The sequence below is a fragment of the Pseudoalteromonas sp. AS84 genome (assembly GCF_038900255.1).
Classification (GTDB): domain Bacteria; phylum Pseudomonadota; class Gammaproteobacteria; order Enterobacterales; family Alteromonadaceae; genus Pseudoalteromonas.
Genome location: NZ_JBBMQY010000009.1, coordinates 1 through 57671, shown reverse-complemented (window position 1 = coordinate 57671; position 57671 = coordinate 1). Strand labels below are relative to the sequence as shown.

Here is a 57671-nt window from a genome sequence, read left to right as displayed (position 1 = left end):
GACGAGCGCCTGGCTTATCAATTTTATTGATAACGACGATTGGCTTTAAGCCTTGCGCGAATGCTTTTTGCGTAACGAAACGCGTTTGCGGCATTGGACCTTCTTGAGCATCAACAAGTAATAATACTGAGTCAGCCATCGAAAGTACGCGTTCAACTTCACCACCGAAATCGGCGTGTCCCGGGGTATCTACGATATTGATATGGTAGTCATTCCAAGAAATGGCTGTGTTTTTAGCCAAAATGGTAATACCACGTTCTTTCTCAATGTCGTTTGAGTCCATCACGCGCTCTTCGTTACCGCCGCGTGTTTCTAATGTACCTGATTGCTCAAGTAGTTTGTCAACCAGTGTTGTTTTACCATGGTCAACGTGCGCGATAATCGCTATATTTCTTAACTGTTCGATGCTCATATATTTACTCAGAGAAATTAAATTCTCATTGATCCTGCAAGATCTACGCACTCATCCACGCTTTCGCGAGATGTCCCAGCATAGGATTTAAAAGGGCGCATATTATCCCTCATTAATGACATGGATGAAAGTTTATCCAATACATATTTTAAAACTTTCTCAATACTTTTACTAAGTATCTGTTTTTTATATGACAATTATATGAATTAAATTTCAATTATTTTTCAAAAAACCCTCTTTTTGACTATTTTTCCGATCTTTTTGTTACTCTTTTGCATTTAGGTTATGCTAATTCCAGCTGATTAAATTAACAACAAATTACGCCCTGTAAATTTTGCACCGAAATGGAATATTTGCGCACCAAAAGAGTGCGTTTATATATTCCATTTTGATGCAATGATATTTTTTTAATTTATAAACAGCCAGTTACAATAATGGCACAAAAACAGCTTAGTAAATATCAAAGCAATTATGCAGCAATAACAAAACCCAATAGTTGGAGGACACATGTCACAATCGGTTTTAGATTTTATTAAAGAAAATGACGTTAAGTTCATTGATTTACGCTTTACTGACACTAAGGGTAAAGAACAGCATGTTTCTATTCCTCATCACCAAGTTGATGAAGACTTTTTTGAAGACGGTAAAATGTTCGACGGCTCTTCAATTGCAGGCTGGAAAGGCATAAACGAATCAGACATGGTATTAATGCCAGTTCCTGAGTCAATCAAACTAGACCCTTTCACTGAAGAAGCTACATTAATTTTACGTTGTGACGTAGTAGAGCCTTCTACATTACAAGGTTATGAGCGCGACCCGCGTTCTGTTGCTAAGCGCGCTGAAGATTACATGCGTTCTACAGGCATTGCAGACACTGTTTTATTTGGCCCTGAGCCAGAGTTCTTCGTATTTGACGATGTTAAATACAAATCAGATATGTCTGGTTCTATGTACAAAATTGATTCTAAGCAAGCTGCTTGGAACTCAGATAAAGAATATGCAGATGGCAACACTGGTCACCGTCCAGGTGTTAAAGGCGGTTACTTCCCAGTTGCTCCTGTTGATGACTTCCAAGATTGGCGTTCAGCTACGTGTCTAGTTCTAGAAGAAATGGGCCAAGTAGTAGAAGCACATCACCACGAAGTAGCAACAGCAGGTCAAAACGAAATCGCTACTCGCTTTAATACAATGGTATTAAAAGCGGATGAAATCCAAGAAATGAAATATGTTATCCATAACATGGCTCACTTATATGGTAAAACAGCAACGTTTATGCCTAAGCCAGTTGTTGGTGATAACGGTTCTGGTATGCATTGTCACCAGTCTTTAGCTAAAGACGGTGTTAACCTTTTTGCTGGCGATAAGTACGGCGGTCTTTCTGAAGATGCACTTTACTACATTGGCGGTATCATTAAGCATGCTAAAGCAATTAACGCTTTTGCAAACGCATCTACTAACTCGTACAAACGTTTAGTACCAGGTTTTGAAGCACCAGTTATGCTTGCATACTCTGCACGTAACCGCTCTGCATCAATCCGTATCCCAGTGGTTCCATCTGAAAAAGGTCGTCGTATTGAAGTACGCTTCCCGGATCCAACAGCTAACCCATACCTTGCTTTCTCAGCAATGCTTATGGCTGGCCTTGATGGTATCAAAAACAAGATCCACCCTGGCGATGCTATGGATAAAGATTTATACGACTTACCAGCTGAGGAAGCAGCAGAAATTCCAACTGTTGCAGCATCACTTGACGAAGCACTATCTGCACTTAGCGCAGACCGTGAATTCTTAACTCAAGGTGGCGTATTCACTGACGACTTAATCGATGCTTACATCGAACTTAAGTCTAAAGAAGTTGAAAAGCTTAACATGACAACTCACCCAGTTGAGTTTGAAATGTACTACAGCTGCTAATTAAGCTGTAAAAAATATGTGTGTTCTCAAGCCCGCTTTGCGGGCTTTTTTAATGGTAAAATTAGTTAATCTCCACTAAAGTTAAGTTACCGATAAAAATGCAGGGCTGCAGAGTGAATAACAAGATTTTATTACTATTAATTACTTTAGGATTAAGTAATTATAGTTATGCCGGTGAAACAAAAATATACGCTTGGAAAGATAAAAATGGCGTATTAGTGTTCTCAGACACCCCTCATAAAGGTGCTCAAGAGGTCAAGCTTACCAGCCAAGATCTTAATATGCCTGCAACAAATACTGACATTTTTGACGAGCAACCCCAGCCTCAACAAGCGGCCTTTAGTATTGCCATTTCCTCACCTGATCATAACCAGACTATTCGTGAAAATACCGGCACTGTTTATGTTACTAGCCGAATAAAACCACGCTTTGAAACTGGTTTTACTATACAACTTTTTATTGATGGTAAAGCACACGGCCCTGCCAGTGACAGCTCAACCTTTGCAATAAGGGATGTAGAACGTGGTCAGCACACACTACAATTAAAGCTTTTTAATAGTAAAAACCAAGTTATTGCTACAAGCGAGCCCTGTATGTTTTTTATGCACCGAAAAGGGCTAAGCCTAAGTAACTAAATTGGGGTATTACTAATCGTGCAGCAGTGTATTTTACCGTATAACTTGCTTGCAAACATCAACGCACTAAAATGGTGCAGCTATGATTAATAATAAAAACTTTAGCCCTGAGCTACTCGATGCCATTTGGCAAAATCAAACAACCGCTATCATATTACTTGATAAAAACTTTATTGTAATATATGCCAATAACAGTACCAGTGAACTGCTTGGCCTTGGTAATAAACGCCTATTAGATCAACCTTTTGATAGCCTTTTTAACTACCATTCAATCGATTTAGAGCGTATAAAACAATACTCACTAGTTGAAGGTGTAGATTGCCAGCAGCATAGAGCTGACGTGGTTTTTAGCGATTCTCGCCATGCGAAAGTAGCCGTAAGTACACGACAAATTAAATTTAATGGCTCGCTTTATATTTTATTTGAGTGGCGCCAAACCGATGACGAAATTAAGCACGACCAAGCGTCTAATCAAATGCATCAATACCAAGCTGCCCGAAACCTAATTAGAGGCTTAGCGCACGAAATTAAAAATCCTTTAGGTGGGATTCGCGGAGCGGCGCAGTTATTGCAGTATGAGGTTGATCAACAAGAAAGAGATCAATGTGCTGAGCTCATCATTGAGCAAGCCGACCGATTACGTGAATTAGTAGATAGGCTTTTGGGGCCCAATCAACTTCCACAAAAATCGTATGGCAACATACATCAATCACTTGAATCAGTTGCAAGGCTAAGTACGTTAGATAATTGTTCTAACATTAGCTTGGTTAAAGATTACGACCCAAGTATTCCTGATGTATACATTGATCAAGGCAAAGTTCAGCAAGTAGTATTAAACATTGTACGAAATGCCCAACAGGCGCTTGTAGATGGCGGTGAAATAACAATAAAAACCCGCATTAATCATCAGCATCGTCGCCCAGGTAAAGCACCTAAAAAAGCCTTGTTGATCCAAATATCTGATAACGGACCAGGAATTGATCCCAGTGTACGCGAAACACTGTTCTACCCTATGATCACCAATAAAGAAGGTGGCTCTGGATTAGGACTCTCAATAGCGCAAACGCTGATAGATCAACATGATGGCTATATAGAATGCGATAGCTGGCCTGGACATACTGAATTTAATATCTATCTGCCCTTTGCAGATTAATGTTTGGAGTTTGCATGAAAACAGTTTGGCTTGTAGATGATGATGCCTCAATTCGCTTTGTACTTGAAAAGGCACTAACCCGTTCAGGGTTTAACACGGAGAGCTTTGCTAATGCGCAAGATGTACTAAGCGCACTAAAGTTTAGCCAACCTACTGTTTTAGTTTCTGACGTTAGAATGCCAGGCATGGATGGTATGGCGTTGCTTGAACTTATTGCAGAGCAAAACCCTGGGTTGCCGGTTATTATAATGACCGCCCATTCTGATTTAGACTCAGCAGTTAATGCATTCCAAAAAGGTGCTTTTGAATACCTAGCTAAGCCGTTTGATTTAAACGAAGCAGTGGCCCTCGTCGAAAGCGCATGCAGAGCAAACTCCACTAAAAAAACTAAACGAAAGCAAGCTCCACCTAAAAGTGCTCACATAATTGGTGAAGCGCCCGCAATGCAAGAAGTGTTTAGAGCGATAGGTAAACTATCGGCTTCTAGCATGAGCGTATTAATAAATGGAGAATCTGGCACAGGTAAAGAACTTGTCGCCAGTGCGCTGCACAATCATAGTCCACGTAAAGAAAATCAATTTATTGCACTTAACATGGCAGCCATTCCAAAAGAGCTTGTTGAGTCAGAGTTATTTGGCCACGAAAAAGGCGCATTTACGGGCGCAGATAGCGTACGCAAAGGTCGTTTTGAGCAAGCCAATGGCGGCACACTGTTTTTAGATGAAATTGGTGATATGCCACTTGATGTGCAAACACGTTTATTACGCGTTCTTGCCGATGGTGAGTTTTATCGCGTTGGTGGCCATCAAAGTATAAAAGTGGACGTACGCATTATTGCAGCTACGCACCAAAACCTTGAAGATTTAGTTAAACAGGGCAAGTTTAGGGATGATTTATTTCATCGTCTTAATGTTGTGCGCCTACGTTTACCTGCTCTTCGAGAGCGCACTGAAGATATAGAAAGCTTATCGCAGCACTTTTTACATAAAAGTGCTAAAGAACTACAAGTAGAAAGCAAAGTGCTGAGCCCTAAAGCGACTGAGCAATTACGTTTATTTAATTGGCCAGGCAATGTGCGCCAATTAGAAAACACGTGTCGCTGGCTTACAGTTATGGCGCCCGGTGAGCTTGTAAGCGAGCAAGACTTACCGCCGGAGATTCTGGATGCTTCGCCGACCCAAGAAGAAGGTGATTGGCTAGATGCGTTTCAGCAATGGCTTAATCAAGAGCTTAAACAAGGCAAAGAAAATATTTGGCCTGACATTCAAGCCCAGCTAGAAACTCGTTTAATTAAAACCGCCCTGGCTAATTGTTCTGGTCATAAGCAAGATGCTGCTATAAAAATTGGTTGGGGACGCAACACGTTGACCCGAAAATTAAAAGAGCGCAATATTAGCTGATTAAACGCTTTTAACACATTTGGTTATTGATGAAGCTAATCGAACATATTCCTTTGTTTAAACAAATGGAAATTATAAACAGGCTGCACTTTTTTAAGGAATTTACGCTCAGCGAGCGCCAAGTCTTATTAGAGTCGTTCGGCCTGTTATATTTAGTAAGCCAGCATCAGTTTTTATTTAAGCAATACGATAACGACAAGCGCTTATATATTGTACTTAGCGGCGCGCTATTAGTATTTAAACATAATCATTTGCTAGAACTTGGTACTATAGAGCCCGGTGAATTTATAGGTGAAGGCGCTTTTATAAATAACCGAGAGCGCAGCACTAGCGCACGCGCCAAAACCGACAGCATAGTTCTTGCTATTACCCCTGAAGCACTCACCCGCTTACCTAATGTTATCCGTGAAAAAATTAAAGACCGAATTATAGAAGGTATGAGTTTGCGTATTGCAAAACTTAGTGAACATATAGAAACTCACGGTTAACTCTATCACTCAATCCATATAAACAATTTGCAATGAGCAATCAAGCCAACTGGGCTTATTAACGTGCGCAGTAAAAGTGTAAGTATCTGAAGGCTTGGCACCAAAGGGGGTATTTACAAGAGGTTGCGAGTGGCTGTATGTTTGCGAATAATTTTTGTAATAAATGACAACGTAACCGTATAAAAACTCCCAACCTAACCTTACAACAGCGCCACTGGGTAAGGTAAAGTCAGCATATTTATCTGTAAATGTGACAAGTAAATCATTGTACTTGTCTTCGCTGCATTGAGTTGTTCGTAACCTTTTAGGCATAACAAAGGTTGTACCCGCCACTACATTTTTTAAATAAAAACCTATGTTGCCATCACCATAAAAATGATTTGAACGCGTTGTATAGTTAACTTGTGGCTCGTAACCTAGCCCCTGCATTATAGCCGCAAGTTGCTCAGTTTCTTTAGAATAAATCTTATCACTTGATAAGAGTAATGTGGCTTCACCAAAGTCAGGTGGGATTGCCAGCTCTACATATTCATAAGAGAGCGATTGTGCTTTTAGCGCAGCATCGAGCTGGTTGCTCTGTTCATCTTGCAAGTTTTCACTAAATACATACACGGTAGGTTGTTGGCACGCAGCTAATAGTAATGCCAACACACATATTAAAATTCCATTTTTCATAGTTACCCTTTTAAATTACAATTGTAGTCTATTAAAGGTAACTATTTATAGCAATTTAATTTGTTTGGCTATCTAACCACGCATCAACACTTTTACGGGTGTATAAAACTTCTTTAAATAAACGATGGCGTTGAAATTCAAGTACCGATTTTTTTTTCATATCGCCACTCACTAAACGACTATGGTGATCGTTAAATTTTGAAATCACAGAAAAACCACGTTCAGCATTTTCCTTTTGCTCTTTTACTTGATTAGTAAGATGTGACCTAACATCATCTGCGGTCAACATATCTGAATTATCTAAGCCCATTAGCTCTTTTTTCATTGCTAATCTTACGCCCATTTTCTACTCCGTTTTATATGTATTCATTACACATTGATTAATCCGCCAGAGTTTTAGCAATTAGCGAGCCATACGTAAAAAAGATTGCAACGAAGCTTAACTTTTAATTGCTTCAGTTTTTTTAAAGACAGATAAAATACCTAAAAACTTTCATAACTAATTGTGTATTACAGCTATCTAAAGTTACTTGCTTTGGTGCAAAAGTCGCTGTAAGCCTTTATACTAAAGCCTGTGCGTTACCCCACCGAGAGCAAATATGAACGAAGAATATATAGAAATAGAGTTAGAAGAAGAGCCGATTGAGCTTTGTAAATTATTAAAAGTATTAAACTTAGTTGAAGGTGGCGGCCAAGCTAAAAACCTAATCACTGAAGGCTATGTGGGTGTTAACCATGAAATTTGTACAATAAAGCGGAAAAAATTATACGGTGGCGATGTACTAGAATTCGATGGTGAGTTTTTTCAACTTGCGTTAAGTGAAGATGCAGTTCCTGCAGAAAAACCTGCAGCACAACCTCAAGCAGAATCAAAGCAAGCTGCACCACAACCAATAAATCAGCCAGCTAAAGCTAAGCGCAAGCGCACTAAAAAGCCAAAAGTTGACGATAAAACAGGTCGTCGTCCTATTTCATTTGGTTAAGTATTTAAAAAACCCTCTTTTTATATAAAAAGGCCACCTTGTATAGTTGGCCTTTTTGCTCTTTAATTACCTAGCTAATAATAATAAAAACAAGGTAATAATATGTCACAAAACACACCAGCCACCTGGTTTAAACCCGCTGTATGGGCGGCACTTGTATGGAACTTACTTGGCGTTATTGCATTTGCTATGCACATGATGATGACACCCGAAATGATAGGTAAACTACCGCTAGATCAACAAGCTGCCTACTCTAACGTTCCTATTTGGTCAACTATTGCCTTTGCTATAGCTGTATTTGGAAGCACTTTGGGTTGTCTGTTTCTACTTACTAAAAACGCGCTGGCAATACCTACTTTTGCACTGTCGCTCGGTGCTATTTTACTACAGCAGTACTATAACTTTGTAGTTATAAACAGTATTGAGCTGCTTGGCGCAAGTGCTGTATTTATGCCTGTTTTTGTAATCATAATTGCCATTGCTCTACTTTATTTAAGTATTAAAGCTAAGCAACAAGGTTGGTTACAGTAATTAATAAAGGTCAAAATAACTTTTGACCTTACCTCGTCTTTCAAATCATCTCTTGAAATTAAATTTTTCAGCATCATCTCTACTATAATAATTGTATAAAATTCGTTCTCTAAAGACGGCTTTTTACATTGGTATGCACTTTGCAACTCAAGTACTACAGAGGTCACTCTTCAAAATATTTTTATAATTCATAAAGGGGCAAATAATGAATAATAGTTTCGATACCCAACATCAGCTCACAATAAACGGTGAGCAATATCATATTCATTCTCTAAAAGGACTTGGCGACAAAGCGAAACGATTGCCCTTCTCCTTAAAAGTATTACTTGAAAACCTTCTTCGAAACGAAGACGGCGCAAATATTAAAGAACAAGACATTCAAGCCCTCCTTAATTGGGATCCTCAAGCAAAACCTGCATCTGAAGTTGCCTTTACTCCAGCTCGCGTAGTTATGCAAGATTTCACCGGTGTACCCGCTATTGTTGATTTAGCCGCGATGCGTGACGCAATGGAAAAACTAGGTGGCGATCCTGCAAAAATAAATCCGTTATCGCCAGCTGAACTTGTTATTGACCATTCGGTACAAGTAGATGGTTATGGTAATGATGGTGCATTTGATTTAAATGCCAAGCTTGAATATGACCGAAATAAAGAACGTTACGAATTTTTACGCTGGGGACAAACCGCTTTTGATAATTTAAAAGTAGTGCCACCAGCAACCGGTATTGTTCACCAAGTGAATTTAGAGTATTTAGCCCGTGTTGTTTTTAATGAAGAGCGCGATGGCAAAAAATTCGCTTACCCAGACACCCTCGTAGGTACCGACTCTCATACAACCATGATTAATGGCTTAGGTGTACTTGGTTGGGGCGTAGGCGGCATTGAAGCCGAAGCGGCTATGCTTGGTCAGCCAATTAGTTTATTGATTCCACAAGTAGTCGGTATGAAGCTTAGCGGCAGATTACCTGAAGGTACAACCGCAACCGATTTAGTACTAACAGTAACCGAAATACTGCGTAACCATGGTGTAGTGGGTAAATTTGTAGAGTTTTATGGTGACGGCCTTGCCGACCTACCACTTGCCGATAGAGCAACCATAGCGAATATGGCACCAGAATACGGCGCTACGTGTGGTATTTTCCCGATTGATGATGAAACCATTAACTACCTTCGCTTAACAAACCGCGACGAAAAACACCTAAAGGTAATTGAAGATTATGCTAAACACCAAGGTTTATGGCGTAACGATGGCGACGAAGCGAGCTACACCGATACACTCGAACTTAAATTAGACGATGTTGTACCAAGCCTTGCAGGCCCTAAACGTCCACAAGATAGAATTGCCCTAAATAAAGCGGGTGAAGTAATTGGCGAGCATTTAAAAGGCTTTCAAGATGAGCGTATGGCTCGTCGCGATAAAAGCGATGAAGAGCAAGCTCGTATTGAAAGTGAAGGCCCAACAACAAATCCAGATGAGCCAGTAGACGAAGCACAGTTTATGGGTGCCGCTAAAGTTAAATTTAAAGGCCAAGAGTTTGAGCTAAATGATGGCGCTTGTGTTATTGCCGCAATTACCAGCTGTACCAATACCTCTAATCCAAGTGTTATTTTAGCCGCAGGCTTAGTCGCTAAAAAAGCGAAGCAATTAGGCATTAATGTAAAACCTTGGGTTAAAACATCCCTTGCACCAGGCTCTAAAGTAGTTACCGACTACCTAGAAAAAGCAGGCTTGATGGACGACCTAGAAAGCCTAGGGTTTAACTTGGTAGGCTATGGCTGTACTACGTGTATTGGCAACTCAGGTCCACTAGCGACTGAAATATCAGATGCGATTCAAAAGCATAAATTAGTGGTTAGCTCTATTTTATCGGGTAACCGTAACTTTGAAGGGCGTATTCACCAAGATGTGAAAATGAACTTTTTAGCCTCACCTCCACTTGTTGTAGCCTATGCCATTGCCGGCAGAACCGACATTGACGTATACAACGAACCCCTTGCGCAAGATGCTAATGGTAACGATATTTACCTTAAAAACATCTGGCCAAGCGTTAAAGAAGTGAGCGACCTAGTTAAAGAAACAGTAACTAAAGAAATGTTTGAAAAAAGCTACGCTAACGTTTACGAAGGCGATAGCCGCTGGCAGCAAATTCAAATACCTGATGGCAAACTTTATGATTGGGATGACGCATCTACCTACATTAAAAAAGCACCATTTTTTGATGGTATGAAAGTAGAACCTCCGGGTATTCCAACGATTGAGGGCGCACGTTGTTTAGCTAAGCTTGGGGATTCAGTAACTACTGACCATATTTCTCCAGCAGGTGCTATTAAAGCAGAAGCGCCAGCAGGTTTATACTTGCAAGAGAAAGGTGTAGAAAAATCGCAATTTAACTCGTATGGCTCACGCCGTGGTAATCACGAAGTAATGATGCGCGGCACGTTTGCCAATGTACGTCTTAAAAACTTACTTGCCCCGGGTACTGAGGGCGGTGTAACACGTACACAACCAGAAAACGATTTAGCAAGCATTTACGATGCAGCTATGGAGTATCAAAAAAATAATACGCCTCTCATTATTTTAGCGGGTAAAGAATACGGTACGGGTTCATCTCGTGACTGGGCGGCCAAAGGCTCACTTTTACTAGGCGTTAAAGCGGTTGTAGCACAAAGCTATGAGCGAATTCATCGCTCTAACTTAATTGGTATGGGTGTATTACCTCTGCAATTTAAAGAAGGTGAAAGCTACGAGTCACATGGGTTAACAGGGCAAGAACAATTTGATATTGATGGCCTGTACGATAAAACCGATGAAGTAACCGTTATTGCAACCAATGCCGAAGGTAAAAAAGTCACCTTAAGTGCAGATGTACGTATTGATACCCCTAAAGAGTGGGATTACTACAAACACGGCGGCATTTTACAATACGTACTGCGTAATATGCTCGACTAACAAAGACAGTAGTTAATACATTTAAAAGCCCAGTTTAGTAATAAGCTGGGCTTTTTTATGTGTGCTGTTTGTTGTCTTAAATCAATGCTAAGCATTTAAAGCGTGCCTACACTAAGGTAACTCTTAGTGAGGTAACTATGTCGCAAACAATGATAGTTAGGCTGCTTAAAACATCAATAGTGCTTGGGTTGTGCCTTATTGTGACTGGCCACACTTTAATTGTGTCGGGTTATTTCACTGTTAATCATGGTATTAAAGGAATAATTTTAGCAGCGGCATGTATTGCTATAGGGGTGCTATTGTCACTTCCTACTAAAATATATTTAACCATACTGCTAATGGAAGCCGAAAAACGTTATTTAAAAAACCATAAAAGCACTCACTCTAAATAATTAAAGTGCACTTAAATTATTAATTTCTTTATTACGTTTTTCTAGTTTGTCTTTTACATTTTCGGCGTCATTAAATAGCTTTTTAACAGAGTCTGGGTTCAAAATACTGATCCCCTTTGGTGCAGCCGACATTGTATTTGTACTTGGAGAGGTATTTAAAATAGACGTGTCTTCTGCAGCAATAACAGTAATGTCTTTAGGATCGAGTTTTACTTCAATACTTTTTGCATGCGGGTTAGGTGTATCAGAAAAGTGCCATTGGCCTGTTTCATCTTGCCACTTAAAAATTTTGCTGCTTGAGGTGGTACTTTCAGGCATTGGTTCATCAGAAATACTGCTCGCAATTTTATCGCCAGCTTGCTTAACGCCCTGCACTGCTTGGTCCAAAGTATTGCTAGATAGCGCGACCATTTTTTCTTTAATTTGCTGAGATTCACTGCTAATTGATGATGCAGAAAGCCATGTTTGACCATCGGGCTTTTTTAAATAAAACAAAGAGGTGACTGCAATAGCCATGATTGATATAGCTAAGTAGGTAAAGTATTTCATAGCGTTCCTGCTTTAATTAATCCTTTAATGCCTTGAGTCTAATAAAAAATACTTAATTAGGCAATTTTTTGTACCCTAATAAAAAATAAAAACGCAGCCGAAGCTGCGTTTTTATTTGCAATTTAACTACATTGTAGTGGCGTTAAATACCGTCACCATCCATGTGTAGTCCACATTCTCGGTTTAAACCAAAAAAGCGAGTTTCTTCCTCAGTCATTCCTGGTTCTAACTTACGTGTTGTATGTACGTCACCCATCGACACATAACCTTGCTCCCATAATGGGTGGTAAGGTAAATCGTGCTTAGTAAGATACTGATACACGTCGCGGTTAGACCATTCAATAATCGGGTACACTTTAACGGTACCACGGCTAATTTCTACAAACTGTTTATCAGCACGTGTAGATGATTGATCGCGGCGCAGACCACTAAACCACGTGCCCGCTTCTATTTCTTTTAACGCACGGGTCATCGGCTCTACTTTATTAAGCTGATTATATTGCTTAATGCCGTCTTCGCCTTGCTCCCATAGTTTACCAAATTTAGCCTCTTGCCATGCTGGGCTAAGCGGCGCTCTATACACCTTTAAGTTAAGTGATAAACGCTCACTCATTTGCTCAATAAACTGATACGTTTCAGGAAATAAATAGCCGGTATCGGTTAATACAACGGGAATATCTGGACGTTGTGAGGTCATTAAATGCAGCATTACTGCCGCTTGAATACCAAAGCTAGATGATAAAAAAGCCGTATTAGGCAAGTTATCAAGCGCCCATGCAACGCGCTGTTCTGCGCTCATATTCGCTAGTAAACCATTAGCATCAGCTAACATAGCCGTCTGGCTTTGTTTATCTAGCTGTAAAATGTTTTTAAATTCACTCATGGTAAATCCCAAACCTCACCAGCGCCAAAGCGCTGGTATTTAATTAAGCGTGAAAATCGGTTACTGACACTTTTACTTCAGCAACAATGCCTTTGCGTATAACAAAGTCACCAAAACACTCACCGTCATTGCGCTCGCTTGCCCATTGGCCAATTAGCTTATCGAATGCTTCTAGGTAAACGTCTTCGCCTACATTCTCAAGGTACAATTTAGGAATACGTGTGCCTTCTAAATTACCACCTAGGTAAACGTTGTACTTACCTGGGCCTTTACCCACTAAACCAGCTTCGGCTAGCATTGCGCGGCCACAGCCGTTCGGGCAACCAACAACGCGCATAATAATGCTGTCATCTGGTATACCGTGCTTAGCAAGTAATGCTTCAGTTTTTTCTACTAGGCTTGGTAAGTAACGCTCTGCTTCGGCCATTGCAAGTGGGCACGTTGGCAGTGAAACACACGCCATAGAGTTTTTACGTTGCTGCGAATCTGTGTCGTCAATTAAGCCATGGCTACGTGCAATTTCTTCAATCACGGCTTTTTGATCTGCAGGTACACCCGCAATAATTAAGTTTTGGTTTGCCGTCATACGCATGTCACCTTGGTGAACTTCTGCAATTTTACGACAACCTGTTTTAAGCGGTTTGCTTGGGTAGTCTAAAATACGACCACTTTGAATGAATAGCGTTAAGTGATGCTTACCATCAATGCCTTTAACCCAACCAATGCGATCCCCTCGGTGAGTAAACTCAAACGGACGGCTTGGTGCAAACGTAACGCCTGAGCGTTTTTCTACTTCTGCTTTAAATACATCAACACCTACACGGTCTAGTGTGTATTTAGTTTTTGCATTTTTACGGTTTGAACGATTACCCCAATCGCGCTGCACAGATACAACATGCTCTGCAATTTTTAAGGTATCTTCTAGCGTAATAAAGCCAAAGTCATCAGCCTTACGCGGATAAGTTGCTGTATCGCCGTGCGTCATGGCAAGGCCACCGCCCACTAATACGTTAAAACCAACAAGCTTGCCGTTATCAGCAATTGCCACAAAGTTTAAGTCATTCGCATGCACATCAACTTCGTTGTTAGGTGGAATAGTTACCGTTGTTTTAAATTTACGCGGTAAGTAATTAGACCCTAAAATTGGCTCTTCTGTGGTTTCTGCTTTTTCGCCATTTAACCAAATTTCGGCATACGCTTTCGTTTTTGGTAATAAATGCTCAGAAATTTTTGCAGCCCAGTCGTAAGCTTCTTGATGTAACTCAGACTCAACTGGGTTAGTAGTACAAAGCACATTACGGTTAACGTCACCCGCTGTAGCAATAGAGTCTATACCTACGCTATCAAGCATTTGGTGCATGCCTTTAATATTAGGCTTTAATACACCATGAAACTGAAACGTTTGACGCGTTGTTAAACGAATACTGCCGTAGCTTGTTTTGTCATCTGCAAACTTATCGATTGCTAGCCACTGCTCTGGCTTAATAATACCGCCAGGCATACGTGCACGTAACATTACATTATGTAGCGGCTCTAGCTTTTGCTTAGCACGCTCACCACGTATATCGCGGTCATCTTGTTGGTACATGCCATGAAAACGAATTAGCTGAAAGTTGTCGGCAGTAAAACCACCAGTAATTTCATCTTTTAAATCTTTTTCTATGGTGCCACGTAAAAAGTTACTTTCTCTTTTCAAACGTTCGTTATCAGAAAGTTTTACGTTTTTATCTTGTTCGCTCATTTTAAATCCTAAATTTGTTACAGTGACGGCTGTTAGCTGTTAAATAAAATAAGAAACGTGATTAATACACGTCTTTCTGATAGCGGTTTGCGCTACGCAAATCTTTTAAGTATTGCTCTGCGTCTTCGTTACTCTTACCTGTGTTTTCTTTAACAATATCAAGCAAGGCGTTGTGTACATCTTTTGCCATACGATTTGCATCGCCACAAATATAAAAGTGAGCGCCAGCTTCTAACCATTCAAACACGTCTTTACTGTTACTGCGTAACTTATCTTGTACATATACTTTTTCTGCTTGGTCACGGCTAAATGCAACATCTACTTTGTTAAGTAAACCCGATTTTAAATAACCCTGTATTTCTACTTGGTATAAAAAGTCTTGAGTGAAATGTGGGTTACCAAAAAACAACCAGTTTTTGCCTTGTGCTTCACGCGAATCACGCTCTTGTAAAAATGCACGGAACGGCGCAATACCGGTACCTGGGCCAACCATGATCACAGGTGTATCATCGTTTGTTGGTAGGCGGAAATTATCGTTATGTTCACTAAATACTTTAACTTTACAACCTTCTTCAGCACGACGAGTTAAGTAACCAGTACAACCACCTAAATGCTCGCTATCAAATGCATCAAACTGCACTAGAGCTAGTGTTAAATGTACTTCGTCTTCAACTTCGCTTTGGCTAGATGCAATTGAGTACAAACGCGCTTGTAGTTTACGTAAGCAATCTACTAATGTTTGCGCATCAAGCTTTGCTGGGTTTTGGCGAATCACATCAAATATTTGACGAGGCTCAATGTATGCGCGCATTGCAGTTTTATCTTCAACTAGTTTAAGCAGCTCTGGCGTGCCCGTAGCAGTTGCATATTTTTCTACAAAACCAGGGTATGACTGAGTCAGCTCTAGTTTTTCAATAAGTGCATCGCGTACGCTTAGCTCTTCATCACCTACTTTTACAATGCTTGTTGCATCTATTTGAGTAAGTGTAAGTACTTCATCAACTAATACATCGTCATTTAAAAAGTACACACCTAATGAATCACCTGGCGTGTAAGTAATGTCAGAACCTTCAAGCGAAATTTCAACATGGCGTACATCTTTAGTTGAGTCGCGACCGGTAATTTTTTGAACAGTTAATAGCTCTGCTTCAAATGGATTTTGTTTTGTATATTGGCTTGCTGCAGAGGTTGAAGCGCCAAATGGCATTGATACAACTTGACCACCAGCGGCCTCTTGTTGCGCTTTTAAATCAGGTTCGAATGCGTCAATTGCGCCCGCAATCCATGTTGCAGCTTCTTCTTCATAATCTACATCTAAATCAGCACGTTGATATATGGTCTGTGCACCTAGTTTATTTAAACGCTCTTCAAAGTCTTTTGCTGTTTGGCAGAAAAACTCATAGCTAGAATCACCCAAACCAATAACGGCTATTTTTACATCGTCTAGTTTTGGTGCTTTTTTAGTTGCTAAAAATTCATAGAGTGTTTCTGCGTCTTCTGGTGGCTCACCTTCACCGTAAGTAGATACAACGATGGTTAAAAACTTTTCTTTTTTCAGGGCTGTTGGTTTGTAATCTGACATGCTAACCAATTTAACCGCTAAGCCGCGCGACTCAGCCTGCTCTTTCATTTTGCTTGCTACGCCTTTTGCGTTACCCGTTTGCGAACCATATAAAATAGTTAGCGCTGCAGCATCTCCTGCAGCCGGTACGCCAGCAGTAGGAGCACCTAATGCAGCTGAGTTAGCATTAGCGGCTAAGTAACCACTTACCCATGCTTGTTGAATTGGATTAAGCTCAGCCACTAAACCTTGCAGCTTTTGTACTTGATCTTGCGATAGCGGGCTTGCCGCAGCATTTAGTTGACCTAACAACATGAATCGATTCCCCATAACCCTGAAAATTAAACACAACACACTTTGTGTATTGTTAAAAATGAGTTTTACCTCATCCAGAGTGTATCTGTTGAGGTTTTCTAAGTATGCAGGATAACGGGCTAAGCATAGATAAAAAAAGAATAGAATCTGCTTTGATATTCCATTTAGTTATTAATTTATAAAAATACCTTCAAAAACAGTTTAAAGAGTAATTATTGCCTTTTACTGCATTTTAAATTAACAATTTTGTAACCAAACTAATGTAGGGTATATTTTACTTTCAAAGTAAAAATAGGAACAATCATGTTACACGGGAAATATAAAAACAAATTAATTAGTACCGCTTTGTTACTGGGCTCATTACCTGTAATGGCCAATGTAACTAATGGCGACTTTGAGCAATGGTCAGGTAATACACCTGATGCATGGACAACAATAGATGGCGGAATTAGCCTTTCACAATCCACCAGCACAGTTAAAAGTGGCGGTAGCTCTGCTGCTGTAAATGTAACTACAGGGTCGCAAAGTAACACCGATTTATCACAACAAGTTACTGTAGAAGCAGGTAAAACCTATAACTTTTCGGCTGATTTATACCATACCGAAGGTAAAATTAAGGCGCGCTTATATGTAGACGGCTACCAAGGCTATTCAAATCAGGCACAAACTAACCAATGGCAAACAGTTAGCCATAGCTATACAGCAAGCAGTGATAAAACAATTAGTGTTGGACTTAGGTTTTACGATGTAAGTGGATTTGATGGCAGCGAAACCGTATACGTAGATAACTTTTTACCAAACGCTGATGGCAGCGCATCAACAAGTTGTACCGACAATAGCCTTACCCTAACGCTTAATACCGATAATTACGGCAGCGAAACTAGCTGGGCCGTAAATAACAATCAAGGTAGCGCAATCGCTAACGGCAGTGGTTACGCATCAAACACACAATATGATGAACAAATATGCCTAACTGATGGTACATACGCACTAGTTATTAGCGACAGCTACGGCGATGGCATGTGTTGTTCAACAGGTAGTGGCAGTTATGCACTTAAGCAAGGCTCTACCACACTTGCAAGTGGTGCAAGTTTTAGTAACACCGACAGCACAGCATTTACTTTAGGCGGTGGCTCTGGTGATGGCGGCGGGACTAATCCAACACCCACAGGCTACTATGTTACTGCTCAAGGGTTATCGGGTTATACACTAAAAACTGAGCTTTATAATATTATTAAAGATCATAATGCACAGGGTTACTCGGCTATTTGGAATTTTTACGACTCATCAGCACGTGATCAATACTTTGAAAACGATAACAGCATTTTAGATATGTATAGCGAAAAACCAAACGGCTCAGATAGCTACAATTATGCTGCAGTGAGCGATCAATGTGGTAATTATAGTGGAGAAGGTAATTGCTATAACCGTGAGCATTCGTTCCCTAAAAGCTGGTTTGGCGGCACTATTGAGCCAATGAACTCAGATGTGCATCATATTTACGCAACCGACGGTTATGTAAACTCAAAACGTAGTAATTTCCCATTTGGTGAAGTAGCAAGCGCTTCATTTACATCAACTAACGGAAGTAAATTAGGCTCTGCCGCAAGTTCATTAAATTACTCTGGTACTGTATTTGAGCCAATTGACGAATTTAAAGGTGACTTTGCTCGCGCTTATTTTTACATGGCAACGCGCTACGAAAATGTAATAGGCGCTTGGCAATCAAAGACGTCCTCAAGTAATGCTGTACTTAATGGTTCAAGCAATCAAGTGTTTGAAAGCTGGGTTGTAGCCATGCTGCTTAACTGGCATAACAGCGATCCTGTAAGCCAAATGGAACTTGACCGCAACCAAGCAGCGTTTGAGTTTCAAGGTAATCGTAACCCGTATATCGACCACCCTGAATTTGTAGAAATGATTTGGTAAAAGTTAGCAGTTAAAACAAAAGCCTTTGCAATTGCAAAGGCTTTACCTTTTAACGTGTAATATTTTTAGAGATATTATGGTTTAAGCTAGTTATAAGAAACAACTGCGATAAGTGACTTTTCAGCTCTGTTTTTCATCAACGTTAAAAGTGAATGATGAAAATCTTGAAATATCACCTCTCCCCATATTCGTGAATAAATACCAAAGTTTGTATTATCTTGAACGGTAGTTGTTAACGTTAAAATTGTATTGCCGCTTTTATCTTCACTTAGCTGATAGCCTCCATAAAGTGGAGAAAAGTATTCACCGCCCAATTTAACGTGTTTATCGAGTGCGTCATCAGGGATAGCATCAGGGTCTATGTCAAATCTATAAAGCATCTGTTTATTTGGTTGCCAATCCGTAATAACTTCTTTAAATATAACCCCTTTTTGCCATTTACTCGTTCTAATTGCCCCAACACCCGTAGCATTCATATTTGCCTCTAAAGGTTTAGGTACACCTATTAATTGGGTAAGCGAAAATGGCAACTCTTGTGGCTCTATTGTGCTTACATTTGCAAGCTGCTGCCATACACGATTTATAGGTGCTTCAATAACTATAGAGTTGGTGACTTCGTACGTTTTTGATAAATTTAAAAAATTAACTTCAATAGGTGAAAGTAATACAGGAAGCAAAGCAATTGAAAGTAAAGAACGGTTAGCATTTTTTGTTTGACGATTATTAACAAAACCCGCAAGTAATCCACCAATGCTGGCAAAAAACATAAAAGCAGGCAAAGCCATAGCCACACAAATACTGCCTTCAAGTAAAGTAATTACACTTACAAATAAAAAAACAAAAATAGGCTGCCAAGCAATCGTCACCATTTGCCTTTTAGTTAATGCTTTTGATTCATTGTACTCAAAGTGAATACGAATATAGCCAATAGCAACAGGCACTAAAAACATAAATGATATAGAGACTAAGCTACCTAAATTATAAGCATTGACTAGCTCTACAAATAGCCGCATAAATATGCCGTAAAGCGTACCAAGTAAAATACCAATTGATTTAGGGGAGTTGAGTTGCATCTCTATTCTTTATTGTTGATATTAACAATCAGAAAGTAACAGAAGTATTATTTCACCACAAATAAAACGAAATTAGCGGCTCCTGCAAACAAATAGCTTGAAATAAAACGGCTTTCACAACCACTAAGACTAAAGGATAATAACCTGCCATTAACACGATACAATTCGGCAAATAGCTCTCCGCCTCCTCAATTAAAAACTCAAACCATTAATTTATAACAACTTTTAATCGTTTTCTGTAATTTTATAATTTTTAACGTAAAGCTGATTGTCAGATTAACTGTATTAAAAACAACCATGCACGACCTTTTGCCTATACATCCCAGCCTAAGAGCTGATTTACCCTGCATGTTCAATATTCATTTGCTTTAACAAAAGCCGTATTTATTTGATTAAGCAACAATGTTGCAGGAGAACGCATGCAAACTACACCACCCGGTGATGCACCATCAAACACGCACAAGGATGCTCAAAGCTACGAGCAGCTTCACAAGCCGAGTTCAGAGTTTAATACTCGCGACGAGTATCTCGAACATGAATTACAAATTATGCAGCCTAAGCGCTGGCGTCCTAATTTACCATTTAGAGATTACCGATTTGAATTTGAAGACACCATTCCTGCAATGGCGGGAACTATTGGTAAAGTCGTTATGGTGGGTGCTATTGCGGCAACATTTGCAGCGCCTCTTGGATTAAGCGATGCCTTTGTTTTAGAAAACGTGCGCTACGAATTACTCATTGTTTCTATTTTTATCATTTTATTTTCAGGCTTTATTTTACCCACGGCCAACTTAGCCGGTACTCACGGCCCGCTTATTCCGTTAATTCCTATTGTAGTTGCTGCTGGCGGTCACCCTATGGCGTTTGGCTTACTCATTGGTGCCTTTGGTTTTATTTTGGCCATAACCAAGGGAGGAAGTATGCTCGCGCGCCTAACCAGTAAAGGTGTATGTGGCGGGCTACTCATTTATTTAGGTTTTATTGGTACTATTTCGCAGGTTAAAAAGCTGTTTGCCTGGGCTGAGGCCATTGATATGGCGCATATTGCGTTTATTGTTATTTTAGCCACCATTTTATTGTATGCACTGTTAGAGCACTTTAAAAAGCGTTGGTTAGCCGTGCCGTTAAGCTGCCTTATTGGTGGTGTGGTTGCCTTTGCTCTAGGTGCACCGTTTGAGTTTCATACAGCTCCCGGTTTACCAAATATGAACCCAGCGTACTGGTGGGGCGAAAACACGGGTTGGATGCTTGGCCTGCCAACGCTTGAAAGCTTTGTGGTTGTACTCCCATTTGCAGTGCTCGCCGTTGCTATGTGGTCACCTGATTTTTTAGGTCATCAAGTATTTCAAAAAATAAGCTATCCGCAACGTACTGAAAAAGTACAAATGAATATCGACGACACCATGCTGAGCGCATCGGTTAGACAAACATTTGGCTCACTTGCTGGTGGTGCTAACTTTACCTCATCGTGGGGAACCTACATTGTACCTGCTGCTATTGCTAAACGCCCTATTCCGGCTGGCGCCATTTTAACAGCCGTATTTTGTATTATTGCTGGTTTATGGGGTTACCCAATGGATTTAGCCATTTGGCAACCTGTGCTTTGTGTAGCGCTTATTGTAGGTGTGTTTATTCCGCTACTTGAAGCTGGCATGGAAATGACGCGCGAAGGCAAAACAACGCAATCAGCCGCTATTGTGGTATTTGCCTCAACCTTAGTTAATCCGGCTTTTGGTTGGTCGCTTACTATGCTACTTGATAACCTAGGGCTTATTGGCTGTAAAGAACGTAGCGCAGAGCTAACTAAAATGAGCCGCTGGGTGATTCCACTTATTATGTTTTTGCTACTTACTACTGTAATGGCAATTGTAGGCATGTTACCTGGTATACCTGCGTTAATGGCTGACTTTAGACATTAAGCCTTAGGTACTGAACCTAATATTTACCCACAAAAAAGCACGGCAATTGCCGTGCTTTTCAATACGTGATTTTACTATATACAAGTTAAACAATTACTGCCAAGGGCGCTCAGCTGCTAGTTGTTTTTCAAACGCATCAATCTGTGGGTTTAGTGTTTCGGTTACACCAATAAAATCTAAGCCACTTAATAGACGCTCTTTTACGTCTTTACGAATATCAAAACTAATTGGTGCAAACTTACTGCTTGTTAGTGTTTGATTTTCAAGGTCGATTTCAATGTTAATATCGTCGTGCTGCTCGCTAAGTACAAACAATTGCTCAAGCGTGTCGGCAGGTAACGCAATGGCTAACATTTGGTTGTTACCACAGTTATTAAAGAAAATATCTGCAAAGCTTTCAGCTAAAATAACTTCAAAACCATATTGCTTAAGTGCCCATGGCGCGTGCTCGCGAGATGAGCCACAACCAAAGTTGTCGCGCGTTAATAATATTTGCGCGCCTTGGTAGCATGGGCGATTTAAAATAAAGTCAGGGTTTGGCTCACCGTTATCTAGGTAACGCCAATCATAAAACAAGGCAGCATCAAAACCTTCGCGGCTAGTTGATGTTAAAAACTGCTTAGGAATAATTTGGTCAGTATCTACATTGTTTTTATCAAGTGGAGCCATTAAGCCACTAAAAAATACGCTCATTATGCTTCTCCTCTAATATCAACAAAGTGACCATGTATTGCAGCGGCTGCAGCCATTGCAGGGCTAACTAAATGGGTACGCCCGCCACGACCTTGGCGACCTTCAAAGTTACGATTAGAAGTAGATGCACAACGCTTGCCTGCTTCTAGGCGGTCATCGTTCATCGCTAAACACATAGAACAACCTGGTTCGCGCCATTCAAAGCCTGCGGCTTTAAAAATATCGGCTAAGCCTTCGTCTTCAGCTTGTTTTTTAACTAAGCCAGAGCCCGGTACAATTAACGCCTCTATGCCGGCTACAACTTGCTTGCCTTCAACAATTTTTGCAGCTGCGCGTAAGTCTTCAATACGGCTATTAGTACATGAGCCAATAAATACCGTGTCTACTTTTGCGCTTGATAATTTATCGCCCGCTTTTAAGCCCATGTATTTAAGTGCGCTGCGAATGGCATCGGCTTTAATTAAATCTGGCTCTTTATCTGGATCGGGTATGCACTCATCAACACCAATTACTTGCTCTGGGCTTGTGCCCCAGGTAATTTGTGGCTGAATGTCGTCAGCATTTAGCTCAACAACTAAATCAAAGTGTGCGCCTTCGTCTGTTTTTAAGGTTTCCCAATATTCAACGGCTGCATCAAAATCTGCGCCTTTAGGTGCAAACGGACGACCTTTTAAATAATCATAAGTAATTTGGTCAGATGCAATTAAACCCGCTTTTGCACCCATTTCTATGCTCATATTACATAGCGTCATACGGGCTTCCATTGAAAGCGCTTCAATGCCTGCACCACAAAACTCTGCTACATAGCCTGTGCCACCAGCAGTACCTAACTTGCCAATTACCGCCATAATTAAATCTTTAGCCGTAACTGTTGGACGCAATACACCGTTAATTTGAATTTTTAACGATTTCGCCTTTTTTTGCTGTAGCGTTTGCGTTGCTAATACGTGCTCAACCTCAGACGTACCAATACCATGCGCTAATGCGCCAAACGCACCATGTGTAGAAGTATGGCTATCGCCACATACAATGGTTGTGCCTGGCAAAGTAATGCCTTGCTCTGGGCCCATTACATGGACAATGCCTTGGTTAATTGAGTTTAAATCGTAAAGTACAATACCAAACTCTTTACAGTTTTTATCAAGCGCCATTAATTGGTTTTTAGATACTTCGCTTGCGGCATCAAGTGATCGGCTTTTAGTCGATACGTTATGATCCATCGTTGCAAAAGTTTTTTCTGGGCAACGTACAGTACGGTTTTTTTCACGTAGACCTGCAAAAGCCTGCGGAGAAGTCACCTCGTGCACTAAATGGCGGTCAATATAAAGTAAGTCGGTTTGCTCGTTTATGCTGGCAACGGTATGTGCTTGCCAAATCTTTTCGTATAACGTTTGGGCCACTTGCTAATTCCCTAATCTGTTTGAGTTGCAGCATAACGGTGCTACAACTTTACTATGTTATTAAATGCGTGAAACGATGGCTGCTGCTACATCGCTTGTGCTGTAACCTGCATTTGGATATATATCTGGTGTACCAACGCCTGCTTCTACGGCTTCTGCTACTGCTTTTTCAATTGTGCGAGCAGCTTCGTCTTGCCCTAGCGAGTAACGTAGCATTAATGCGGCACTTAATATTTGTGCTATTGGGTTTGCAACGCCTTTACCTGCAATATCTGGTGCTGAACCGCCTGCTGGCTCATACAGCCCAAAACCCGATTGATTCAAGCTTGCCGAAGGTAATAAGCCCATTGAGCCTGTGATCATCGCGCACTCATCTGACAAAATATCGCCAAATAAGTTATCGCAAAGTAGTACGTCAAATTGGCTAGGCTGTTTAACTAACTGCATCGCTGCGTTATCTACATATATATAATCTAAGCTTACTTCTGGGTAGTCTTTACTAACTTCGGTTACTACTTCGCGCCATAATACGCTTGATGCTAATACATTGGCTTTATCAACAGAGGTAACATGGTTACTACGTAGTTTTGCCGCTTCAAAAGCAAAGCGTGCAATACGTTCAATTTCTTTTCGTGAGTATGTTTGCGTATCAAATGCAAACTCTTCTGCGCCTTCACCACTGCGACCTTTTTCACCAAAATAAATGCCGCCAGTTAGTTCGCGCACACACAAAATATCAAAACCTTTTTCACTAATATCAGCGCGAAGTGGCGACGCTGCACTTAATGCAGGTAATAACTGTGCAGGGCGTAAATTACAAAACAAACCAAAGTGCTTACGAAGCGGCAATAACGATGCGCGCTCAGGCTGCTCGTTTGGTGGTAAGTTTTCCCATTTAGGACCACCTACCGAACCAAATAAAATAGCATCGGCACTTTCACAGGCACTAAGTGTTTTTGGTGGTAATGCTTCACCAAATTCATCAATGGCTGCGCCACCAATAGCATGATGCTGACGGTTTAATGTAAAACCAAACTTATTGCTCACAGCATCAAGTACTTGCTCTGCTGCTGCCATTACTTCTGGACCAATACCGTCGCCAGCTAATACTGCAACGCTGTAGTTTGTTTTACTCATCCTGCTTTCCTTTGTTGTTTTAAATCAGACACTTTTTGTGCACGATAAATTAAGTTATAAACACGGATCATGGCGCGTACCGACGCTTCAACCACATCCGCTGCAATGCCCGCACCGTGATAAGGGCGACCATCGTATTTAGCAATAATGTTTACTTGGCCTAATGAACTTGCACCTTGACCTGTTGCTTCTAAGTTATATTCAATCATTTCAACGCTCATACCGGTTAAACGCTCAATAGCTGCAAACGAGGCTTCTACTGGACCATTACCTGTTGCCGCTTCTTGTTTAGCTTCGCCATCAATTCGCATTCCAATCGTAGAGCTTGCTACCGATTGTGAGTTAGAGGCTGAGTTAACAAACTCTAATTGGTATTTTTCGTCTTTGTCGTTAATTTGATTAAAGTAAATCATGGCCTCAAGGTCGTAATCGTATACTGTGCCTTTTTGGTCAGCCAATTCGATAAAGCTTTTATATAAGCCATCCATATCGTAATCAGATTTTTGATAGCCTAACTCTTCTAAGCGATGCTCAATAACATGACGACCCGAACGCGAAGTCATATTTAATTGGTTACTTGGCACACCCACGCTTTCTGGCGACATAATTTCATAAGTATTTTGCGCTTTTAATACACCGTCTTGGTGAATGCCAGAACTATGCGCAAAGGCGTTTTCGCCAACAATCGCTTTATTTGGTTGTACTGGCATATTACAAATTTTAGCCACTTGGCGAGATGCGCGGTAAATTTCTTCACTTTTAATATCTGTGTATACTTTTAAATGGTCTTTGCGCATTTTCATGATCATCGCCACTTCTTCAAGCGAGCAGTTACCAGCCCGCTCACCAATGCCATTGATAGTACACTCAATTTGGCGTGCACCGGCTTGCACTGCAGCCACCGAGTTTGCTACTGCTAAACCTAAATCGTTGTGGCAATGCACACTTAAACGCGCTTTATCAATATTTGGCACGTTATTCATTAAATGGCGGATCATCGCGGCGTATTCGTCAGGCGTTACAAAACCAACGGTATCTGGCAAGTTAATAGTTGAAGCTCCGGCGTTAATAGCCTGCTCAACAATTTTACATAAATCCCAATGCGGCGTACGACCGGCATCTTCACACGAAAACTCAACATCATCAGTATAGTTACGCGCCAATTTAATTGATTTAACAGCCATTGCCGTTGCATCATCTAGGCTCATACGTAATTTATGTTCAAGGTGCAAAGGGCTTGTAGCAATAAAAGTATGAATACGGCTTTGTTGTGCTGTGCGAAGTGCTTCGCCACAGGCTTCAATGTCTTTAGCAACTGAGCGTGCTAAACCACAAATAATCGGACCTTTTACCTCGGTTGCAATACGTTGCACCGAGCGAAAATCAGCAGGGCTCGAAACCGGAAAACCCACTTCCATCACATCCACATTCAAGCGGCTAATTGTATGCGCTAATTGAATTTTATCATCTTCAGTAAGGCTTGCTTTAAGTGCCTGTTCGCCATCACGTAAGGTGGTATCAAAAATCCATACTTTATCTTGCTCTTGCATAACTGCCCCTCATTCCTATGTTACCCAAATTTCAATTAATCCCAGCCGCGAGATAAAAAAAACCCCGCAATTGCGGGGTTTTTAGTGTTCAACTCGATGCAAACACACTAATCCCCGCTCACTGACCATAGCAGTAAGAGGTTAAGTTTTAGTGTAATTAAACGAATAATATGCATCTTGTTTTCTTGTGTGTGTGTTCAGTGAAGCCTATTTTTAACATTACAAAGCGACGGAAGCAAGCATAAAAATTCCACAAAACACCTTTAAAACACAACCATAAAGAAAATAAAAACCAATAAACCTTAAATAACAAGATTAAAAATACCAAACACGCTTCTTGTCACCATAATCAAATCGGCTTTAAAGTGATCCCCGATTAGATAAGTTTTATTATTTTTATCTGGGCTTATAAAGTAATCCCATGTTTAATAATTAAAAAGTGTCGTTATTCACTTTATCTACAAAATAGTCAAAGTGATTTGAGCCATATTGAGCCTACTTTCATATCGATAGAATCGATTCATTCTGTTCAAAGTATCCTGTTAATAAGTAAACTACTGGGCTTGCAGATCCTTTGCTTAATTCATGCATTGTTAACGCCTCACATCTTGAACTGCTAAGTTAGTAATTGCTACTGGGACTAAAGTTCTCATGCCCCAGATTCCTTTTTCTTTAACTAACGCCTCTGTTTGCTCACCTGTTAGTATGTTTTTTGTTCTGATGACACGCTCAGAAAGATAAAACCCATTTTCATCACGTTCTTGCGAGTGCTTTATTCTATACTCTAATTGATAATCTTCCTCTGGAGAGAAAATTATCCCGCCGCCAGTTCCTTCTTCCGAATTTTCTATTTCAGGATTAGCAATATTCACCCAGTGAAAATGCGCCTTTGGTCTAGCGTGAGTCATAAACGCTAAATACTTACCATCAGGTGAAATTCGATGGTTTTTCATTCTCCATTTGCGTGGAAAACCAAAATTAACTTTGCGAACTACTTCACCATTAAACTTATGTATCCAAAAGCCATCGTGCTTTATGGCTAAAAATTCTTTATCGTCCGGGAGTAAAAACAGCTCATCTGAATAAATTATTTTGCGCTGTGTAAGTGTGGCTGTGGATACGTTGTAATTGTAATGTTTACCATTAGCATAAAAAATCACATTATCGCTATCTGAGGTCCAATTAAATGAAGGATGTCCTCCTCCACCTGACATGGTAATGAGTTTTTTTTCTTTGGTGTCGTATAACTGGCGAGTAGCTCGGTCATTTATATAGCCCGAAATAGCGATATAACGGCTATCTGGTGAGCGAGCTACCTTATGCAGCCCAACAGGCCTGAACTCTATAAATACCTCTTCTGGAATAATACGGCGCCGGTCTGAGCCATCTAACCTTGATGACCAAAGCGTATAAACCTCGCTGTATTTATATTTATTCCAGAACATTAACCGCGGGGTTGAAAATGTATCTGCATCACCATACACCTCTTCGCGTATTTCTAGTGGCCACTCAGGGTGGTTTTTATGCTCTTTAGCCCATGGGTATTTAGCAACATCAATGGCTGTTGTGTTTGTTGTACTTTGCGATGATGGCTCTGAGCAACCGCTTAGCAATAAGCTAAAAAAAACGCTGAGGGCGCAAAGCACGCTGTGATTTTTTAAAAACGTCATTAAAATTATCCTTTTACTACATGCACTTATTTACTAGGTAATACAAATAAGCGCACTCATTAAAACTTGTGTTATTGAGTCAAAGTGCTTGTGCTTGCACTTACTCTTCTACTATTTCTGTCACTTCAATCGAGAGTGTTAAATTACTGATAAGTAAACAGTGTATTTGAGCTACTGTAATTTTTTAAATTATCAACAAACTCTTTTGCCCATCCATTAGGGTTATTATTGGCAATAAGCCCTATAGACTCCATAGGCGGAATAATAATAGGCCGTTGATTATTATTGGCCGTGTAGGCATGAAAGGGCTGACGCGCCTCTAAAGATTCATTGTTTATCGTGGATAAAATACCGGCTTTATTCGTTTTTAATACAATAGGCTTTTTTACATCATAAACAGCCGAATCAGGCTGTTCAGCAACCACAAATCGGTTTGCTACTGGCGTTAATTTACTCACGGGTTTGTTGTTTTCAACATATCCAGTTAATAAATACACTATTGGGCTTGCAGATCCTTTGCTAATATCGTGCATAATCAATACTACCTTTCTTGAGCTACTAAGTTTGTAATAGCGATAGGAGTTAAAGATCTCATACCCCATATATATTTTTCTTTTATTAACGTCTCTAACTGCTCATCTGTCACAATGTTTTTTGTTTTTATGACGCGCTCTGAAAGATAGAAACCTTTTTCATCACGCTCTTTTGAATGTTTTATTGTATACTCTAATAGGTAATCTTCTTCTGGAGAGAAAATAACACCATTTCCCTCCCCTTTTTCTGAGTGCTCTATTCCAGGGTTTGCAATATTCACCCAGTGGAAGTGAAAATCATCTCTACCATGCGTCATAAATGCTAAATACTTACCATCGGGTGAAATTCGGTGATTTCTCATCTCCCACGCTCTCGGAAAACCAAAATTAACTTTGCGTACTACTTCACCATTAAACTTATGTATCCAAAAACCATCGTGCTTTATCGCTAAAAACTCTTTATCACCAGGCAGTAAAAAAGCAGCGCCACTGTGGTGAATTTGCGGTCGAGAGGTTAGCTCCCCTGTTGGTACATGGTAGTTAAAGTTTTTGCCATCTGAGTAAAAAATGACGTTTTCACTGTCTGACGTCCAATTAAACCACGGGAAGCCCCCCCCGCCTGACATGGTGATTAGCTTTTTCTCTTTAGTATCGTATAACTGGCGGGTTGCTCGGTCATTTATATAGCCCGAAATAGCAATATAACGGTTATCAGGCGAGCGTGCTGGTGGATGCAATCCCGCAGGCTCCAGCTGGTTAAATATTTCTTCAGGAATTATGCGTCGTCTGTCTGAGCCATCAAGTTTTGATGACCAAAGCGTATAAACCTCGCTATATTTATATTTATTCCAGAACATTAACCTCGGGGTTGAAAATGTATCTGCATCACCATACACCTCTTCGCGTATTTCTAGTGGCCACTCTGGATGGTTTTTGTGCTCTTTAGCCCATGGGTATTTAGCAACATCAACCTCTACTTGTGGTGAGCTTTGCGATGAAGGCTCCGAGCAACCGCTTAGTAATAAGCTAAAACAAACGCTGAGGGCGCAAAGCATGCTGTGATTTCTTAAAAACGTCATAATTAAAATCCTTTTTGCTTTTATTTAAAGAAAGGCATGCATGGTTACAACCCCTGCGCTACTAAATTTGTAACAGCTATTGGACCTAATGTATCCAGCCCCCAAATTCTCTTTTCTTTTACGAGCGCCTCAGCTTGCTCACCGGTCACTATATTTTTTGTTCTTATAATCCGCTTTGAAGGGTAGAAGCCATTTTTACCACGCTCTTTTGAAAATTTTGCTACAAACTCCAATTGATAGTCCTCTACTGGAGAAAAAATAACGCCATTACCTTCCCCTATTTCTGAATGTTTTATTTCAGGGTTAGCAATATTGACCCAATGAAAATGTGCTTTTGGCCTTAAATGAGTCATAAACGCTAAATATTTACCATCCGGTGAGATACGATGGTTTTTCATTTCCCACTTACGTGGAAAACCAAAGTTCACTTTACGCACTACTTCACCATTAAACTTATGTATCCAAAAGCCATCGTGCTTTACAGCTAAAAACTCTTTATCACCTGGAAGTAAAAAAGCAGCGCCACTGTGGTGAATTTGCGGTCGAGAGGTTAGCTCCCCTGTTGGTACATTGTAGTTAAAGTTTTTGCCATCTGAGTAAAAAATGACGTTTTCACTGTCTGAGGTCCAATTAAACCACGGGTAGCCGCCACCGCTTGACATGGTGATTAGCTTTTTCTCTTTAGTATCGTATAACTGGCGAGTCGCTCGGTCATTTATATAGCCCGAAATAGCAATATAACGGTTATCTGGTGAGCGTGCTGGTGGATGCAATCCCGCAGGCTCCAGTTGGGTAAATATTTCTTCAGGAATAATACGGCGCCTGTCTGAGCCATCTAATCGTGATGACCACAGCGTGCGTACTTCACTGCCTTTGTATTTATTCCAAAACATTAACCGCGGGGTTGAAAATGTATCCGCATCGCCATACACCTCTTCGCGTATTTCTAGTGGCCACTCTGGATGGTTTTTGTGCTCTTTAGCCCATGGGTATTTAGCAACATCAACTTCTACTTGTGGTGAACTTTGCGATGATGGCTCTGAGCAACCGCTTAGCAATAAGCTAAAACAAACGCTGAGTGCGCAAAGCACGCTGTGATTTTTTAAAAACGTCATTAAAACTATCCTTTTACTACATGCACTTATTTACGAGGTAATATAAATAAGTGCACTCATTAAAACTTGTGTTATTGAGTCAAAGTGCTTGCACTTACTCTTCTACTATTTCTGTCACTTCAATCGAGAGTGTTAAATTACTGATAAGTAAACAGTGTATTTGTACTACTGTAATTTTTTAAATTATCAACAAACTCTTGTGCCCATCCACTTGGGTTATTATTGGCAATGAGGCCAATGGATTCTATTGGCGGAATAATAATAGGCCGTTGATTATTCGCCGTGTAGGCATGAAACGGCTGACGTACTTCTAATGAATCACTGTTTATTGTCGATAAAATACCAGCATCATTTGTTTTTAATACAACAGGTTTTTTTGTATCATAATTGGCTGACTTTGGTTGTTCAGCAACCACAAATCGGTTTGCTACTGGCGTTAATTTACTCACGGGTTTGTTGTTTTCAACATATCCAGTTAATAAATACACTATTGGGCTTGCAGATCCTTTGCTAATATCGTGCATAATCAATACTACCTTTCTTGAGCTACTAAGTTTGTAATAGCGATAGGAGTTAAAGATCTCATACCCCATATATATTTTTCTTTTATTAACTTCTCTAACTGCTTACCTGTCACAATGTTTTTTGTTTTTATGACGCGCTCTGAAAGATAGAAACCTTTTTCATCACGCTCTTTTGAATGTTTTATTGTATACTCTAATAGCTAATCTTCTTCTGGAGAGAAAATAACACCATTTCCCTCCCCTTTTTCTGAGTGCTCTATTTCAGGGTTTGCAATATTCACCCAGTGGAAGTGAAAATCTTCTCTGCCATGCGTCATAAATGCTAAATACTTACCATCGGGTGAAATTCGGTGATTTCTCATCTCCCATTGACGTGGAAAACCAAAATTAACTTTGCGTACCACTTCACCATTAAACTTATGTATCCAAAAGCCATCGTGCTTTATGGCTAAAACTCTTTATCACCTGGGAGTAAAAAAGCAGCGCCACTGTGGTGAATTTGCGGCCGAGAGGTTAGCTCCCCTGTTGGTACATGGTAATTAAAGTTTTTGCCATCTGAGTAAAAAATGACGTTTTCACTGTCTGAAGTCCAATTAAACCACGGGTAACCGCCACCGCCAGACATAGTGATTAGCTTTTTTTCTTTAGTATCGTATAACTGGCGGGTTGCTCGGTCATTTATATAACCCGAAATAGCAATATAACGGTTATCTGGTGAGCGAGCTGGTGGATGCAATCCCGCAGGCTCCAGTTGGGTAAATATTTTTTCAGGAATAATACGACGCCTGTCTGAGCCGTCTAACTTTGATGACCACAGCGTGCGCACTTCACTGCCTTTATATTTATTCCAGAACATTAACCGCGGGGTTGAAAATGTGTCTGCATCACCATACACCTCTTCACGTATCTCTAGTGGCCATTCTGGGTGGTTTTTGTGCTCTTTAGCCCATGGATATTTAGCAACATCAACGGCTGTCGTGTTTGTTGTACTTTGCGATGAGGGCTCAGAGCAACCAGTTAAAAACACAATTAAACTGAAAACTAATATAAAAACACAGTGCCTTTTTGGCGAAAACATTTAAATATCCTTTTTAAAAAACTCAATAAAAAAGCCCAAATTAATGGGCTTTTTTGATATGTTGTGGCTAATCACTTATTTTACGTACATTGATTGCCTCTATACGCGCTTCATCTAAGCTTTTTGAATGTGTTTCAAACCACTCTTTAACTTCATCAACAGTCATGTCATTGGAGCTATAAAAGTCTTTTTGATAATCACTCAAGTGGGGCTCGAGTTTGTTATAGCGTTTACTATTCATTGCTTTAGCCCATGGCGCGTTACTGGTTACCGATTTAGGTAACTCTACCTCTAGGCCAAAGCCGTGACTGTATGTATCGTCTAAAAACAAACCATCAACAGTACTAAAGTCGGCAACGCTTATTCCTGAATTACCAGCCGTTCTAAATTCTTTAAAACATAGTTTAGGTGATTCATCAACCGAGCCATTAGCGTTTATATCCACGTTACCGAAAGGACGAATACCTTTTACGGTATTACCTTTAGGGGTTTTATAATCCAGTTTAAAACGTGCGACATACAAATGCTTTTTCTCAGTTTGGCCTTGCTTATCTAACTCAGCTTTTTTGTTATGCCAATTAAATAGCGAGAGTACCTCTGAAGAATCATCTCTTAAAAATGAGATAAAATCGCGAAGTTGAAATTGCTCTTTAACTTTACGTCGTCTTGTTAGTTTATAGTGATTACCACGTATTTTGCCTCTGTTAAAACCACCTGTTAAAGAACGCTCAATTTCACCAATATTAATTAAATTACTGGGATAAGTAGGCCCTTGCAACTCACTGTCTTTGAGCCAACCCGACGAAATACCCGCCATACTCAAAGAGCAAGGAATAGTATTAGGGTTAAGGTTGATCAGGTCTTTGCTGTAATTATCTTCAAGTAACTTATCAGCGGTTACCACGACAAAAACTTCAATTTCAGTATCCCAATCATATTTTTTAATTTTAAGGCTATTACCGTGGCGAGTGATTGTAAGGTTGTTTTTATTTTCACTTGCCCAAAGCTCGCGCTTATAGAGCTCTTCATTAATAGTTTTTTTGTAAGGTCCCTCTAAATACTCATTGTTTAAATTCGCTAATGAGATAAATGGCGCGCCTTTGCCCCCAATTCTAATTGCCATAGTAACGGTTTTCTCACCATCAAATAACTCAGGGTAGGCAAAGCTTGAATCATAGCTCGTTAGGTAGTCTTTAATTAACAGTGAGCTGTGTTTTTCTTTATCAACACTCACTAAAAAGTCGTCTTCAATAAAACTAAATACCCCATCAAACTCAACAGGGCCTTGTGCAGGTGTTTGTTTTAGCGGTAAATCTTCACTCTTAGTGCCAGCCACTTGGCACGTGATTCTATAGCGCATATTATTTAGCCGACCAGAGTCAGCATAGTCATCTGCGCTATTAATACCAGGCAATAAAAAAGCTCCTTGGTGTGCGGTTGGCTTTATGCCTAAATACGTTTTAGGCCCAAGTTGATAAAATGGCTGAAATACACACCCAACCATCCCTATATAGCGCGACTCATCAAAACCGTCTTGATTTATAAACAGCTCATCTTTGGTCAACGCACGTGCAAGCTCTGAATACTTAATGCTGGTCACATCCCAGCCATCTATACGCTCCACTTCAAATGTGAGTGGTGCTATATGGGCCATTTTTTCATCAAACACCACCAGTACTCTAACCGGTGTAAATGGTGTAATTGATTCATCCCCTAAATCACTCATTAAATGCCATTTTTTGGTATTAACATCTTGGTAATACATCACACTACAATGATAGTTTGCCTCACCGTATTGCATCATTAAGGGGTCAAAAGTATCAATAAAGTTGTCAAGCTCATTAGTGCCTAAAGTATGAATCGGAAAATACTTTTGATACTGTGTTTGTAAGTAACCTTGCAATGAAGACACTGGCGCTTTAGACATCATATAAAACCCAAGCGCAGGGCTAACCATGCCTATCAAACTTGATGTTGCTCTTTTATCGTCCATTACTTGTACGTGGTTTTCGTATAACGTTTTACGATTACTTGCGGCGGTTAATTTAAAGTCTTGGTTTACACCGTAGGTTAATTGATACTCCTGCTCAGCGGCACCAGAGCTTTTCATTTTATTTACGTTTTCAACTAAGTTAACCCAAAACGTATCCATTTTTATTACCGCGTTATCTATTAGCGGATATGCCCACTCATCGCCGAGTAAAAAGTTTTCAATATAGGCCTGAATCTCTAATTTTTTTGCATTGTTAATGTAGTCTTCTTTGGTGCTTGCATGCACTTGCGCTCTTAGCAGTAAACCAACCAATCCCGCAATGGCTTCGGCTCGCACTCTGTATTGCGCCGCCCATAAAGTGCTATTAGCAATAGTATGGTTACTGTTCATTTCTGTTACTAAATCACGCATTAATGCTTGGTTGGCGCTGCTTCGTTCGCTTTGCTGTTTTTGCCTATCATCAACTGCTAAATATTGTTTGCATATATTATCTGTCATTACTTCATCAGCTAAGGCAGCAACGCCGCGAGTAACAACAGGCGCGGCGTCTACCACCGCTTTAGCAAGCCCAATTGAACGTGCCACAAGCGCGGTATGAGGTATTACACTTAATACAGCAAGCGCAGTGTCAAGTGCGGCCATTAATGCTTTGTCGCCCTCTTTTGAGCGTGCGATTTTTTTCTCAACACTTAAGCTACGGTAACGTTCTAAATTATTCAGCCCCTCACGAGAAGCACTTACAGCAAGGCTACTTACAATATAAGCCTTAAGGCTTACCCGCCGATTAATTTTGCGTTGGCTTTCTGAGTCGTTATCAACCAAGTTTTCAAGCATGCCGTAACCATATACCCGCATGCGAGACTCAACTTGGTTAGAATCCATACCGCGGCTAATCATCTGCTCAGCTAAAATAGTTTTAACAGCCTCAGCGCGCCTTAAAGACAGTTTTTTATTATATTCAACGCCGCCGATATCACAGGTATACCCTGAAATATCAACCATTGCATTAGGGTTTGCGAGCAGCCCTTCAACAATAATTTGGCTACGCGATATTATTTCATTTTGGTACTGCTCACTCACAACATCACTATCAAGTTCAAACTGGCTCTGAATAACTACATCGTGGCTTACTTCGCGCTCGCTTAAACGGGCAAAATAATCATCAGCTACTCTTTTATAATGATTAACACTGGTGTTTAAAGTGTTTTTCGCTTCACCAAAATACGATATGGTCGCCTCACTAAACGCGCTAATACTCACAGCTAAATCAACGGTATTAATAGACTTATCCAATACGTTAAGTACGCTCGCAGGAACGCCTAACGCACTACCGAAGGTATTATTGAATTGCCGTTCCTGATTATCGGTTAAACCACCGTTAGCTAAACTAAAAGGTAAGAAGTTTTCCCTTAATGCAGTCCTTGTTGTCACGCCACTGGGGTTAGTTAATGCCCCCCTCATTTTAGCCCAGGCATCAACACCGCTATCAAGTGCAAAGGTAGCATCAAGCATTGCCGATACTGCAGGGTCTTGGTTAGTTTGAAAGTGGGTATGCAAGGTTTTAGCAACTAACTTGGCAAATTTCCCTCGGTTATCATGGTGTACGCCATCGGCATCAACATATTGCTGCATGTCGGCAACTAAAAAGCCCGCAGCAAGGCTGGCGCGGGTTTTAGTTAACTCCCAGTTTGTGCAGTAATCTAAAAAGCCACTGGCAATTGCCGTGGGTTTGCTATTCGGCATTTTGGCATCGGGCGAGCCATATTCAGGCAAGCCTTTTTTTGGCTCATTAGGATCAAAAGCCTCAGGAGCCGAGGCCGTGTTTTTTGCAAAGTTAATTAAGTGGGTGTAATAACTAGGAAACTGCTTAATCAGCGACTCTTCAACTGAAATTGGGTCGCAGTTAATAATATCAAACTCACCCGCTTCATTTTGAATGTCAAAATGCAACATTTCGCTGAGTTCATAATAAGGAGTGCCTCTATCATCATAGCTAAGAGCATTTTGGCTCCAACGATTTTCCTCTTTTTTTACCTCTGGTGCATTTAACTTCAATCGTATTTTATATAAGCCAGCGCTCAGTTTTTGGTCATTATTATTTATAACTGCACTATAAACTTTACTTTCTTCCCTCTTGGCTTTTGCTATATTAAAAAAACCTTTAATTGGCGTTTCAGTGCCTTTTACTATTTCAACATTACCATCGGTATCTGACAACGGAATAGAGCGATTTACACTCAGCAATAGTGCTCGTGTTTTGGGTATAACATAACCATAAATGTGGGTTACCTTGCTCTCAATAATATGTTCGTTATACCAGTCGCTGTAGGTTTTATCTTTATTATTAGTATCGGGGCGTTGTAAATCTTCAACTGCAATTTTTTTGTAGCTAAGGGTATTGGTCTTACCCTTATAACTTCCTAGTTGAGTTTTAAATGCCTCAAACCACTTACCACCTTGGCTTGCAGCTAACAAGCTTATCGCATCAACCGGCGGCACAATAATAGGTCTGTTTTTATGAGCATGAAACGGTGTCCGCGTTGTCAACTGCTTACCATCAACAGCCTCAAGCACCGCACCTTCATCACTACTTAATAGTATTGGTGTGGCTCCATCGCTATCAGCCACCACCACACGGCTAAACAACGGGGTGAGCTTACTGATTGGCTTACCTTCCTTCACATAACCAGTGAGTAAATACGCCTTATGAAAGCTACATACTCCAGCATTAAGTTGCTCTGTCATTGTTCATCCTTGATATTAAACACGCCATAAATATATATCCCTGCCATTCCCCAGATATTACTTTCCTCAGCCAATATCGTTTTCTTTTCTTTTGTAATGAGATCATATTCCTCAAAGTATGTACCATAAAAATATCCGTCTTTGGCCATAGCTTCTTCGGTCTTTTTTAGATACCAAGTCATTACTTTATTTTTTTTCCAAGAAAAGAAGTATGTATCTCTATCAAAAGGTAATATCAATCGCTTACTCGGATGAGTTAAATTAATCCAGTAATTTTGCGCTGCTCCAAGCCCTTCTGATACAAAATAAATATAGTCACCGAAAGGTGATACCTTAAAACTGCGCATAGAAAGATGGTTGTTAAAACCTAAATCAACCTTTTCTATCACGTCGCCATTAAAGTCATGTAACCAATACTCATTTTTTTTATGTGCTAAAAAGGTTTTACCGTCTGGTAATAAATACAAGCCATTGGAGTAAATAATTGGCCGCTCAGTGAGTGATTTAGTGGGTACATGGTAGTTATAATGTTTACCACTGGCGTAAAAAATTACATTTTCACTGTCTTTAGTCCAATTAAAATGGGCATAGCCATGGCCTTTACTCATAAAAATAAACTGTTGGGTTTTGGTGTCCCACAGCTCACGGGTAAAACCGTGCTCTGTTGTATCCATGGATAAGGCAATGTAGCGGTTATCTGGCGAGCGCTCAGGTTTATGTAGCCCAACCATCCATTTATCATTAAATGCAGTTTCGGGAATAATCCGGCGCCTATCAGAGCCATCCATACGTGCAGAAAATAATGTAGTTTGCTCCATCCACTCTATGTTGGCTTTAAATAAAATACGCGGGGTTGAAAACGTTTCTTTATCGCCATACACCTCATTGCGTACCTCTTTAGGCCACTCAGGATGGTAACTATGACGGTACGCTATTTTATCTTTACTAAATCGGCTTGGTTGCTCTTCAGCAACTTGTTTAGCAGGTGGATTAGGCTCATCACCACAGGCAGTTAATAGCAATGTAGCGACACTTAATAACATTATTACTGCACGGCGTGAAAATGACTTAGTTAACAGCGGCGTTAAAAACGGTTTAAATCGTGCTGTGTTTTCTGAGATTAATGACATCAATAGTCCTTGATTGTACGGTGTAAATTGGTCGTAGAGGCAACAATGCGAAGCGTGAATGGGGTAGTTTTATGGGCATGAAACGGGTTTCGTGTTGTTAACTGCTTGTCATCAACAGCCTCAAGCACGGCGCCTTCATCACTACTTAATAGTATTGGTGTCGCTTCATTACTATCAGCCACCACCACACGGTTAAACAGCGGGGTGAGCTTACTAATTGGCTTACCTTCATTTACATAACCCGTGAGTAAATACGCTTTAGGGAAGCTACAAATCCCTGTATTAAATTGCTCTGTCATTATTCATCCTTGATATTAAACACGTCAAAAATATACATATCTCCCATGCCCCAAATATTACTTTCTTTAAGCAATATTTCTTTTTCTTGCTTATTGATTAAATCCAATTCAATAAAGTAATAATCAGGGTATGGGCGGCCGTTCCCCAGCAATTCAGTAGACTTTTTTTGAAATTTTACTAACACTTTATTTTTTTTATCTGAGAAAAAATAACTCCATGTTTTTTTGGGCAATATAATGCGCTTACTGGGGTCCGATAAATTAATCCAATAATTTTGCGCGGCCCCAAGACCTTCTGATAAAAAATAAATATAATCACCAAAAGGTGATACCTTAAAACTACGCATAGAAAGGTGGTTGTTATAGCCTAAATCAACCTTTTCTATCACGTCGCCATTAAAATCATGCAACCAATACTCATTTTTTTTATGTGCTAAAAAGGTTTTACCATCTGGCAATAAATACAAGCCATTAGAGTAAATAATTGGCCGCTCAGTGAGCGTTTTAGTGGGTACATGATAGTTATAATGCTTACCACTGGCGTAAAAAATTACATTTTCACTGTCTTTAGTCCAATTAAAATGGGCATGGCCATAACCTTCACTCATTAAAATAAACTGTTGGGTTTTGGTATCCCACAGCTCGCGGGTAAAACCGTGCTCTGTTGTATCCATAGATAAAGCAATGTACCGGTTATCAGGAGAGCGCTTTGGCGTGTGGCTACCAATAAGCCCCCTACCTTCAAAGGCAGTTTCGGGGATAATGCGGCGCCTATCTGAGCCATCCATACGGGCTGAAAACAGCGTTTTCTTTTTCATCCATTCGACTTTCGCGTTAAATAAAATACGCGGGGTTGAGAATGTTTCTTCATCGCCATACACCTCGTCGCGCACCTCTTTAGGCCATTCAGGGTGGTATGTATGACGATACGCCAATTTGTCTTTACTAAATCGGCTGGGCTGTTCTTCAACAGCTTGTTTAGCAGGTGGAGCAGGCTCCTCACCACAGCCAGTTAATAGCAATGTAGCGACACTTAGTAACATTATTACTGCACTGCGTGAAAATGACTTAGTTAACAGCGGCGTTATTGGTGAGTTTTTTACTGAGATTAATGACATCAATAGTCCTTGATTGTACGGTGTAAATTGGCCGTAGAAGCAGCATTGCTGAGCTTAAGAAGCTTAAGATAAATAGTTTTATGAGTATGAAACGGTGTACGTGTTGTCAACTGCTTGTCATCAACAGCCTCAAGCACCGCACCTTCATCACTGCTTAATATTATTGGTGCAGCTCCATCACTATCAGCCACCACCACACGGTTAAACAACGGGGTGAGCTTACTGATTGGCTCGCCTTCATTCATATAACCCGTGAGTAAATATACTTTAGGGAAGCTACATATCCCTGTATTCAATTGCTCTTTCATTATTCATCCTTGATATTAAACACGCCATAGAAATTATATATTGCCCCCATACCCCATATATTACTTTCTTTAAGTCGCATTTCTCGTGTTTGCTGAGTATTTAAATCAAACTCAACCAATAATTCATCTTGATAATATTGACCATTACCCATAAGTTCCCTTGATTCTATTAACCAAAATGTTATTGCTTTATTTTTTTTATCCGAGAAAATATACGAGCTTATACTTCGTGATGTAATACGTTTACTGGGGTCTGATAAATTAATAAAGTAATGTGTACTCCCTGATTTAAAATAAATATAATCGCCGAAAGGGGATACTTCTAAACCCTGCATAGTAGAATGGTTATTAATACCTAAATCGACCTTCTCCAACACGTCGCCATTAAAATCATGCAACCAATACTCATTTTTTTTATATGCTAAAAAAGTTTTACCATCTGGTAATAAATATAAGCCATTGGAGTTAATAATTGGCCGCTCAGTAAGTGTTTTAGTGGGTACGTGGTAGTTATAATGCTTCCCATTGGCGTAAAAAATCACATTTTCACTGTCTTTAGTCCAATTAAAATGGACATAGCCATAGCCTTCGCTCATAAAAATAAACTGCTGGGTTTTAGTATCCCAAAGCTCAAGTGTTTGGCCAACCTCAGGGACATACATCAACATTGCGATGTATCGATTATCAGGAGAGCGCTCAGGTTTACGGCCGTCGATCATTCTCTTACCCGAAAATGCACTTTCTGGAATGATCCGGCGCCTATCAGAGCCATCCATACGTGCAGAAAATAATGTAGTTTGCCCTATCCACTCTATCTCAGCACTAAATAAAATACGCGGGGTTGAAAATGTTTCTTTATCGCCATACACCTCATTACGCACCTCTTTTGGCCACTCCGGATGGTATGTATGGCGATACGCTATTTTATCTTTACTAAAGTTAGATTCACCGCCACACGCAGTTAAAAACAATGTAGTAATACATAGTAATATCATGGCGCTGCTTCGCGCGCTTTTACTAAACGCCTTTATATTCGTTATGCTGTGTAAAAGCGGTTTAAATCGGGCTGTGTTTTCTGAGATTAATGACATGGGTAATCCTAGTATATGCGGTGTGAATTTATTAATGGATTTATCTTATAAATCTATGTTATTTATAATAAATTCATTCATCATCTATATTAATGCTTGGCATTAGTTCTGCCTGCGGTGTTTGACCACTGAGCTGTGCATAAGGCACTCGTTCAAAGATATAAAAAGGCTCTGCCCCGTCATTAGGATCTTGTAATAAATTAAATGTTCCTTCTGTAGGGATTTTTTTAAACGTGAGCCGAACCCAATCTGTATCTACAATACGCCGTTTTCCAACAGGGCATTCTTGACGCCAACAGCTTTCTACATGTTCCAAAATAATTTTTTCATTGAGCGGGTTTATTGGTTTGGCCGATGATTTAGTTAAATTTAACTGGTATGCAAAGGTGATTTTTGGCTCTGTAATATACTTTTTATTTATATTATTTATCTGCATGGGCGAACACTGTGAAATATTCATTTTAGCTCCCAAATACTTGCTGTAATTTTGCTTTTGTTTTTGCCCCTGCAATTCCATCTACTTCAAGATCATGCTCGTATTGAAAATCCCTTACTCCCGCTTTGGTTTTTGAGCCGTTAATTCCATCAACTGTACCGCAGTCAAAGCCTAATAAATTACAGCGAGCTTGTACGCCTGAAAGGGTATCGATAGGATCTAAATGACCAACTTGTGCGGTAAAACTTTCACTTGGTGAGCTTTGATCTTCCTTGAGGTATAAATCAACCTGCCCAGTGAGTGAATCACTTTCGTTTAACTCAACTTCTATTAAGCCATTGCTTGGTAATACAGTGTCTATTGTTTGGCTACCAATAGTAATTACGATGCGCTTACCCGTAATATCGTCACCATCTTCATGAATAATTTGCAAGCGAAAATACTCTTTTTCGTTTTGTACAACAAAGCTATTAATGCTGTTGGTACGCAGCGGTATAAACTTTTCTTTTTTTGGCGGAATCGTAATTTTATCGCCCGGGTAAATTAAGTTTGGGTCTGGGCGTAGGGCTTTAAACTCTGCATTGCTTGGGTGGTTGTAAAGCGCTTTAGATGTTTGGTAACCGTATTGCTTTGCTATGCGCAATAGCGTTTCACCTTGAGCTACGGTGTGTTGTTGGGTCATTGTATATCCTTAAACTTTGCCTACAGACCAATCTTCGCTGTCGAGTTCAAAAAAGCTTACTTTAGCGTTTTCAAAGTCGGGGCCTGATACGTTGGCATAACCGTTTTGATCAAGCTGCCCGGTAATAATGTGGCCGTTGCGTAGGCGTATTTTGTAGCCCATGTTGGCTTGTGGCTCGCCAGCTTCATCGAGTAATTCTATTTCGTAGGCTAAAGTGGGTTGTTCAACTGTAAATGTGGTGGTGTCGGTTGCACCATTGGCCGTTACCGTAACATTATAAACACCCGGTTTTACTTCAGCGTAGTGCTGCCAAAACGAGACTTCGTCGGGGCGCTTTTTTTCTAGTTGTAGCGTTATTTGCCCACTAGTTGGCCCTTGCCACTGAATAACTACGCTGCGGCTGTTACTGCATGAGCCTTCTATATTGAGCTTCCAACCATTGGGGACTGTTAAGCTTGTGCCTGCTTTAGCAGGTTTTCGCTCGCTATAACCTAGGTTGTAATCGTAAATTAAGTTGGCATTTTTATAGCCGGTATATTGCTGGGCGAGTTGCTCTACGGTTTCGGCGGCGCTAAGTACGTGGGTTGTAAAATTTTGCCTAACAGTGTGAGACGATTTTAATAGCATTGTGCTGTTTAGCTCTGGCTTATAAATGCGTACAGCCGGCGCATGCTCTTGTATAGGTTGCGATACTTTTTTAGGTTTTTGATTATAACTTTGCTGATTTATAAATTGCGGACTATTTTGCGCAGCTGATTGGCTGTTTATAAATGCAGAAGTGCTTGGCGTCATTACTGTGTTATTTATAAAAGTATTGTTTTGCAACGCTGTTTGCGATGATGTAATTGAACCATTATTAACCGCGCCCGAGTACTTTGTTGGTGCTTGAGTTTGTTTTGGGTAAACAGCTAGGCGTGTATTAGCTTGTTTAAAGAGAGAATACGGTACTTTTTTCCACTCTTTGTCTTTAGCCCAATACTGGCATTTATTATCGTCGCGTAATCGCACAGCTTGGTGTTTATCTAGCGCACCAAACAGGTTGTCTTGCAGTTGCCTTTGCAACACTTTAGGAAGTTTGCAAAGCTGAGCACGACTTAAATAAGAGAATGTAACCACAGGCTCTGAATTTTCAGGCTCATTATATGGTTGTTCAAATAGTGGGGGGTAATTTAAGTTCACCGGATCCTTGGTGAGCATTTGCATCCTCGCTTTCTCTTAATAAGAGACTTATTTATTATTTAGTTACGGCTAAAAGGTATGCCGTTATTATAGTGCGTTAATATAAAGAAATAGGCACAAAAAATCTACAATGAATTTTTAAATTTGCTAACTTTGTTCAGTGTTTTCTCTTACGTAATGTCCGGCTCCACGAGTAATATAACGCAGCTGCCAAATAACGCGCTCAATCAATTCGTCGCGTTGCAATCCTTCTATATCGAGCGCCTCTGCACCCGCATTAAATACGAGCGTTACCATAGATTCCGCCTGAATATAGGCATGCATAGCATTACATTTAGTTTCGCTTTCTAAATAATGAGCCAGCTCTAAAATAAAATGTTTTACCTCGCGGGCTACAGCGGCTCTAAATGCTTTAGAAGTCCCTGAGCGTTCTCGCAGCAACAACCTAAATTGGTTACTTGAGTTATCAATAAACTCCATAAAAGTAACCACTGAGGTATTTATAACACTGCCGCCATCGTTTGCTATTCGTCTGCGTGCTTGACGCATTAGTTGGCGAAGAGTTAAACCGGCTTCGTCTACCATGGTTAAACCTAGCTCATCCATGTCTTTAAAATGACGATAAAAAGAAGTTGGGGCAATACCAGCTTCTCGTGCTACTTCGCGTAAACTTAAATTCGAAAAACTATGATCAGCACTCAGCTGATTAAATGCCGCTTGAATTAACGCCTGTCGTGTTTTTTGTTTCTGTTGCGCTCTAACACCCGACATCAACAGCTCCCTGAATTATTTTATATGAATATTTAGTGATATTAGCTCAATTGTACAGTCTAATACTTGACGACGAGAGTTTGAAATACTATTTTAGCTTACAGTTGTACGCTGAGATTGAGAATTATGAATAAACCACCGATTATTTGGACAAACGTCCTATTTTTTAGCCTAACCTTTTTGGCGGCTGCCACACTTGTACCTTGGTACGCCATTAGCTACGGATTTACCAGCGCGCATTGGATTGCTTTTGTAGGCTGCATGTTTTATGCGGGCTTATCAATTACTGCCGGCTACCATCGATTATGGGCACATAAAACCTATAACGCACACCCTGCAGTTGAATTTATTTTTGCGCTAGGCGGTGCTTTTGCACTACAAAACAGTGCTTTGCATTGGAGTAGCGATCACCGTATACATCATGGTCAAGTTGACGACCCAATAAAAGACCCTTACGCGGCTACCAATGGTTTTTGGTATAGCCATATCGGCTGGATGTTACGTGACTACCAAGGCGATAGCTACAACGACTATAGTAATTGTCGTGATTTACAACGAAATAAAGTCGTTATGTGGCAACATAAGCACTACTTAAAACTAGCTATTGCTATGAACGTAGGTTTGCCTCTAGCACTTGGTTTATTGGTTGGTGATGTGTGGGGTATGTTAATCCTTGCAGGTTTACTACGCTTAGTACTAAGCCAACACTTTACCTTTTTTATAAATTCGGTTGCACATATTTGGGGCTCTCGCCCATACACCGAAAAAAATACGGCACGTGATAACGGCTTTTTAGCGTTATTTACATACGGTGAGGGGTATCACAACTTCCACCATATTTTTGCAAGCGACTACCGTAACGGTATTAAATGGTTTCATTACGATCCAACAAAATGGATGATTCGCTCTTTAGCAGCTGTTGGTTTAGCTAATAAATTGAAGCGTACACCTGTTGAACGTATCGAAAAAGCAAAGGCCGAAACGCTAATGAGCAAAACGCAAACGCGTCTTGCAAAATTGCCTTTAGCACAAGATAAGATTACATTATTACAACAAGAGTACGATTTACTGCTGAAAAAACTGCAAAATTATTGTTCACTACAAAAACAAGTGTTAGAAGTTAAAAAAAATAACATGGCAAAGCAGTGTGAACGCTCAGCATTAATGGCACAATACCATGAGTTGGAAGCCGCCTGGGAAAATCAAAAACAGGCATGGCTAGCACTTAATGCGAGGTTATTAAAAGCCTCTTTTAATTAATTTAGGAGTGGCTGTGGCCAAACAACCAGAACAAAAAAAAGTACCCGTGACATACCAATATGATGCAATAATTATTGGCACGGGTCCTGGCGGTGAAGGCACCGCGATGAACCTTTCAAAAAACGACAAAAAAGTAGCGGTTATTGAACGCCAAGAAGCTGTTGGTGGCGGTTGTGTACATTGGGGAACTATCCCTTCAAAAGCGCTTCGCCATTCTGTTAGCCGCTATATTGAATACAAAGCAAACCCGTTATTTAATATTGGTGAGCGCCCTAGCCGCTTAACTTTTCCTGATATTTTACGTCACGCCAGTTCGGTTATTTCTAAGCAATCTAATTTACGTAGTAGCTTTTACGACCGTAACCGCATTCATATGTTTCAAGGTGATGCGAGCTTTGTAGATAAGCACACGATTGAAGTAAAAAGAAATGACGGCTCAACCGAGCGACTAACGGCTAAAACGATTGTTATAGCAACGGGTTCACGCCCTTATCGCCCACCAGAAGTCGATTTTACGCATTCTCGTATTTACGAAAGTGATACAATACTTGGCCTTAAACACGACCCTCACCGCGTACTTATATACGGCGCTGGTGTAATTGGTTGTGAGTATGCTTCTATATTTAAAGGTTTAGGCGCTAAAGTTGATTTAGTTAATACACGCGACCGACTACTTGCTTTTATGGATGCTGAAATATCTGACGCGCTTAGCTATCACTTTTGGAACAGCGGTATTGTTATTCGTCATAACGAAGAGTTTGACCGAATAGAGACCCGTGACGACTGCGTTATTATGCATTTAAAATCAGGCAAACGCGTAAAAGCTGACTGTATTTTATTTGCTAATGGCCGTACTGGTAATACAGATACATTAAACCTTGAAGCCATTGGTTTAAAAGCCGATAGCCGTGGCCAATTAAAAGTTAACGAAACATATCAAACAGAAGTTGATAACGTTTACGCTGTAGGTGATGTAATTGGCTACCCAAGCCTTGCTAGTGCTGCGTTTGACCAAGGTCGTATAGCTGCTGATGCAATTGCATGTGGTAACTGTGACGACCGCCTGATTGTTGATATTCCGGCCGGTATTTATACCATTCCAGAAATGAGCTCAGTAGGTAAAACAGAGCAAGAACTTACAGCCGCTAAAGTACCGTATGAAGTTGGCCGTGCTCAGTTTAAGCATTTGGCTCGCGCGCAAATTGCTGGTACTGAAGTAGGTAGTTTAAAAATATTATTCCACACTGAAACCAAAGAAGTACTTGGCGTACATTGTTTTGGCGAGCGTGCATCTGAAATTGTTCACATTGGCCAAGCCATTATGGAACAAAAAAATGGTGGCAATAATATCGACTACTTTGTAAATACCACATTTAACTACCCGACCATGGCTGAAGCCTACCGTGTTGCGGCATTAAATGGTTTAAATCGCTTATTTAAGTAGGTTATTAAGTAAGGTTTTTTTAAAGCCCTTTATAAATAGATAACAAAAAGCCCGCTAATTAGCGGGCTTTTTACTTTTAAACAGTTTTTAAACCATTATTACTTATGGTACTTAGCACTTAGCTCATGTACTGCATTAATGAATACGCCAGCATTTTCAGGGTCTACATCTGGTGTAATACCGTGGCCTAAGTTAAACACGTGGCCATTGCCCGTACCAAAATCTTCTAAAATAGTGCCTACTTCTTGACGAATACGCTCTGGTGTACCGTGTAACATAGATGGGTCCATATTACCTTGTAGAGCCACTTTATCACCCACACGGCGCTTAGCGTCGCTAATATTAATAGTCCAATCAAGACCAATTGCATCACAACCTGTTGCTGCGATAGCTTCAATCCATTGACCACCATTTTTAGTAAACAAAGTAACCGGTACTTTACGACCATCGTATTCACGAATTAAGCCATCTACAATTTTATGCATATATTGTAGTGAAAACTCGTTGTAATCGCGCGGGCTTAATACACCACCCCATGAGTCAAATACCATTAGCGATTGCGCGCCTGCTTTAATTTGAGCATTTAAGTAATCGATAACTGAATCAGCTAGCTTATCTAGTAATAAATGAAGTGTTTGGGGCTCTGCAAACGCCATTTTTTTGATTTTACCAAATACTTTGCTGCTACCGCCTTCAACCATATAAGTCGCTAGTGTCCAAGGTGAACCAGAAAAACCAATAAGTGGTACTTCGCCCTTAAGCTCACGACGAATAGTGCTTACTGCATTCATTACGTAGCCAAGCTCGTCTGTAGGGTCTAGCTTTGGAATTTTTTTAACATCAGCAAGTGATGAAATAGGACGTTCAAACTTAGGGCCTTCGCCAGTTTCAAAGTACAAGCCTAAACCCATCGCATCTGGAATTGTTAAAATATCACTAAATAATATAGCGGCATCTAACGGGTAGCGACGTAATGGTTGCAGTGTTACTTCACATGCAAGTTCTGCATTACGGCACAGGCTCATAAAATCGCCCGCTTGTGCACGTGTTGCACGGTACTCTGGTAAATAGCGTCCTGCTTGGCGCATCATCCATACCGGAGTTACATCAACAGGTTGTTTTGCAAGTGCACGTAAATAACGGTCGTTTTTTAATTCGCTCATGGCGTAAATGATCCTAAGACTTGTATAAATTGTGCAAGATTGTACCACCATATTCCCCGACCCTCTATTGCTTAGGGACGAAAACAGCTTTACCTAGAGGCAGATCAATATAATGGAGTGTTTTAATCCATTTTGACTATAAAATAAGCAAAAAAGAATAACATTTAAAACTTTTTATTAATATGTTTGCAACATACTAAAAACCTTGTTATTGTTTGTCCCGCGTTAACAAAAACAACAATAAAAATCTTAAAACAATAAAAATAAAAGTTTTAAAATAATAACAATAAAAATCATCTCATAAAAATAAGAAAGCTTGTTATAACAAGTCACTGAAAGAAATTAGACCACCGTAACTGGTGGTTTTTTCTTGCCTGCAATAAAACTCCCCCATCTTAATTAATATAAAAAGATACAACTCACAACTGGGTTACTTTACTTGTTGATATACGCTCAAATTAAATATATCTTGATGTACAATGAGTTATTATATTTTTAATTAAAAACCAACCCAGCCTAGGAGAATAATTATGCTGACGCGTGTAGAAAAAGCTCAACAGAAATGGGGTGGTAGCCACACAGTAATTGATAAATGGCTAAACGAACGCCAAGACCTTATTGTACTTTATTGCAAAATTGCAGGCTTTACGCCGTACGAAAAACAAGATCAGGCATTACCAGAGCCAAAGCTAATTGAATCATTTTGCCAACTTTTAATGGATTACCTATCTGCAGGCCATTTTGAAGTGTATGACGATATAGCAAAAGCATGTGAAAAAAAGGGCTTACAAAGCCAAGAGTTAGCAAACTCTATTTACCCGCGTATTTCTAGTACAACCGACATAGCGCTTGATTTTAATGATAAATACGCTGAGGTAGACAAAGAAGACTTGTTAAAGGGCTTTGATGATGACTTATCTGTTATTGGCGAGGCATTAGAAGCACGCTTTGCACTTGAAGATGAGCTTATTGATAACTTGTTTTCTAATCACGCAAACTAATATGTTATTTACGCACATTAAAAAAGGGACCTAAGGTCCCTTTTTGCATTTACACAATAAGCTTATTATTGTGCTGGTGCTTCTTCATTTTGAATTTCAAGTAACTCAACTTCAAATACAAGTGTTGAATTAGCTGGAATCTTACCTAAGTCACGGTCGCCGTAAGCAAGTTCTGAAGGAATAGTGAACTTGTACTTAGAACCCACTGACATAAGTTGTAAACCTTCAGTCCAACCCGCAATTACGCGGTTAAGAGGGAAAGTTGTAGGTTCGTTACGTGCATATGAGCTATCAAACTCAGTACCGTCTAATAAAGTACCTTTGTAGTGTACTTTAACTACATCAGTTGCTACTGGCTTTTCGCCATCGCCTTCGCTAAGTACTTCGTACTGTAGGCCAGACTCAGTTACTGTAACGCCTTCTTTTTTAGCGTTGTCAGCTAGGTATTTAACACCCGCTTCTTTGCTTTTTTCAGACTCTACTTTTGCTTTTTCTTCTTGCTTAGTACGTACTGATGTATCTAATTCAGTTAATACTTCACGAATTTTTTCTTCGTCAAGCTTTGCATTGCCAGCAAGTGCATCTTCAAAACCACGGATTAAAAGTGCTTGGTCTAGTTCAATACCAATTTCTGTTTTGTCTGCTAGGTCTTTATTTAAAAAGTTACCTACAGATGCACCAATACCGTATGCTTGTTGCTGTTCAACAGTGTCTAATTTAACTTCAGCTTGTTCTTTTTTTGCTTCTTGATTACAAGCTGTAAGCGCTAAAACTGACGCTGCAATCAATGACAATCTAATCGTCTTTTTCATTTTAAATCTCCGACACACTTTGCAGTTGTCATTTTAATGTATTATTACTAGTTAAAGATTAACGGCCCACATGATAGGCTGCTTGTTTAATGACTAAATTCCACATTGTTAGCTAAACTAAAAACATATCCAGTGATTAGACAAACAACCTAGGCATTTAACGCGTCCTAGTCTAACCTCTCAGTCACTAAGAGTTAAGGGGAAATACCTGTAATATGTCGATATTTCGTACTTTTTTAATCGTATTTAGCTGTTTTTTAGCCATCGCCTGTACCGATAAAAAACAACACGCTGTAGCAAGTTACGAACATGCTGCACAAGGTGCGTTTTCATCAACACTGTCAAACGATGGTAAATACAGTTTGATCTCCTCTATCAACCATGGGGTCGCCCTGTGGGATAATCAACAGCAGGTACTAAAATACCAATGGTTTCAGCAGCAAGATCAAGACAGTTTGGTATACGCCGTTGCTATTGCTTTTGATAACAGCGTGGCTGTTACCGCCGAAAAAACCACGTTTGCTGTGTGGGATATAGCCACAGGCAAAAATAGAGGTTATTACAAAATACAAAAAGCCAGTATTCGCGATATTGCCATTAGCAATCAAGGCCGTAGTGTTTTATACGGCCGTAGCGACGGCGTTGTCGTATTTGTAAACCTAGAAACCGGACGTCGCATTGAGTTTTTAGGTCATCAAGATAAAGTTAACACCGTTGACCTATCACCTAACGGACGCTTTGCTTTGAGTGGCTCTAACGATTATGTTGCTTACTTTTGGGATACACGTACAGGGCAAGTAATTCATCGTTTTAATCACCCAACGCGTGTTACCCAAGTAACGCTCGATCCACAAGGTCGCTATGCGTTTACGGCCGATAGTATGGCACAAGCAAATGTATGGAAGCTGACTACAGGTGATCTTGTGAGTAAACTGAAGTATATTGCGCGTCAGAAAATTTTTACTGCTGTGCGTTTTAACGAACAAGGCACTTTGCTTGCAACCGGCTCGCCAAATAAACGCGTAGATTTGTGGCAAATACCAAGCGGTGAAAAAATTCAAACTTGGCAGGTTACCCCGCGCGAAGGCAGCAAGCCTAAATCGGCGGTGGTGCTAGATGTGACATTTACAGATAACGGTAAGTCGTTGTTAACCGAAAGCTCCAGCGGTATCGCAGAGCGATTTATTATACGAGAGAATAATGAACACAATTGAACATCGCTTAATGGAACTTGAAGCCAAAGTGGCTTTTCAAGATGAGACGATTGAAGTCTTAAATGATGAAATAAAAGTGCACCAGCAACTTTTAGCAAAAATGAAACGCCAAACTGAGCTGCTAGCAGAAAAAATTAAAGAGTCTCAGTCATCATCGTCTATGATGTCTGAAGCACCTGAGCCGCCTCCACCGCATTACTAAAACCGGTAAAAATTAGGCAATAAAAAACCGGGTTAGTCGCCCGGTTTAAATACACCAATTACTTGTTCAAATTGGCGAGTAGACGCCTGAACAGCGTTATCGGGTTGCGCCATTTTATGACCACACTCAACACACTCTACTTTTTCAACATCATGTTCTCTGTATAGCATCATAGTATCCATGGCTTTGCAGTCAGGGCACGATGCACCAGCAATAAATCGCTTCTTTTGTCTCACAACATTTTTCCTGTGGTTTGAACTACTGCTATTTTATCGTATAACTTCACTTGTTGATACGCTTGATAAGAGCATTAAGTTCTATGTTATGATAGCGCCAACTTAACAAGGGCACAGCAAAGTAACGCATTCATGATCCAAATCTCAGAAATAGAACTACTTCGTGGCGGTAAAGCCTTATTAAAAAATGCATCAGCTACGTTATTTCCAGAACATAAAGTAGGCCTTGTTGGCGCTAATGGTTGTGGAAAGTCAACGTTATTTGGTTTACTAAAATCTGAATTGCAACTCGATGCTGGTAATTGCAGTATTCCCAAAGATTGGTCTATTGCCTCGGTAAAACAAGAAACCCCCGCCCTTGAAATAAGCGCAATTGATTATGTACTTCAAGGCCACCCAGAATACTACGCAATGCGTATAGCACTGCGTGAGGCCGAGAAAAACAACGATGGCGACACACAAGCCAAAGTACATATTCAGCTTGAAAACATTAAAGGCTACAGCATTGAATCAACCGCCGGTGAGCTATTACACGGCTTAGGCTTTGCCAATAACCTTATAGAAAACCCTGTAAGCTCGTTTTCGGGTGGTTGGCGCATGCGTTTAAACCTTGCCCAAGCATTAATACGCGACGCCGATTTACTATTACTCGATGAGCCAACAAACCACCTTGATTTAGATGCTGTTTATTGGCTTGAGCGTTTTTTACGTGCTTACACTGGCACCCTTGTACTTATATCGCATGACCGTGAGTTTTTAGATGCGGTGGTTGACCAAATTTGGCATGTAGATAAGCAACTTATCAACGTGTACAAAGGTAACTACTCGCAGTTTGAACGCCAAAAAGCAGAGCGCTTGCTACAACAACAAGCAATGTTTGATAAGCAACAAGATCAAATTGCGCACCTTGAGCAGTTTATAACGCGCTTTAAAGCTAAAGCCAGTAAAGCCAAACAAGCACAAAGCCGTGTAAAAGCACTTGAACGCATGGAAAAACTAGCGCCGGCACATGCCGACTCGCCGTTTAACTTTGAGTTTGCAGAGCCAAAAGCATTACCAAACCCACTAATGACAATAGATAAAGCCAAAGCGGGTTATGGTGACGTCACTATATTAAATAATATAGAGCTAAACCTTGTGCCAGGTAGCCGAATTGCTTTACTTGGTCGAAATGGCGCGGGTAAATCAACGTTAATTAAACTGCTTTCTGGTGATTTAGAGCCGCAAGCTGGCGAAGTTATTCAGCATCACGGATTAAATATTGGTTACTTTGCGCAGCATCAGCTTGAATCCCTTGATTTAAAAGCCAGTGCAATAATGCATTTACAACGCCTCGACCCAAAAGCTACTGAGCAATCACTACGTGACTTTTTAGGTGGTTTTGCCTTTATTGGCGATAAAGCCCTTGAGCCTGTAGCCCCATTTTCAGGCGGCGAAAAAGCACGTTTAGTACTTGCTATGTTGGTATATCAAAAACCAAACTTATTACTACTCGATGAGCCAACTAACCACCTTGATTTAGAAATGCGCCATGCACTGGTTATGGCACTACAAGGCTTTGAAGGCGCTATGGTTACCGTATCGCATGATCGCCATATGCTTAAAAATACCGCCGACGAGTTTTACTTAGTAGATGACGGCAAAGTAACCCAGTTTGGTTACGACTTAGATGCGTATTATCAGTGGTTACTGAATGCCAATAAAGAAGCGGTTAAAGCGCAGCAAAACGACGAGCCTAAAGCAAACCCAGGTGTTAACCGTAAAGAGCAAAAGCGCTTAGAAGCTGAATTTAGAAAAGCCACTCAGCCACTTAAAAAGCAAATTGAAAAGCTGGAAAAGCAACTCGATAAATTTACTGCAGAGCTTAGCGAAGTTGAAGTAGCCCTTGGCGACAACGAACTCTACAACGATGATAACAAAGCCAAGCTTAAAGAGTTATTAGCTAAGCAAGCAACGCTTACACCTAAACTTAACGACATTGAAGAAGAGCTACTTATGGCACTTGAAGAAATGGAAGAAAAAGAGCAGGCATTCGCCAATGAACTTGCTCAATAGCGACCATTTTTGGCAGTTTGCGTGCACCTTGTACGCAAAGCCTGAGCAACAAAAAACCTTGCTGGCACTACAAAACCAGCAAGGAAAAAATGTTAATTTATGCTTATTACTGCTTTATTTAGATTCATTAAATTTAAGTGTTAATGCCCAACAGTTAAATGAGTTAATAAATGTAACTAGTGAGTTTGATACTCACGCATTACAGCCTCTGCGCGCCGCACGCAGCTATTTAAAAGCTAATCAGAATACAATAAGTGATTACGCCTCAATACGCGCAGAGTTGCTAAGCGCTGAGCTGAAGCTTGAAAAACAACAGCAACATGTGTTGATTGAAGCAGTAAATGAGTTTGAATTAGTCAAACATACAGAGCCAAACAATATTGAGCTATATGTGAAAGCCACTTAGGCTGCTACTTTTTGTGCCCTCTTCCACTGCTCATTCTCTTTTCTTTGTGCAAAAAACCTTTAAGTGATTTATTCACAAAGAGCTTAAGATGCGCTTCGCTTTTAGAGGAAAATAAACTAAATTACTTAGATATAAATATTGAGCGGTTGTTTAGCTGAGGAGTTTATTACCCTGTCCTAATCTTCTTCTCTTTTTCTTTTTTTTGCGCAAAGACCTTTAAGTAATTTACTCACAAAGAGGTTAAGAGGCGCTTCGCTTTTAGAGGAAAACAAACTAAATTACTTAGATATAAATATTGAGCAGTTTGTTGCTCAAGTAGTTTATAGCTCTACCCTCATTTACTTCTCATTCTTTTCTCTTTGTGCAAAAAATCTTTAAGTGGTTTGCTCAAAAAAGTCAAAAGCGCTGCGCTTTAGGGGAAGTGGAAAAGCATGAATTAAGATCAGCTCACTATTTCAAGCAAAAAACTCTCTTAGCTCTCAGTGGTAATAACTTAGTAACCCTTAAAGCATGATCTAAATCAACTTAGCTTCGCTCCTACATCTGCTTATGTAAATAACTTGATCTCGATCACGTTGCGACCTGCAAACACCGCCTATGATTAACCCATCAACAACGAGGGGAACAACTCATGAACGTATTTTTTAGAGACTTTTTTACAGATCCAGTTTTATTTATGTCTTTTGGGTTTTTAACCATCGTTGTTTCTTTGTGTATCTTTTTTGCTTTTTTCTTTTTGAAAAAAATACATGATGCAGAAATTCCCGAACAAAATTAAGCACGACGCACTAAAGCGCCTTATTAGTTTACTAGTTAGGCGCTTTTTATTTTCTGAAGCGAAAAATTTGGTACACTAGCTTTTCGTTTAATACAAAGTGCGTAGTACAAACATGATCTCTCAGTTCAAACCAGCATGGTGGATGACCAATCGTCACGTTCAAACCATAATGCCGCGTTTTTTCCGCCCATTTCACCACACTCGCTACGAACTTGAGCAACTTGATACACCTGATGGTGACTTTATTGAGCTCGCATGGTCACTTCCACATAACGAAACCGCACCACTTGCCGTTGTTTTGCATGGCCTTGAAGGCAATATAAATAGCTTTTATGCCAAAGGCATGATGAAGGCGTTAAAAAAACAAGGTTATGCAGTTGTGCTTATGCACTTTAGAAACTGCTCAACTGAAGTAAACCGCCTTCCACGTGCTTATCACAGTGGTGACACCGCCGATTTAGCCTTTTTTATAAATCATCTTAAGCAACAATACCCAGATAGAGCGATGGTTGCCGTGGGCTTTTCGCTTGGTGGTAATGTGCTTGCTAAGTACTTAGGCGAAGAGAATACAAACTGCCCACTCAATGCAGCTGCAGTGGTATCGGCGCCTTATGACTTATCATCATCAAGTGATGTTATTCGTAAAAGCTTAGGTAAAATTTATCAAAAGTATTTGCTCGATCGCATGAAAAAGTCGATGCAACGTAAATTACCGCAAATTAAGCAGCAAATTCCTATAACTACCGATCAATTAATGAATATTGATGATTTATTAGAGTTCGATAACCAACTTACAGCACCGTTACATGGCTTTGAAAATGCCCACGATTACTATCGTAAAGCCAGTGCTATGCCGTACTTAAAAGATATCGCTATACCCACACTTATTATTCATGCCAAAGACGACCCGATGCTCTCAATTAAAGCCGTACCGAGTAGGCAAGATGTAAGTGAGCATGTTACGCTGCGCATCTCTGACAAGGGCGGACACGTTGGTTTTATTAGCGGTAAAAACCCATTTAAGCCTATATTTTGGTTAGAGAAAGCCGTGCCATGCTATTTTGGGCAACATGTTTTAGGCAATGCAAACAAAGAGCAATTATGATTATTCCTTTTGAACAACTCGATAAAGACACCCTTTACAACCTAATAGAAAGCTATGTATTACGTGAAGGCACCGATTATGGCGAAGTAGAAGCAAGCATTGAATCTAAAGTTAACCAAGTTAAGCTTCAGCTTAAAAATGGCGAAGCCATGGTGTTTTTTTCAGAGCTTCATGAGTCTGTAACTATTATTTCGCAGGGCGAATTTAAAGCGCTGCAAAGTGAAGAGCATCAAGCACAGTCGTTTGATTAAGGCGTAGTACTTGTAACTTTTGAGTTGAACGTACACAATGGCTTTTTACCCAAAGAGCCAAAACATGATAAAACTCAGCACTCTAGTGGTAGCCATATCACTAGCATTAACTAGCCAAGCCCAAGCAGAACAAACAATAACAGCATCTGAAAAGGCAATTAAGCTCGCTAAAGGCACCATTTTAATTGATACCCATATCGACGTACCTTACCGAATTCATAAAAACTGGGTTGATGTAACTAAAGCGACAACTGATGGCGATTTTGACTACCCTCGCGCTGTAAAAGGCGGTTTAAACGCACCGTTTATGTCGATTTATATTCCTGCGCATTTGGAGTTTGAAGGTAAAGGTAAAAGCTATCAGCTAGCCAATCAAATGATTGATAGTATGGAAGCCATAGCCCAGCGCGCGCCCGATAAGTTTGCTATTGCTAGCTCAAGCAGTGATATAGAGGAGCAATTTAAACAAGGTAAGCTCTCTATCGCAATGGGTATGGAAAATGGCTCTCCAATCGAAGGGGATATGAAGAATCTTCAGCATTTTTACGAGCGTGGCATTCGCTACATCACGCTAGCGCACTCGCAAAGCAACCATATTTCGGATTCTTCTTACGATATACGCCGTAAATGGAAAGGCTTAAGCCCATTTGGTAAAAAGCTTGTCACTGAAATGAATAATATTGGTATGTTAATCGACGTTTCGCATATTTCTGATGATGCGTTTTATCAAGTTATGGATCTATCTAAGACACCAGTAATAGCCTCGCATTCATCACTTCGTAAATACACGCCAGGCTTTGAGCGTAATATGAATGACGATATGCTATTGGCGCTTAAAGAAAATGGCGGCGTTATTCAAATCAACTTTGGCTCAAGCTTTGTTACCGCTAAAGCAGGTAGTTGGGGCAAGCAATTAAAAAACACAAAAGAGTCTGCTAAAAAAGAAGGCACTAAGTTAAGCAACGATTTTGATGCTGCGTACCGTGCTAAAAATCCATACCCATTTGCAAGCCTTGAACAGGTGCTTGATCATATTGATCACGTAGTTGAGCTAATTGGTATTGATTATGTAGGTATTGGCTCTGATTATGATGGTGTGGGCGATTCATTACCTATCGGCTTAAAAGATGTATCTAGCTACCCTAATCTTGTTCAAGGTTTAATGGACAGAGATTACAGCGACAAAGATATTAAAAAGATTTTAAGCGGTAATTTATTAAGAGTTTTAAAACAAGCTGAAGAATATGCTAAAAAGCATTAAAGCTTTTATCATATATTAGTAATTGGCTAAAATACCAAAAGCTAACTCAATATAAGCGCGGCCTAGCCGTGCTTTTTTATATTTAAGAGCTCAGTTATTTTCAGTAACCGTTTCCCTCGAGATTCGTAAAACTCAACCCAAGCTACGACAAGAAAGTTATAACTCAAAGCTAATCACTTTTCTATAGGCATTAAAAAGGCCACCTAAGTGAGCTTTTTATAATAATTAACTTTAACGTTAATTATTACGCTTTGAACGTTACTACAACGCACCTACGCCTAAAGTAAGAGCGCCACCTTCATATGACACTTTATTTTAGACATTAAAAAACCCGAGACTAAGCTCGGGCTTTTTGGTAACAATTAGCTAGGTTAATAATTACGCTACGATAGTTGCTACAACACCAGCACCTACAGTACGACCACCTTCACGGATAGCAAAACGAAGAC

General features: G+C 40.1%; 52 protein-coding genes and 2 pseudogenes (1 of these 54 running past the window's edge). 22 read left to right on the top strand and 32 right to left on the bottom strand.

Annotation, left to right across the window (positions count from 1 at the left end; genetic code table 11):
• Window positions 1-412, bottom strand: partial view of a translational GTPase TypA gene (gene typA / locus WNY79_RS11170; protein WP_002961123.1) — the start only. 1412 nt of this gene lie to the left of the window's left edge; the window shows 412 of its 1824 coding nt (coding positions 1-412); the start codon lies at window positions 410-412; the stop codon falls past the left edge of the window.
• 507 nt (window positions 413-919) lie between these two features.
• Here typA and glnA point away from each other — a divergent pair.
• The 5 genes from glnA to WNY79_RS11145 all read left to right on the top strand — a co-directional run bounded on the left by glnA (window position 920) and on the right by WNY79_RS11145 (window position 6002).
• Window positions 920-2326 carry a glutamate--ammonia ligase gene (gene glnA / locus WNY79_RS11165; protein ID WP_010554792.1) on the top strand — a complete coding sequence of 469 codons (1407 nt, stop codon included), beginning with the start codon at window positions 920-922 and terminating at the stop codon, window positions 2324-2326.
• 113 nt (window positions 2327-2439) lie between these two features.
• On the top strand, window positions 2440-2961 hold the full coding sequence (locus tag WNY79_RS11160; RefSeq protein ID WP_342875885.1) for a DUF4124 domain-containing protein: 522 nt from the start codon (window positions 2440-2442) through the stop codon (window positions 2959-2961).
• An 82-nt stretch (window positions 2962-3043) separates the two neighbouring features.
• Window positions 3044-4114: a nitrogen regulation protein NR(II) gene (gene glnL, locus WNY79_RS11155; RefSeq protein ID WP_076926065.1), complete on the top strand. Its 1071-nt coding sequence runs from the start codon at window positions 3044-3046 to the stop codon at window positions 4112-4114.
• Between the two features lie 14 nt (window positions 4115-4128).
• Window positions 4129-5514 (top strand): nitrogen regulation protein NR(I), encoded by a 1386-nt coding sequence (gene ntrC, locus WNY79_RS11150; RefSeq protein WP_024596969.1) that lies wholly within the window; start codon window positions 4129-4131, stop codon window positions 5512-5514.
• A gap of 29 nt (window positions 5515-5543) precedes the next feature.
• Window positions 5544-6002, top strand: coding sequence for a cyclic nucleotide-binding domain-containing protein (locus WNY79_RS11145; protein ID WP_010554789.1), 459 nt, complete (start codon window positions 5544-5546; stop codon window positions 6000-6002).
• Window positions 6003-6011: 9 nt separating this feature from the next.
• On the opposite strand, the gene WNY79_RS11140 is transcribed toward WNY79_RS11145, so the two are convergent.
• Window positions 6012-6677 (bottom strand): hypothetical protein, encoded by a 666-nt coding sequence (locus tag WNY79_RS11140; RefSeq protein WP_342875884.1) that lies wholly within the window; start codon window positions 6675-6677, stop codon window positions 6012-6014.
• 55 nt (window positions 6678-6732) lie between these two features.
• On the bottom strand, window positions 6733-7020 hold the full coding sequence (locus WNY79_RS11135; protein WP_024596967.1) for a hypothetical protein: 288 nt from the start codon (window positions 7018-7020) through the stop codon (window positions 6733-6735).
• A gap of 256 nt (window positions 7021-7276) precedes the next feature.
• Between WNY79_RS11135 and WNY79_RS11130 the strand changes: the two genes are divergently transcribed.
• The 4 genes from WNY79_RS11130 (at window position 7277) to WNY79_RS11115 (ending at window position 11533) form a co-directional block, all read left to right on the top strand.
• Entirely contained in the window at window positions 7277-7660 is a 384-nt protein-coding gene (locus tag WNY79_RS11130) for an RNA-binding S4 domain-containing protein (RefSeq protein WP_342875883.1), read from the top strand.
• Window positions 7661-7762: 102 nt separating this feature from the next.
• Entirely contained in the window at window positions 7763-8191 is a 429-nt protein-coding gene (locus WNY79_RS11125) for a hypothetical protein (RefSeq protein ID WP_182193755.1), read from the top strand.
• A 205-nt stretch (window positions 8192-8396) separates the two neighbouring features.
• Window positions 8397-11141 (top strand): aconitate hydratase AcnA, encoded by a 2745-nt coding sequence (gene acnA, locus WNY79_RS11120; protein WP_024600016.1) that lies wholly within the window; start codon window positions 8397-8399, stop codon window positions 11139-11141.
• A gap of 137 nt (window positions 11142-11278) precedes the next feature.
• Entirely contained in the window at window positions 11279-11533 is a 255-nt protein-coding gene (locus WNY79_RS11115; RefSeq protein WP_342875882.1) for a hypothetical protein, read from the top strand.
• Here the strand turns inward: WNY79_RS11115 and WNY79_RS11110 are convergent, their stop codons facing one another.
• From WNY79_RS11110 to WNY79_RS11095, 4 genes are all read right to left on the bottom strand, one after another.
• Complete coding sequence (locus WNY79_RS11110) at window positions 11534-12082, bottom strand: DUF4124 domain-containing protein (RefSeq protein ID WP_342875881.1); 549 nt, start codon at window positions 12080-12082, stop codon at window positions 11534-11536.
• A 142-nt stretch (window positions 12083-12224) separates the two neighbouring features.
• Window positions 12225-12965, bottom strand: a complete 741-nt coding sequence (locus WNY79_RS11105) for a phosphoadenylyl-sulfate reductase (RefSeq protein WP_024594734.1) — start codon at window positions 12963-12965, stop codon at window positions 12225-12227.
• Between the two features lie 43 nt (window positions 12966-13008).
• The gene (gene cysI / locus WNY79_RS11100; protein ID WP_342875880.1) at window positions 13009-14706 is read right to left on the bottom strand and encodes an assimilatory sulfite reductase (NADPH) hemoprotein subunit; all 1698 of its coding nucleotides are present in this window, start codon (window positions 14704-14706) and stop codon (window positions 13009-13011) included.
• Between the two features lie 61 nt (window positions 14707-14767).
• Window positions 14768-16582 (bottom strand): assimilatory sulfite reductase (NADPH) flavoprotein subunit, encoded by a 1815-nt coding sequence (locus WNY79_RS11095; protein WP_342875879.1) that lies wholly within the window; start codon window positions 16580-16582, stop codon window positions 14768-14770.
• 303 nt (window positions 16583-16885) lie between these two features.
• On the opposite strand from WNY79_RS11095, the gene WNY79_RS11090 reads away from it, so the two are divergent.
• On the top strand, window positions 16886-18511 hold the full coding sequence (locus tag WNY79_RS11090) for an endonuclease (RefSeq protein WP_342875878.1): 1626 nt from the start codon (window positions 16886-16888) through the stop codon (window positions 18509-18511).
• A gap of 86 nt (window positions 18512-18597) precedes the next feature.
• Here WNY79_RS11090 and WNY79_RS11085 read toward each other — a convergent pair whose 3' ends face one another.
• Window positions 18598-19584, bottom strand: coding sequence for a hypothetical protein (locus tag WNY79_RS11085; RefSeq protein WP_342875877.1), 987 nt, complete (start codon window positions 19582-19584; stop codon window positions 18598-18600).
• 419 nt (window positions 19585-20003) lie between these two features.
• Here WNY79_RS11085 and WNY79_RS11080 point away from each other — a divergent pair, with 419 nt between their 5' ends.
• Entirely contained in the window at window positions 20004-21503 is a 1500-nt protein-coding gene (locus WNY79_RS11080; RefSeq protein WP_182724779.1) for a DUF3360 family protein, read from the top strand.
• A 93-nt stretch (window positions 21504-21596) separates the two neighbouring features.
• Here WNY79_RS11080 and leuD read toward each other — a convergent pair whose 3' ends face one another.
• The 20 genes and pseudogenes from leuD to fabR all read right to left on the bottom strand — a co-directional run bounded on the left by leuD (window position 21597) and on the right by fabR (window position 44034).
• Window positions 21597-22196 (bottom strand): 3-isopropylmalate dehydratase small subunit, encoded by a 600-nt coding sequence (gene leuD, locus WNY79_RS11075; RefSeq protein WP_002961095.1) that lies wholly within the window; start codon window positions 22194-22196, stop codon window positions 21597-21599.
• Window positions 22196-23596 (bottom strand): 3-isopropylmalate dehydratase large subunit, encoded by a 1401-nt coding sequence (leuC, locus tag WNY79_RS11070; RefSeq protein WP_342875876.1) that lies wholly within the window; start codon window positions 23594-23596, stop codon window positions 22196-22198. Before leuC ends, leuD begins: the two co-directional genes overlap by 1 nt.
• A 60-nt stretch (window positions 23597-23656) precedes the next feature.
• On the bottom strand, window positions 23657-24733 hold the full coding sequence (gene leuB / locus WNY79_RS11065; protein WP_024600010.1) for a 3-isopropylmalate dehydrogenase: 1077 nt from the start codon (window positions 24731-24733) through the stop codon (window positions 23657-23659).
• On the bottom strand, window positions 24730-26283 hold the full coding sequence (gene leuA, locus WNY79_RS11060) for a 2-isopropylmalate synthase (protein WP_002961090.1): 1554 nt from the start codon (window positions 26281-26283) through the stop codon (window positions 24730-24732). The genes leuB and leuA overlap by 4 nt, the downstream gene beginning before the upstream one ends.
• A gap of 593 nt (window positions 26284-26876) precedes the next feature.
• On the bottom strand, window positions 26877-27953 hold the full coding sequence (locus tag WNY79_RS11055) for a hypothetical protein (protein ID WP_342875875.1): 1077 nt from the start codon (window positions 27951-27953) through the stop codon (window positions 26877-26879).
• A 143-nt stretch (window positions 27954-28096) separates the two neighbouring features.
• On the bottom strand, window positions 28097-28486 hold the full coding sequence (locus tag WNY79_RS11050) for a hypothetical protein (protein ID WP_342875874.1): 390 nt from the start codon (window positions 28484-28486) through the stop codon (window positions 28097-28099).
• An 8-nt stretch (window positions 28487-28494) separates the two neighbouring features.
• Window positions 28495-29565: a hypothetical protein gene (locus WNY79_RS11045; protein WP_342875873.1), complete on the bottom strand. Its 1071-nt coding sequence runs from the start codon at window positions 29563-29565 to the stop codon at window positions 28495-28497.
• Between the two features lie 44 nt (window positions 29566-29609).
• On the bottom strand, window positions 29610-30680 hold the full coding sequence (locus WNY79_RS11040; RefSeq protein ID WP_342875872.1) for a hypothetical protein: 1071 nt from the start codon (window positions 30678-30680) through the stop codon (window positions 29610-29612).
• Window positions 30681-30817: 137 nt separating this feature from the next.
• Window positions 30818-31204: a hypothetical protein gene (locus WNY79_RS11035; protein ID WP_342875871.1), complete on the bottom strand. Its 387-nt coding sequence runs from the start codon at window positions 31202-31204 to the stop codon at window positions 30818-30820.
• Between the two features lie 8 nt (window positions 31205-31212).
• Window positions 31213-32282: pseudogene (locus WNY79_RS11030) on the bottom strand (hypothetical protein).
• A 67-nt stretch (window positions 32283-32349) separates the two neighbouring features.
• On the bottom strand, window positions 32350-37020 hold the full coding sequence (locus WNY79_RS11025) for an OmpA family protein (RefSeq protein ID WP_342875870.1): 4671 nt from the start codon (window positions 37018-37020) through the stop codon (window positions 32350-32352).
• Entirely contained in the window at window positions 37017-38150 is a 1134-nt protein-coding gene (locus WNY79_RS11020; RefSeq protein WP_342875869.1) for a hypothetical protein, read from the bottom strand. Before WNY79_RS11020 ends, WNY79_RS11025 begins: the two co-directional genes overlap by 4 nt.
• On the bottom strand, window positions 38150-38449 hold the full coding sequence (locus WNY79_RS11015) for a hypothetical protein (RefSeq protein WP_342875868.1): 300 nt from the start codon (window positions 38447-38449) through the stop codon (window positions 38150-38152). Before WNY79_RS11015 ends, WNY79_RS11020 begins: the two co-directional genes overlap by 1 nt.
• Entirely contained in the window at window positions 38449-39567 is a 1119-nt protein-coding gene (locus WNY79_RS11010) for a hypothetical protein (RefSeq protein ID WP_342875867.1), read from the bottom strand. Before WNY79_RS11010 ends, WNY79_RS11015 begins: the two co-directional genes overlap by 1 nt.
• Window positions 39567-39875, bottom strand: a complete 309-nt coding sequence (locus tag WNY79_RS11005) for a hypothetical protein (RefSeq protein ID WP_342875866.1) — start codon at window positions 39873-39875, stop codon at window positions 39567-39569. The genes WNY79_RS11010 and WNY79_RS11005 overlap by 1 nt, the downstream gene beginning before the upstream one ends.
• On the bottom strand, window positions 39875-40966 hold the full coding sequence (locus tag WNY79_RS11000) for a hypothetical protein (RefSeq protein ID WP_342875865.1): 1092 nt from the start codon (window positions 40964-40966) through the stop codon (window positions 39875-39877). The genes WNY79_RS11005 and WNY79_RS11000 overlap by 1 nt, the downstream gene beginning before the upstream one ends.
• Window positions 40967-41039: 73 nt before the next feature.
• On the bottom strand, window positions 41040-41426 hold the full coding sequence (locus WNY79_RS10995) for a hypothetical protein (protein WP_342875864.1): 387 nt from the start codon (window positions 41424-41426) through the stop codon (window positions 41040-41042).
• Window position 41427: 1 nt separating this feature from the next.
• Complete coding sequence (locus tag WNY79_RS10990) at window positions 41428-42084, bottom strand: peptidoglycan-binding protein (RefSeq protein ID WP_342875863.1); 657 nt, start codon at window positions 42082-42084, stop codon at window positions 41428-41430.
• Between the two features lie 9 nt (window positions 42085-42093).
• Window positions 42094-43281, bottom strand: coding sequence for a hypothetical protein (locus tag WNY79_RS10985; protein ID WP_342875862.1), 1188 nt, complete (start codon window positions 43279-43281; stop codon window positions 42094-42096).
• A 129-nt stretch (window positions 43282-43410) separates the two neighbouring features.
• Window positions 43411-44034, bottom strand: coding sequence for an HTH-type transcriptional repressor FabR (fabR, locus tag WNY79_RS10980; protein WP_007582233.1), 624 nt, complete (start codon window positions 44032-44034; stop codon window positions 43411-43413).
• A 126-nt stretch (window positions 44035-44160) separates the two neighbouring features.
• On the opposite strand from fabR, the gene WNY79_RS10975 reads away from it, so the two are divergent.
• Both WNY79_RS10975 and sthA read left to right on the top strand, forming a co-directional pair.
• Window positions 44161-45294 carry a fatty acid desaturase gene (locus tag WNY79_RS10975; protein ID WP_024589509.1) on the top strand — a complete coding sequence of 378 codons (1134 nt, stop codon included), beginning with the start codon at window positions 44161-44163 and terminating at the stop codon, window positions 45292-45294.
• 13 nt (window positions 45295-45307) lie between these two features.
• Window positions 45308-46738 carry a Si-specific NAD(P)(+) transhydrogenase gene (gene sthA / locus WNY79_RS10970; protein WP_024600008.1) on the top strand — a complete coding sequence of 477 codons (1431 nt, stop codon included), beginning with the start codon at window positions 45308-45310 and terminating at the stop codon, window positions 46736-46738.
• 98 nt (window positions 46739-46836) lie between these two features.
• On the opposite strand, the gene hemE is transcribed toward sthA, so the two are convergent.
• Window positions 46837-47901, bottom strand: coding sequence for a uroporphyrinogen decarboxylase (gene hemE, locus WNY79_RS10965; protein ID WP_002961084.1), 1065 nt, complete (start codon window positions 47899-47901; stop codon window positions 46837-46839).
• Between the two features lie 530 nt (window positions 47902-48431).
• On the opposite strand from hemE, the gene WNY79_RS10960 reads away from it, so the two are divergent.
• Window positions 48432-48902, top strand: coding sequence for an Rsd/AlgQ family anti-sigma factor (locus tag WNY79_RS10960; RefSeq protein WP_007582240.1), 471 nt, complete (start codon window positions 48432-48434; stop codon window positions 48900-48902).
• 65 nt (window positions 48903-48967) lie between these two features.
• Here the strand turns inward: WNY79_RS10960 and fkpA are convergent, their stop codons facing one another.
• Window positions 48968-49714 carry an FKBP-type peptidyl-prolyl cis-trans isomerase gene (fkpA, locus tag WNY79_RS10955; protein ID WP_024595253.1) on the bottom strand — a complete coding sequence of 249 codons (747 nt, stop codon included), beginning with the start codon at window positions 49712-49714 and terminating at the stop codon, window positions 48968-48970.
• Between the two features lie 215 nt (window positions 49715-49929).
• Between fkpA and WNY79_RS10950 the strand changes: the two genes are divergently transcribed.
• A complete protein-coding gene (locus WNY79_RS10950) occupies window positions 49930-50928 on the top strand; it encodes a hypothetical protein (protein WP_024595254.1) in 999 nt (332 codons plus the stop codon).
• On the top strand, window positions 50915-51130 hold the full coding sequence (locus WNY79_RS10945) for a SlyX family protein (protein ID WP_007378900.1): 216 nt from the start codon (window positions 50915-50917) through the stop codon (window positions 51128-51130). The genes WNY79_RS10950 and WNY79_RS10945 overlap by 14 nt, the downstream gene beginning before the upstream one ends.
• A 32-nt stretch (window positions 51131-51162) precedes the next feature.
• Here the strand turns inward: WNY79_RS10945 and WNY79_RS10940 are convergent, their stop codons facing one another.
• A complete protein-coding gene (locus WNY79_RS10940) occupies window positions 51163-51366 on the bottom strand; it encodes a YheV family putative zinc ribbon protein (protein WP_007378899.1) in 204 nt (67 codons plus the stop codon).
• 132 nt (window positions 51367-51498) lie between these two features.
• On the opposite strand from WNY79_RS10940, the gene WNY79_RS10935 reads away from it, so the two are divergent.
• The 6 genes from WNY79_RS10935 (at window position 51499) to WNY79_RS10910 (ending at window position 57222) form a co-directional block, all read left to right on the top strand.
• Complete coding sequence (locus tag WNY79_RS10935) at window positions 51499-53421, top strand: ATP-binding cassette domain-containing protein (protein ID WP_342875861.1); 1923 nt, start codon at window positions 51499-51501, stop codon at window positions 53419-53421.
• Window positions 53405-53827: a TIGR02444 family protein gene (locus tag WNY79_RS10930; protein ID WP_294118891.1), complete on the top strand. Its 423-nt coding sequence runs from the start codon at window positions 53405-53407 to the stop codon at window positions 53825-53827. Before WNY79_RS10935 ends, WNY79_RS10930 begins: the two co-directional genes overlap by 17 nt.
• Before the next feature lie 631 nt (window positions 53828-54458).
• Complete coding sequence (locus WNY79_RS10925; protein ID WP_004335931.1) at window positions 54459-54605, top strand: hypothetical protein; 147 nt, start codon at window positions 54459-54461, stop codon at window positions 54603-54605.
• Window positions 54606-54717: 112 nt separating this feature from the next.
• Entirely contained in the window at window positions 54718-55710 is a 993-nt protein-coding gene (locus WNY79_RS10920) for a hydrolase (RefSeq protein WP_024595257.1), read from the top strand.
• On the top strand, window positions 55707-55961 hold the full coding sequence (locus WNY79_RS10915) for a YheU family protein (protein ID WP_342875860.1): 255 nt from the start codon (window positions 55707-55709) through the stop codon (window positions 55959-55961). The genes WNY79_RS10920 and WNY79_RS10915 overlap by 4 nt, the downstream gene beginning before the upstream one ends.
• 64 nt (window positions 55962-56025) lie before the next feature.
• Window positions 56026-57222 (top strand): dipeptidase, encoded by a 1197-nt coding sequence (locus WNY79_RS10910; RefSeq protein WP_342875859.1) that lies wholly within the window; start codon window positions 56026-56028, stop codon window positions 57220-57222.
• 378 nt (window positions 57223-57600) lie between these two features.
• Here the strand turns inward: WNY79_RS10910 and WNY79_RS10905 are convergent.
• A pseudogene (locus tag WNY79_RS10905) lies at window positions 57601-57671 on the bottom strand (elongation factor Tu); the annotation flags it as partial.

Bases quoted from the DNA above. Each gene is read 5' to 3' on its own strand.
- acnA (WP_024600016.1), top strand. From the start codon at position 8,397: ATGAATAATAGTTTCGATACCCAACATCAGCTCACAATAAACGGTGAG.
- leuA (WP_002961090.1), bottom strand. From the start codon at position 26,283: ATGCAAGAGCAAGATAAAGTATGGATTTTTGATACCACCTTACGTGAT.
- WNY79_RS11010 (WP_342875867.1), bottom strand. From the start codon at position 39,567: ATGTCATTAATCTCAGTAAAAAACTCACCAATAACGCCGCTGTTAACT.
- WNY79_RS10975 (WP_024589509.1), top strand. From the start codon at position 44,161: ATGAATAAACCACCGATTATTTGGACAAACGTCCTATTTTTTAGCCTA.
- WNY79_RS11135 (WP_024596967.1), bottom strand. From the start codon at position 7,020: ATGGGCGTAAGATTAGCAATGAAAAAAGAGCTAATGGGCTTAGATAAT.
- WNY79_RS11115 (WP_342875882.1), top strand. From the start codon at position 11,279: ATGTCGCAAACAATGATAGTTAGGCTGCTTAAAACATCAATAGTGCTT.
- WNY79_RS11050 (WP_342875874.1), bottom strand. From the start codon at position 28,486: ATGCACGATATTAGCAAAGGATCTGCAAGCCCAATAGTGTATTTATTA.
- WNY79_RS11125 (WP_182193755.1), top strand. From the start codon at position 7,763: ATGTCACAAAACACACCAGCCACCTGGTTTAAACCCGCTGTATGGGCG.
- WNY79_RS10960 (WP_007582240.1), top strand. From the start codon at position 48,432: ATGCTGACGCGTGTAGAAAAAGCTCAACAGAAATGGGGTGGTAGCCAC.
- glnA (WP_010554792.1), top strand. From the start codon at position 920: ATGTCACAATCGGTTTTAGATTTTATTAAAGAAAATGACGTTAAGTTC.
- WNY79_RS10950 (WP_024595254.1), top strand. From the start codon at position 49,930: ATGTCGATATTTCGTACTTTTTTAATCGTATTTAGCTGTTTTTTAGCC.
- WNY79_RS11110 (WP_342875881.1), bottom strand. From the start codon at position 12,082: ATGAAATACTTTACCTACTTAGCTATATCAATCATGGCTATTGCAGTC.
- WNY79_RS10910 (WP_342875859.1), top strand. From the start codon at position 56,026: ATGATAAAACTCAGCACTCTAGTGGTAGCCATATCACTAGCATTAACT.
- WNY79_RS11145 (WP_010554789.1), top strand. From the start codon at position 5,544: ATGAAGCTAATCGAACATATTCCTTTGTTTAAACAAATGGAAATTATA.
- WNY79_RS11090 (WP_342875878.1), top strand. From the start codon at position 16,886: ATGTTACACGGGAAATATAAAAACAAATTAATTAGTACCGCTTTGTTA.
- WNY79_RS11085 (WP_342875877.1), bottom strand. From the start codon at position 19,584: ATGCAACTCAACTCCCCTAAATCAATTGGTATTTTACTTGGTACGCTT.
- WNY79_RS11020 (WP_342875869.1), bottom strand. From the start codon at position 38,150: ATGTCATTAATCTCAGAAAACACAGCACGATTTAAACCGTTTTTAACG.
- WNY79_RS11055 (WP_342875875.1), bottom strand. From the start codon at position 27,953: ATGACGTTTTTAAAAAATCACAGCGTGCTTTGCGCCCTCAGCGTTTTT.
- leuB (WP_024600010.1), bottom strand. From the start codon at position 24,733: ATGAGTAAAACAAACTACAGCGTTGCAGTATTAGCTGGCGACGGTATT.
- hemE (WP_002961084.1), bottom strand. From the start codon at position 47,901: ATGAGCGAATTAAAAAACGACCGTTATTTACGTGCACTTGCAAAACAA.
- WNY79_RS10995 (WP_342875864.1), bottom strand. From the start codon at position 41,426: ATGAATATTTCACAGTGTTCGCCCATGCAGATAAATAATATAAATAAA.
- fkpA (WP_024595253.1), bottom strand. From the start codon at position 49,714: ATGAAAAAGACGATTAGATTGTCATTGATTGCAGCGTCAGTTTTAGCG.
- WNY79_RS10985 (WP_342875862.1), bottom strand. From the start codon at position 43,281: ATGCTCACCAAGGATCCGGTGAACTTAAATTACCCCCCACTATTTGAA.
- leuD (WP_002961095.1), bottom strand. From the start codon at position 22,196: ATGAGCGTATTTTTTAGTGGCTTAATGGCTCCACTTGATAAAAACAAT.
- WNY79_RS11080 (WP_182724779.1), top strand. From the start codon at position 20,004: ATGCAAACTACACCACCCGGTGATGCACCATCAAACACGCACAAGGAT.
- WNY79_RS11005 (WP_342875866.1), bottom strand. From the start codon at position 39,875: ATGAAAGAGCAATTGAATACAGGGATATGTAGCTTCCCTAAAGTATAT.
- WNY79_RS10925 (WP_004335931.1), top strand. From the start codon at position 54,459: ATGAACGTATTTTTTAGAGACTTTTTTACAGATCCAGTTTTATTTATG.
- glnL (WP_076926065.1), top strand. From the start codon at position 3,044: ATGATTAATAATAAAAACTTTAGCCCTGAGCTACTCGATGCCATTTGG.
- WNY79_RS11105 (WP_024594734.1), bottom strand. From the start codon at position 12,965: ATGAGTGAATTTAAAAACATTTTACAGCTAGATAAACAAAGCCAGACG.
- WNY79_RS10915 (WP_342875860.1), top strand. From the start codon at position 55,707: ATGATTATTCCTTTTGAACAACTCGATAAAGACACCCTTTACAACCTA.
- WNY79_RS11095 (WP_342875879.1), bottom strand. From the start codon at position 16,582: ATGTTGTTAGGTCAACTAAATGCTGCGGCAAGCCCGCTATCGCAAGAT.
- WNY79_RS11000 (WP_342875865.1), bottom strand. From the start codon at position 40,966: ATGTCATTAATCTCAGAAAACACAGCCCGATTTAAACCGCTTTTACAC.
- WNY79_RS11130 (WP_342875883.1), top strand. From the start codon at position 7,277: ATGAACGAAGAATATATAGAAATAGAGTTAGAAGAAGAGCCGATTGAG.
- WNY79_RS11045 (WP_342875873.1), bottom strand. From the start codon at position 29,565: ATGACGTTTTTAAGAAATCACAGCATGCTTTGCGCCCTCAGCGTTTGT.
- WNY79_RS10945 (WP_007378900.1), top strand. From the start codon at position 50,915: ATGAACACAATTGAACATCGCTTAATGGAACTTGAAGCCAAAGTGGCT.
- WNY79_RS11025 (WP_342875870.1), bottom strand. From the start codon at position 37,020: ATGACAGAGCAACTTAATGCTGGAGTATGTAGCTTTCATAAGGCGTAT.
- ntrC (WP_024596969.1), top strand. From the start codon at position 4,129: ATGAAAACAGTTTGGCTTGTAGATGATGATGCCTCAATTCGCTTTGTA.
- WNY79_RS10990 (WP_342875863.1), bottom strand. From the start codon at position 42,084: ATGACCCAACAACACACCGTAGCTCAAGGTGAAACGCTATTGCGCATA.
- WNY79_RS10920 (WP_024595257.1), top strand. From the start codon at position 54,718: ATGATCTCTCAGTTCAAACCAGCATGGTGGATGACCAATCGTCACGTT.
- WNY79_RS11015 (WP_342875868.1), bottom strand. From the start codon at position 38,449: ATGACAGAGCAATTTAATACAGGGATTTGTAGCTTCCCTAAAGCGTAT.
- WNY79_RS11140 (WP_342875884.1), bottom strand. From the start codon at position 6,677: ATGAAAAATGGAATTTTAATATGTGTGTTGGCATTACTATTAGCTGCG.
- WNY79_RS10930 (WP_294118891.1), top strand. From the start codon at position 53,405: ATGAACTTGCTCAATAGCGACCATTTTTGGCAGTTTGCGTGCACCTTG.
- WNY79_RS11035 (WP_342875871.1), bottom strand. From the start codon at position 31,204: ATGCACGATATTAGCAAAGGATCTGCAAGCCCAATAGTGTATTTATTA.
- fabR (WP_007582233.1), bottom strand. From the start codon at position 44,034: ATGTCGGGTGTTAGAGCGCAACAGAAACAAAAAACACGACAGGCGTTA.
- WNY79_RS11040 (WP_342875872.1), bottom strand. From the start codon at position 30,680: ATGACGTTTTTAAAAAATCACAGCGTGCTTTGCGCACTCAGCGTTTGT.
- cysI (WP_342875880.1), bottom strand. From the start codon at position 14,706: ATGAGCGAACAAGATAAAAACGTAAAACTTTCTGATAACGAACGTTTG.
- WNY79_RS10935 (WP_342875861.1), top strand. From the start codon at position 51,499: ATGATCCAAATCTCAGAAATAGAACTACTTCGTGGCGGTAAAGCCTTA.